Source organism: Polynucleobacter sp. AP-Latsch-80-C2, from assembly GCF_018882185.1.
Taxonomy (GTDB): domain Bacteria; phylum Pseudomonadota; class Gammaproteobacteria; order Burkholderiales; family Burkholderiaceae; genus Polynucleobacter.
The window spans coordinates 1-56,947 of sequence record NZ_JACVOY010000005.1 but is presented as its reverse complement, the minus strand read 5'-3'; the positions used below and the strand labels follow the sequence as shown (position 1 = coordinate 56,947).

Genomic DNA, 56,947 nt, shown 5'->3' with positions numbered 1-56,947 from the left:
GTAATTGAAACAGCCCTCCTGTGCGCGCAGGAACCACTGACAGTGAATGATTTGTCACGCTTATTTGTCGAGGATGTTGCTACCGCTGATATTGACGAGGCCTTGGTAGAAATTCAGCGTACGTGGGATGACAAGGGAATGGAGCTAGTACACATTGCTACTGGTTGGCGTTTCCAAAGTCGCTTATCTATGCGCGAGTACCTTGATCGCTTGACGCCAGAAAAGCCGCCTAAATATTCTCGCGCTGTAATGGAGACCTTGGCGATCATTGCCTATCGTCAGCCCGTAACTCGTGGTGAGATTGAGGAAATTCGCGGCGTTGCAGTGAGTAGCAATGTGATGAAGCAATTGGAAGATCGTGGCTGGGTTGAAGTGATTGGCCACAAAGAAACAATTGGTCGCCCAGGTCTCTATGCGACCACCAAACAATTTTTAGATGACTTGAGTCTGACTAATTTACAAAGCCTGCCCATCTTAGAAGATGCTGCGCCTATGGCTGCTGCAGAGCAATTAGGTCAGGCGGTAATGGAATTTGATCCTGATGCGACAGTAGAAACTGTGGTGATCAATGAAGGCGATCAAACCATCATTGAGGTTATTGAAGAGACAACTACAGTAGAAATTACTGAAGAAGTAAGCGTAGAAATAGAAGAAGTTATCCCAGAGTCTGATGAAAACTCAGACGAAGCAAAATAATTATTAATGACAAGCTCAAACGAAAACGATTCATCTCCGGTAGTAAATACATCGGCAGCCCCTACAAATTCTGAAGGTGCGTCCTCTCAAGAAGGCGGCGCAAAACCTGAAGGTCGGGAAGGTGGCGATCGCCGTCCCCGTCGCCAGGGCAGCGGTAAGCATCCGTTTAATAAGAAGCGCACTTTCAATAAAGACAGGCCACGTCGTGAGGGTGATTCCTCGGGCGCTCCTAGAGAGCCTGGTGGCAATCAATCAGCCAAGCTAGCGCCTAATCCAGCAGATATTGAGGCCTTGTTTGCTTCTGTAGTTTCTGGAGAATTTGATGCGGCATTAGATGCGCCAGAAGCACTCGAGACAAAAAATCCGGATGGTTTAGATGAAAGCGCGATCTCTCATCAAACTGGTGCAGAGCGACGCGCGCAACGTGCCCAGCGCTCAGGCGATGATGAAGATTCTGATGTTCCAACAGAAGAAGAAATGAGCAGTTTGCAATTTGCTAATGTTGATGATTTGCCTCTCAGCTTGCGTGATGAAGTGTGGTCAGATCTCGACGGTCTTGATGACGATGCTGATGATGAAGATACCGTCAAGCTCCACAAAGTATTAGCAGATGTTGGTATGGGCTCGCGCCGGGATATGGAAGATTTGATTATTCAAGGTCGCGTCTCCGTGAATGGTCTGCCTGCACATATTGGCCAACGTATTGGCCCTACTGATCAAGTACGTATAAACGGCAAGCCAGTACATCGCAAGATTCAAACCAAGCCACCACGCGTGATCATGTATCACAAGCCCTCAGGCGAAATCGTGAGTCAGTCCGATCCAGAAGGCCGTCCAACAGTGTTTGATCGTTTGCCAAAACCACGTCAAGGTCGTTGGATTGCAGTAGGACGTTTGGACTTTAATACCGAAGGCCTATTGCTATTTACAACCTCAGGCGAGTTGGCTAATCGCTTAATGCATCCTCGTTACGGCGTTGAGCGTGAATACGCTGTCCGTATTTTGGGTGACCTGAGTCAAGAAAACATGACTCAATTAAAGACCGGCATCACCTTAGATGACGGCCAAGCCAAATTCTTACGTCTTTCTATGGGTGGCGGGGAAGGTGCAAACCGTTGGTACCACGTTGCCCTGACTGAAGGTCGTAACCGTGAGGTGCGCCGCATGTTTGAAGCAGTCGGGCACACCGTCTCTCGTTTGATTCGTACGCGTTATAGCATTTTCTTATTGCCTCCACGTTTAAGACGGGGCAAATGGGAAGAGATTGAGGCGGGCGGCATTTATAACTTGATGAAGTTTGCAGGCTTGAAGATGCCTCAGCCTCAAGATAAAGGCCGTAATCTAAATTCACAGGGTCGTGATCGTCACGCCACTCCAAGTGGTGACTTTCAGCCAGACCCAATGCAAACCTCGGTTTCTTATTGGGGTTCACGTGATGCACTAACCCTCGCAAGTGGTCACAACGGCCTAACCCATCAAGGGCGGGGCGGTAAGCCGGGCGGTGGATCGGGTGATGGTCGCGGACCTTTTCGGGGGCGTACCCAGGGTGGTAGACCTGGTCAAGGCGGTCAAGGTGGTCAGGGCGGACAAGGCCAAAATCGCAATAAAGCCAAAAAAGTGCACCATGGCCAGTCTGCTTTTGTGACGGCAAACCCCCAAATCCCAGGAAATGGACCTAAAAGAACCGCCCCTAAAGGGCGAAAACCCTTCAATAAGGGTCCGAGAAAGCCTCGAAACCCCGGCGAAAGCTTCTGATTTCTAACAGTTTTCCCCTAAATCAGCTATAATTTTGGTCTTACTGCAGGATTCTGCAGTTTTTAGTTGTTACCGACTGATGTTGCGATCAACGTAAGTCGGCCTGTTCTGAATTTCGAGAATATGGGCTTCAAAGCCCATTTTTTTTTGCCAATTTGGCATGAAGGGGTGTCGTGAAGGATCAGCAGGTTATTTCTGCAGAGCTGGAAAACTTGGGTTACACGCTAGTGGAAATTGAGCGTGAAGCCGGAGGTTTGCTGCGCGTCACGATCGAAAACCCAGATTATGAGCGTTTAATCAACGTTCTCGATTGCGAAAAGGTAAGTCATCAACTGAGCTACTCGTTGCCGGTTGAAAACATTCCTTATGAGCGTCTTGAAATTTCTTCACCGGGCTTAGATCGTCCAGTGAAGTCAGCGGCGGATTTTGTGCGCTTTGCTGGCATGGAAGTAGACATGAAGTTGCGAGTCGCGGTTGGAACTCGTAAGAATTTTCGTGGTGTGTTGCAAGGCTTGCTGAGCGGTGAATTAGATTCGCCTGATGCGAAGTTTGGTTTGGTATTTGAGGGTGCTGATGGTCAGCCCTCTCAATTGGAGTTTTCTTTGGCCGAAGTCGATAAGACTCGGTTGGTCCCTGTTATTGATTTCAAAGGAAGAAAGTCATGAGCCGAGAAGTTCTCATGTTGGCAGACGCTTTAGCGCGTGAAAAGAACGTTGATCAAGCAATTGTGTTTGAGGCGCTCGAAATGGCGTTGGCATCAGCCACTAAAAAACGTTATCCAACGGAAGATGTTGATATTCGTGTGTCCATTGATCGAGAGTCTGGCGAGTACGAAACCTTCCGTCGCTGGTTGGTTGTGCCAAACGAAGCAGGTTTGCAAGAGCCAGATAAAGAGATTTTGCAATTTGAAGCTCAAGAACAACTTGCAGATATGGAAGTTGGCGACTACATCGAAGAGCAGATTGAATCTTTAGCTTTTGGCCGCATCGGTGCACAAGCAGCTAAGCAAGTGATCTTGCAGCGTATTCGTGATGCTGAGCGCGAGCAGATTCTGAACGACTACCTAGAGCGTGGCGAAAAAGTCATGACCGGCACCGTTAAGCGTGCTGATAAAAATGGTTTGATTATTGAATCTGGTCGTGTTGAAGCTTTATTGCGTCGCGATCAAATGATTCCAAAAGAGAATTTGCGTTCTGGTGACCGTGTACGCGCCTATATCCTTAAAGTGGATCGTGAAGCACGTGGCCCACAAATTGAACTCTCGCGTACATGCCCAGACTTTTTGATTAAGTTGTTTGAGAATGAAGTTCCTGAAATGGAACAGGGCTTGCTAGAGATTAAAGGTGCTGCTCGTGACCCTGGCATCCGCGCCAAGATTGCTGTAGTCACTTATGACAAGCGCATTGATCCAATCGGTACTTGCGTTGGTGTTCGCGGAACTCGCGTAACAGCAGTGCGTAATGAAGTTGCTGGTGAGGCTGTAGATATTGTGTTGTGGTCTGAAGATCCTGCACAGTTTGTGATTGGTGCACTAGCACCTGCACAAGTTTCCTCTATCGTGGTTGACGAAGAGCGTCATGCAATGGACGTAGTCGTTGATGAAGAAAACTTGGCGATTGCCATTGGCCGTAGCGGACAGAACGTACGCTTGGCTAGTGATTTGACTGGTTGGCAAATCAACATCATGACTCCAGAAGAGTCAGCCGAGAAGACAGAAAAAGAAGCTTCTTCAGTGCGTCAATTGTTCATGGATAAATTGGACGTTGACCAAGAAGTGGCCGATATCTTGATTGAAGAGGGTTTCAATACTTTGGAAGAGGTTGCGTATGTACCGCTTTCTGAGATGTTGGAGATTGATTCATTTGATGAAGACACAGTCAATGAGCTGCGTACCCGTGCTCGTGATTCTTTGTTAACGATGGAGTTAGCAAAAGAAGAGCGCATCGGTGAAGTTTCACAAGACCTGCTTTCCTTAGAGGGAATGACAAGTGAATTGATTGCAAAGCTTGCTGAAAATCAAGTTCATACCCGTGACGACCTTGCTGAACTAGCTGTTGATGAGCTGGTTGAGGCGACACAAATTGACGAAGAAACTGCGAAAACGCTCATCATGAAAGCGCGCGAACACTGGTTTACTTCATGAGAGGAAGTAGTGCATGGCAACAACAGTAAAAGTACTCGCTAATGAACTCAAGCGCACTTCAGTAGATCTTTTAGATCAACTGAAGGCTGCTGGGATCGACAAAAGTTCCGAGGACGATAGCATTACCGAAAAGGACAAAACAGTCCTGCTCGAGCATTTGCAAAAAGCACATGGCAACGCTGATTCTGGGGCTCGTAAAAAGATCACTTTGATCAAGCGCGAGAGCTCAGAGATACGTCAAGCGGATTCCGCTGGACGTACCCGCACCGTTCAAGTTGAGGTGCGCAAGAAACGTGTGCTGGTTAAAGCTGGGGATAAAACTCCTGTAGTTGAAGAGGCACCAGTAAAAGCAGCTGCACCTGCAGCGCCTGCTAAACCAATACTCTCTGAAGAAGAGTTAGAGAAGCGCGCAGCTGAAGCGACTCGTCAAGCTGAATTATTAGCTCGTCAAGAAGCAGAAATGAAAGCGGCTGAAGAAGCCCGTCAAAAAGAAGCGGCTAATCCAGTGGTTGAGAAGGAGATAGAAGTAGTTGATGCTGCTCCTGATGCATTAGCTCAAGCTGCTGAGAAAAAAGCGCAAGCCGAAAAAGCGGCAAAAGATTTAGCAGCAAGCAAAGAAAAAGAGTTGGCAGATATTCGCGTGCGTCGAGCTGCTGCTGAGGCAGAAGCCTTAGCAATTCGCGACATGATGAGTGCGCCAGCACGTGTTCTTAAAGCACCTAGCGAAATTGCAGCTGAAGAAGCGAAAAAAGGAACGCTCCATAAGCCGGCTAAAGTTGAAGGCGCGGATGATAAGAAAAAATCCCCCGCTAAAGTTGGTGGAAAAACGATTAAATCGTCAGAGACATCTTCTACTTGGCAAGAAGAGGGTGCTAAGAAACCTGGTGGCCTCAAAACTCGTGGTGATTCATCGGGTGGTGTCGGTGGTTGGCGTTCTGGTGGCGGGCGTAAAAAACAACGTCAAATTGCTGAAGCAAACGTTGATACCAATTTCCAAGTACCAACAGAGCCAGTGGTTCACGATGTTCAAGTTCCAGAAACCATTACTGTTGCTGAGTTAGCTCATGCGATGGCGGTGAAGAGTGCAGAAGTGATTAAGTTGTTGATGGGTATGGGCCAAATGGTCACGATCAATCAAGTGCTCGATCAAGATACTGCCATGATCATCGTTGAAGAAATGGGTCACAAAGCACATGCAGCTAAATTGGATGATCCCGATTTAGATCTTGGTACCGATGGACACGATGCAGAGTTATTGCCACGTCCCCCAGTAGTTACCGTCATGGGTCACGTTGACCACGGTAAAACATCTTTGCTCGATAAGATTCGTGCAGCAAAAGTGGCTACAGGCGAAGCTGGTGGTATTACTCAGCATATTGGCGCCTATCACGTAGAAACGCCACGGGGCATGATTACCTTCTTGGATACCCCAGGTCACGAAGCCTTTACGGCAATGCGTGCACGTGGTGCTAAAGCAACCGATATCGTGATCTTGGTAGTGGCTGCCGATGACGGCGTAATGCCGCAAACCAAAGAGGCGATTCACCATGCAGTTGCTGGTGGCGTTCCATTAGTAGTAGCGATCAATAAGATTGATAAACCTGAAGCTAACTCAGAGCGCGTTAAAACTGAGTTGGTAGCAGAGCAAGTCGTTCCAGAGGAATACGGTGGCGATGTGCCATTTATTCCTGTGTCCGCAAAAACAGGCGAAGGTATTGATGCATTGTTAGAGAATGTTCTCTTGCAGGCAGAAATTCTTGAGCTCAAAGCCGCTAAAGATGCTCCTGCGCAAGGTTTAGTCATTGAGGCACGTTTGGACAAAGGTAAGGGTCCAGTTGCGACGGTATTAGTTCAGTCTGGAACACTCAAGCGTGGCGACATGCTCTTAGCTGGCTCCACCTTTGGTCGTGTTCGCGCGATGATGGATGAGAACGGTAAGCCATGTAATGAGGCAGGCCCTTCTATTCCGGTTGAGATTCAAGGTTTGGCAGAAGTTCCTGCTGCAGGTGAGTCCGTTCAAGTGGTTCCTGATGAACGTAAGGCACGTGAAATTGCATTATTCCGTCAAGGTAAGTTCCGTGATGTGAAGTTAGCAAAACAACAGGCCTTTAAGCTCGAAACCATGATGGAGAATATGGAAGAGGGCGCAATTGAAGCGAAGTTGTTGCCACTCATCATCAAGGCAGACGTTCAAGGTTCGCAAGAGGCCTTAGCGCAATCCTTAATGAAGCTTTCTACACCAGAGGTTAAAGTTCAGATCGTTCACGCAGCTGTGGGTGGCATTACTGAAACTGACGTTAACTTGGCTGTTGCTTCTAAAGCGGTCATTATTGGCTTTAACTCTCGCGCTGATGCAGCTGCACGTAAGTTGGCTGAGAACAATGGTGTTGATATTCGTTATCACAACATTATTTATGACGCTGTAGATGAAGTGAAATTAGCATTGAGCGGCATGTTGACCCCAGATAAGAAAGAAGAAATCACCGGATTGGTTGAAATCCGTCAGGTCTTCTTGGTATCTAAGGTTGGTGCTATTGCGGGTTGCTTGGTAGTAGACGGTGTTGTTAAACGCACCTCTAGTGTTCGCCTCCTGCGTGACAACGTGGTTGTCTGGACTGGTGAGCTCGACTCTCTCAAGCGCTTTAAAGATGACGCAAAAGAAGTTCGCGCCGGTGTTGAGTGTGGCCTGTCATTAAAAGGCTACAACGACATCAAAGAGGGCGACCAACTTGAAGTCTTTGAAGTTACTGAAGTTGCGCGTTCACTGTAATCCTGAGCAATATGCATAAAACTAGCCCGCATCGTAACCAGCGTCTCGCCGATCAAATTCAGCGAGACCTGGCCGAACTGATTCCTCGTGAGTTGCGTAGTCCAAGCCTAGGCCTAATTACACTGCAAAGTATTGAGCTCACACCAGACTTGGCGCATGCCAAAGTCTTTTTTACTGTCTTAGGCGCAGAACCTGAGCATGCATTAAAGGCGCTTCAGGAAAAAGCAGGCTACTTACATTCATTGTTATTTAAGCGTTTGCATATTCACACTGTGCCAACTTTGCATTTTCACTATGACAGCTCAGTTGAGCATGGCATAGAAATGTCTCGATTGATCGATCAAGCGGTAGAGAGCGATCATAAAGACGAGAAGCAATAATTCTCATGTCTATTCGTATCGATGGAGTGGTTCTATTAGACAAACCTGCGGGCATGAGTTCGCAAGGTGCGGTCACCGCTGTTAAACGAGCGTTCAATGCGGATAAAGCTGGACATACCGGCACTTTAGATCCGATGGCAACTGGCCTACTGCCAATCTGTCTTGGCGAGGCAACAAAGTACTCTCAGGATTTATTGGAAGCCGATAAATCCTATGTGGCTAGAGTCAAGTTTGGCGCGCGCACTGATACCGGTGATGCAGAAGGCCAGATCATTGAAGAGTCGGCCTTGCCTCTATTTGCTGACGAGGCTGCTATCAGATCAACGCTCGATGCTTTACTCCCAAAATTTACAGGCCCGATTTCTCAAGTGCCTCCGATGTATTCCGCCTTGAAGCGTGATGGTAAACCTCTTTACGAATATGCCCGTGCGGGTGTTGAGCTTGAGCGCGCTCCACGTGACATTACGATTCATCAGATTCGCTGGACCGATATTCAGTGGCCTGAAGCTACATTGGAAGTGAGTTGCAGTAAGGGTACCTACATTCGTGTATTGGCAGAAAATCTTGGCAATGCTTTAGGATGTGGCGCCCATTTAACAGGCTTGCGTCGTACTGAAGTGGGGCATTTAACTTTAGAGCAATCTTTTACGATGGAGTCGATTCAACAAGGCTTAAAAGATAGTTCGACTTATATATTGCCAGTAGATGCACTTTTGCAAACCTTGCCGCACCTTACGGTAGATGAGCAACAGGCTAAACGCTTGGAGATGGGGCAACGCGTTCCACTCAATTTACCTTCCATTGAAGCATTGGTTCGCATCTATCGTGCTACCGCTGCTCCTCACAACTTTATTGGTACTGCTGATTGGCGTTCAGGTGTTTTACACCCCAAGCGTCTGATTTCGCAGGCTCATTAACTCTTTAACCTTATTTCAACCAGAATTTCTTATTCTTAACTTTAGAAGCTTCACATGACTAAACGCGCACTTCGTAACATTGCTATCATCGCCCACGTTGACCACGGTAAAACGACCTTGGTTGACCAACTCTTACGTCAATCTGGCACATTCCGTTCCAATGAAAAAATGACCGAACGCGTCATGGATTCAAACGATTTGGAAAAAGAGCGTGGCATTACTATTTTGTCCAAGAACTGTGCTGTTGAATATGACGGTACACACATCAATATCGTTGACACGCCAGGACACGCGGACTTTGGCGGCGAAGTAGAGCGTGTGCTCTCCATGGTTGACGGTGTTCTCTTGTTGGTGGATGCGGTTGAAGGCCCTATGCCGCAAACCCGCTTTGTAACTAAGAAAGCTTTGGCTTTGGGTTTAAAGCCAATCGTGGTGATTAACAAGGTAGACCGTCCAGGCGCCCGTTGTGATTACGTTATTAATGCGACCTTTGAGTTATTTGACAAACTTGGCGCTACTGAAGAGCAATTAGATTTCCCAATCATCTACGCATCAGGCTTAAATGGCTATGCAGGTACAACAGAAGATGTTCGTGAAGGCGATATGCGTCCATTGTTTGACGCCGTATTGAAATACGTTCCTGTGCGTGATGATGATCCAGATGGTCCTTTGCAGTTCCAAATTTCTTCCATCGACTACAACAGCTATGTTGGCAAGATTGGTGTTGGTCGCATTAGCCGTGGTCGTATTAAGTCCGGAATGGAAGTTGTTTGCATGAACGGTCCTGATGGCGTGCCATTTAAGGGTCGTATTAATCAAGTATTGAAATTCAAGGGTCTTGAGCGTGAGATTGTTGACGAGGCAGTTGCAGGCGATATTGCATTGATCAACGGTATTGAAGAATTGGCTATTGGTACAACGGTTTGTGCGGTTGATAAACCAGATCCATTGCCAATGCTCAAGATTGATGAGCCAACATTGACGATGAACTTTATGGTGAACACGAGCCCATTGGCTGGTCGTGAAGGTAAGTTTGTAACGAGCCGTCAGATTCGTGAACGTCTTGACCGCGAATTGAAGGCCAATATGGCTTTGCGTGTACGTGAAACTGACGACGACACTGTATTTGAAGTTTCAGGCCGTGGTGAGTTGCACCTCACCATCTTGGTTGAGACGATGCGTCGCGAAGGCTACGAAATGGCAGTTTCACGTCCTCGCGTAGTGTTCCATGAAGAGAATGGCGTGAAGATGGAGCCCTATGAAAACTTAACGGTTGACGTAGAAGATGCTACTCAAGGCGCCGTGATGGAAGATTTGGGTAAGCGTAAAGGCGAACTCCAAGACATGGTCAGTGACGGTAAAGGTCGTACCCGTCTTGAGTACCGTATTCCTGCTCGTGGTCTGATCGGATTCCAAGGTGACTTCATGACAATGACCCGTGGTAATGGTTTGATGAGTCACACATTTGATGCCTATGCACCAGCAAAAGACGGTATTTTGGGCGAGCGTCATAACGGTGTATTGATTAGCCAGGATGACGGCGAAGCAGTTGCCTATGCCATTTGGAAGCTACAAGATCGCGGTCGTATGTTTGTAAAGCATGGTGATCCTGTATATGAAGGTATGGTAATCGGTATCCATAGTCGTGACAATGACTTGGTTGTGAACCCAATTAAGGGTAAGCAATTAACGAACGTCCGCTCTTCAGGTACCGACGAAGCAGTTCGTTTGGTAACACCAATTGATTTGACCTTGGAGTATGCGGTTGAATTTATTAGTGATGATGAGTTGGTTGAGGTAACACCAAAAAGCGTACGTATTCGTAAGCGTCACCTCAAGGAGCATGATCGCAAGAAGGCATCACGCGAATAATCGCTGATAAGACCTTGCTATCCAACAAAAGTCACCTCCGGGTGGCTTTTGTTCTTCCTTGAAATCAAATCTTCAAAAATATCAGTAAGCAAAGTAAAAATATATCCTCATGCTGCCATCCATCGAACAACGTCTTGCCCAAGAACTTTCTGCTAAACCAGCTCAAGTAGCTGCTGCTATAGCCCTCATGGATGAGGGTGCCACAGTTCCATTTATCGCTCGTTATCGTAAAGAAGCTACTGGTGGCTTGGATGATGTTCAATTGCGATTGCTAGAGGAGCGCTTAAGCTATCTCCGTGAGTTAGAGGAGCGTCGTAAAACCATTGTTGCTTCAATTGAAGAGCAGGGCAAGATGACGCCAGAGTTGCTCAAGGCCATTATGTTGGCAGAAGATAAGACTCGTCTTGAAGATTTATACCTGCCTTATAAGCAAAAACGGCGTACTAAAGCGCAAATTGCATTGGAAGCTGGGCTAGAGTCATTGGCAAATGATTTGCATGCCAATCCATCGTTGGATCCTGAGATTGAGGCAGCAAAATATCTTAAAGAAGCCTTTAAAAGCGAGCAGGGTGATAACCCCGGCGTGCCAGATGTAAAAGCAGCGTTAGAGGGTGCGCGTCAAATATTGATGGAACGTTTTGCAGAGGATGCAACTCTCGTGCAATCCTTACGTTCTTATTTGCAAGATCATGGCGTAGTGGAATCCAAAGTGATTGCTGGTAAAGAGCAGGAGGGTGAGAAGTTTGCTGATTACTTTGATTACTCTGAGCCGATTAAGGCTATTCCATCTCACCGTGCATTAGCTCTATTTAGAGGTCGTCGCGAGCAGATGTTGATGGTAAATCTGCGTCTTGATACCGAAGAAGAAAAGCCCAAATGGGATTCACCGCATAATCCTTGCGAATCCCGCATTGCCAATCATTTCAAGATCAAGAATGATGGCCGACCTGCCGATGCTTGGTTGGCTTACACAGTCCGCTGGACTTGGCGCATTAAATGTTCTCTGCATCTAGAGTCTGAATTGATGACAGCGTTACGTGAGCGTTCAGAAACCGAAGCAATTAATGTATTTGCACGCAACTTAAAGGCTTTGCTTTTGGCTGCACCGGCAGGTCCAAGGGTCACCATTGGATTAGATCCCGGGATGCGTACCGGCGTTAAGGTAGCTGTAGTAGATGCCACAGGAAAAGTCTTAGATACCGATGTAATTTACCCCCATCAACCAAAAAATGATTGGGCTGGTTCATTACGCACCTTGGCTAAGTTGACTGAAAAGCACCATGCCAGCTTGATTTCGATTGGCAATGGAACCGCTTCGCGTGAGACTGATAAATTGGCTCAGGAGCTGATTAAAGCCAAGCCAGAACTCAAGCTCACCAAGATCGTGGTCTCTGAAGCGGGAGCATCGGTTTACTCTGCCTCTGAATATGCTTCAAAAGAATTGCCAAATATGGATGTCTCATTACGCGGTGCAGTATCGATTGCACGTCGATTGCAGGATCCCCTGGCTGAGTTAGTAAAGATCGATCCTAAATCAATTGGCGTGGGTCAGTACCAGCATGATGTGATGCAAACCCAGCTCGCTAAATCCTTGGTAGCGGTGGTAGAGGATTGTGTGAATGCTGTAGGAGTGGATGTGAATACTGCCTCAGCACCTTTATTGGCAAGGGTCTCAGGACTGTCATCCACAGTAGCCGAGGGAATTGTTTCTTATCGCGATAGTCATGGCGCATTTACATCCAGATCTGAACTCAAAAGTGTTCCACGCTTAGGTGAAAAAACATTTGAGCAGGCTGCCGGTTTCTTGCGCATCATGAATGGTCCAGATCCTTTAGATGCATCTGCAGTGCATCCTGAATCCTATCCCTTGGTTGAGAAGATTCTGAAAGATATTAAGAAGGGTGTCAAAGAGGTAATCGGCGATGCGGGTCTACTGAAATCACTTTCACCAGAAAAGTATGCCGACAGTCAGTTTGGTATTCCAACGGTGACTGACATCATTAAGGAATTGGAAAAACCAGGCCGTGATCCGCGTCCAGAATTTACCACCGCAACCTTTAAAGATGGCGTTGAAAAAGTGAGCGACCTTAAGGTGGATATGATCTTGGAAGGCGTGGTGACTAACGTTGCTGCTTTCGGTGCCTTTGTAGATATTGGCGTACATCAAGATGGCCTAGTCCATATCTCAGCACTCTCCAATACGTTTGTTAAGGATCCTCATACTGTTGTTAATGCTGGTCAGGTTGTGAGAGTTAAAGTGCTTGAGGTGGATGAGCAGCGTAAGCGGATCGCCCTAACAATGAGATTGACTGATGAGGCGCCAAGAGCAAAATCAACTTTAGCAGAGGGAAGACCAGCTGCTCGCGCGAGATCTACAGAGGCAAAAAAACCTCAAATGGATAAGCGCTCAGCACCCCCGGTAAATAGTGCTATGGCTGATGCATTTAGCAAGCTAAAGGGTGGTTGAAGCATAGTTATATTTGTAGTAACATTGCTACATTATCCGAAAACGGAGATGTGCATATGATTACCACCCTATCTAGTCGCGAATTCAATCAAGATACTGGCAAAGCTAAGAAAGCCGCTGAATCAGGGCCAGTATTCATCACTGATCGAGGCAGACCCGCTCATGTATTGATGTCATTTTCTGACTATCAACGCTCCATTGGTAAGCGTAAGAATATTTTGGAGATGCTCAGCCTGAAGGGTGCGGGGGATATTGTTTTTGAGCCCGAGAAAATGACTGGCCTTACAAATATTGTCGAGATTTCTCTTTAAATGTATCTACTAGATACAAATGTAATCTCGGAGTTTAGAAAAGCTGCCGATGGAAAAATCAATAAACGAGTAAAGCGTTGGGCTGACGAAATCGCACCTGAGTTAATGTTTATCTCTGCAATTACTGTTTTAGAGCTTGAAACGGGTGTGTTGAAAATAGAGAGGCGAGATAAAAAGCAAGGTCTGATATTAAGAAAGTGGCTAGATAAGATGGTTATCCCCACTTTTATGGAAAGGGTGTTGCCGGTGGATCTTGCGGTGGCTCAGCGTTGCGCAAGCCTCCATGTCCCTAATCCAAAGTCAGAAAGAGATGCGATGATTGCTGCTACTGCAATCGAATATCGAATGACTATCGTCACTAGAAACGTTGGTGATTTTAATCAGTCTGGGGTCAAGATCTTTGATCCTTGGGATTGATCCCTTTAATCAGAGAGCTTGCTTCTTTAGGCTCTAAAGGGCTTGATCAGAGCCTCTAGACCATAGGCATCATTTGCTGCCCTGAGTTCGTCAATCTTCTCGCGTAATTTTTTAACCTCTTTGCATTTCAGGGGCTGAATTTTCTTGCGGCTTAGGCCATAAGTATCAACCAAATAGCGCACTCGTGAGAGGCAGATTTGCAAACGAATAATCCAGTAGATGGCAAAAAGACCGGGTGCAAATAGCAGTAACAATAAACTCATATAGATCCCTATCTTAGTAGTGGATTGATCTGGTTATCTTGATTAGATAACTTGACAGTCCACTCCTAAACAATGCGCTTCTAGAGCAAATAAAACAAGTCTTAAGTAGATGCTTTCAGCGCTGAAAAGCTTTCTGCTTGCGCTCTATGCCAATAGAGTTCGTAGACTCTGGATAAATTCGGTATGTTGATGACGAAATTATCTTGTAATAGTAGGCCTGCAGGCATCTCCGGCATGAGAATAGATAACAGACTCACTTCGTTTTTGCTGATGCGGCGAACAATATGAGGGGCGTCAATTTCACCGGGGTGGTTTAAACCAGCTGCTTCTACTAATTCCTTGAGGGCTCGTAAGCTTTCATTGTGAAAGTTAAAGACTCGTTCCGCTTTATTGGGAACAACCAAAGCTTTCTGGCGTTGCGGATCTTGGGTGGTAACGCCAGTAGGACAAAAGCCAGTATTGCAAACCTGCGCCTGTATGCAACCCACAGCAAACATGAATCCTCGTGCGCTATTACACCAGTCTGCACCCAAGGCGAATGCCACAGCCATATCAAAAGAGCTAATGATTTTTCCAGAACAACCAATCTTGATATGATCGCGTAAATTAACGCCTACTAAGGTGTTTTGAACAAGGCGCAATCCCTCTTGCAGTGGCGTGCCCACATGGTTAGTAAATTCAACAGGAGATGCGCCAGTACCACCTTCTGAGCCATCAACCACAATAAAGTCGGGATGAATATTGGTTTCAAGCATTGCCTTGACAATGGCAAACCATTCCCAGGGATGACCAATGCACAATTTAAATCCGACTGGCTTGCCGCCAGACAGATCTCTTAAGCGCTTAACAAAATGGAGTAGCTCAATCGGGTTAGAAAATGCGGAATGTGAAGCGGGAGAAATGCAGGCTACACCTTCTGGAACGCCGCGAGCAGCAGCAATCTCTGCTGTTACTTTTGCCCCTGGCAAAATGCCGCCATGTCCAGGCTTTGCACCCTGACTTAGCTTAATCTCTACCATCTTCACTTGAGGATCGAGTGCATTAGCCTGGTACTTTTCGCCATTGAAGCTACCATCGGAATTGCGGCAACCAAAATAGCCAGAACCAATTTCCCAGATCAAGTCACCGCCATGAACGCGGTGATACTCCGAGATGGAACCTTCGCCAGTATCGTGAGCAAAACCACCTTTTTTTGCGCCAAGATTCATTGCCAAAATAGCATTTGCGCTAAGCGAGCCAAAGCTCATTGCGGAGATGTTGAAAATGCTGGCGTTATAGGGAAGCTTGCAATCTTTGCCGCCAATCATGACGCGAAAATCATGAGTAGGTAATTTTGTCGGCGCTAGGGATTGGTTAATCCATTGGTAGCCCGGAGCCATGACGTCTAGAGTGGTGCCAAAGGGAATAGAGTCCGGCACTGCTTTGGAGCGTGAGTAGACCAAGGTTCTTTGTTCGCGTGAAAAAGGGGTTTGGTCGTTATCCCCTTCAATAAAGTATTGCCGAATTTCAGGGCGGATATATTCCAATAGGAAACGTAAATGCCCTATGACGGGGTAGTTACGCAAAATAGACATTTTTGTTTGAAAAATGTCGTAGAGACCGATCACCGAGAGTAATCCAAACAGGATTAAGAATTGCCAAGCACGCTCATGTAGCTCTAGGGCAACGCCACTAGCAATAGCGCCTAATATGCAAATGGCAAATGGAATATATCGAATGTGAAAAAAATTGCTTGATTTGATATTCATTAAATCCTCGGTTCAGGCCTGCAGTATAAGCCTTCAACGGGGGTCTAATTGCGAGATAATAGGCCTATTAATAGTCAGCAGGTGGGTGGGATGAAAGTCAATTCCGAAGGGGTCTCTTCTTCGCGCGTATTTTTGCCAGCAGGGCAATCCTATGCCAATTTATTGGACTTTTTCGCTTCTCAATTTCCGCATATCGAAGTCAGTGAGTGGCAAGCGCGTTTTCAGGAAGGGCTAGTAATGACCCTGGACGGTAGGCCTGTAGCAGCTAGCGACCGATACCAAGCCAATATTCATTTGCAATACTTTAGGCGCCTAGCCCGAGAGCCAGAGATTCCCTTTAAGGAAAGCATTCTCTTTCAGGATGAGCATATTTTGGTGGCTGACAAGCCCCATTTTTTACCGGTGACTCCGAGCGGATTGTATTTGCACCAAACCTTACTTAATAGGTTAAAGAAAGCCACCGGAATCCAAACGCTCAGCCCAATTCATCGAATAGATCGGGATACTGCAGGCTTGGTGATATTTTCTCTAAATCCAAATGAGCGAGCCAACTATCAAAATCTCTTTAGAGATCGAGTCGTAAAAAAGGTTTATGAGGCAATTGCGCCATACTCGGAAGATCTCAGCAATAAACTTCCAATGACATATCAATGCCGCCTAGAAGAGTCACAACATTTTTTGCAAATGCAAGAAGTGAAGGGTGAGCCGAATGCCGATACTTATATAGAGTTAATCGAAATATCTAAGCCTTGGGCAAGGTATCGACTTACCCCTGGTAGCGGTAAGAGGCATCAATTACGTTGCCACCTAAATGCTCTCAACATTCCCATTAAAGACGATCAGATCTATCCCGTATTAACCCCGTACCAAGAATATGATTTGGACTTTGAAAAACCTCTCCAGTTATTGGCCAAGTCAATTTACTTCACCGATCCCATCACCCAAAAGCCCAGAGAATTCCACAGCCAAAGAGAGATTGGATAACTCCGCCAAAAGCTAGCGCAAGGTCTTCAAACCGAGATTCCTTTGACATAAATCAAGCTTTTTGGTGAATCTAGTTGCAAATAGGAGTATGGTGAAAGATTCACCATTATCAAAATAGGATAGCAATGTCATTAAATCACGCAGTTATTTGGATTGACCATCAAGAAGCGCACGTCATGTTTTTGAGCGAGGCAGCCAGCGAAGCAGAAGTGATCCGTTCCAAGTCATCACATGCACACTTGCATCACAAGGGTGGCGAAGTAGGTAGCGGCAGACTGAAGTTGGATGAAAAATATCTACACTCTGTGATTAATTCAGTAAATGAAACTAAAGAGATTTTGGTGATTGGTCCTGGATCGGCAAAGTTAGAGTTAATTAAGCACGCACATCATCATGATCCTAAGATCGCTGCCAACATTGTTGGAGTTGAAACAGTAGATCATCCAAGTGATAAAGAAATTCTTGCTTATGCACTTAAGTTTTTCTACAAAGCGGATCAAATGTTATGAGTATGGAGCCCTTAGATTCTGATGGCTTGCCTGGCCATGATTATTTCTTGGATGCGGTTAATCATATTGACCAAGCAGTAGCAGATAGCAAGATTCCTGCTAGTGCTGCCAAGGGAATTGTCTATAGTTTGGTTGAAACGCTTGGAACGATGGTGGGTGATCCGGATTTACCAGCACACCTTAAATCTGGTTACATGGGCGCATTAGATCTTGCTGTTGAATTAGAGGCAAAGATCGCTAAATTGCGCTAGAAATACTCGCTAATTATCTCCTGACGGGTCTAGCTATGGGGCAACTTTGGTTGCTCCTTTTTTATTTGTGTTCTCCCTTTAAAATAGCGCTCAAATAAAGATTAATAAGAAGTGCATGACTAATACCCAAAAGAAACGCCTTGCTGTTGCACCAATGATGGAATGGACAGATCGCCACTGTCGAACTTTTCATCGCACCTTGACCAAAGAGGCTATCCTGTATACCGAGATGGTGACAACGGGCGCACTCATTCACGGGGATGTACCACGTCATTTAGATTATTCCCAGGATCAACATCCAGTAGTGCTCCAACTAGGTGGCTCTGAGCCAAGTGATTTGGCTAAAGCTGCAGAACTTGCGCAGCAGTGGGGCTATGACGAGATTGATCTTAATTGTGGTTGCCCTTCGGAGAGGGTGCAGCGAGGCGCTTTCGGTGCGTGCCTGATGGCGGAACCCAATTTAGTTGCTGATTGCGTCAAGGCAATGAAGGGTGCTGTCGACATCCCGATTTCCGTAAAGCATCGACTTGGTCTAGATTCCATGGATGCAGAAAATTCAGAACAAGATTATCAATTTGCGCTCAACTTTATCCTAGCGGTGGCTGATGCTGGAGCTAGTCAGGTAACCATACATGCACGCAATGCAGTGCTCAAAGGTTTGTCTCCTAAAGAAAATCGTAGCAAGCCACCACTGCGTTATGGCGTCGCTGCAAAACTAAGATTGGATGCGCAAAAACAATTCCCCAATTTAAACGTACTTCTCAATGGCGGATTGGAATCGAATGATCAGATGGCCGGTCATTGGGATGACTTCGATGGCTTCATGATTGGTAGAGCTGCATATCATTTTCCTGCCATGCTTTTAGGTTGGGATGATTTAATTAATACCAACGGCGATGCCGCAGGCTATCTCTTTAGTGAAACTAAATGGCATCGCATACAGATTGCATTGGTTAAACAAGTTCATGCCTGGTTTGATGAATGTAAAGCTAAAGGCAAGCCCTTTTACATTGGCGCCTTCACAAGACATATTTTGGGTCTAGCGCATGGTAGGGCAGGGTCACGCTATTGGCGCCAAAGACTCTCAGATCACCATGCTTTGGCCAAGGTGCAGAGCAAGGCAGCAATTACCGACTTTTTCATTGATGCCAGCCTAACCCTGGGGGATTGGGCGGCTTTTGAGTTCGAGGGCGCTTAGTTGGGGCTCCGGAGGGGTATTTTTGACAGGTTTTTGAGCAAAAAGCTATAATCTAGGTCTTCAGTGGCGGACGTAGCTCAGTTGGTAGAGTCCCAGATTGTGATTCTGGTTGTCGCGGGTTCGAGCCCCGTCGTTCGCCCCACCGAATTTCAGATTAAAAGCCCCGATACGGGGCTTTTTTCATTTCAGAATGTCTTATTTTTTAGCAATACGTGCTGATCTGGCAGACTCAGCCGCAAGATTTGACATCTTTACTGCTTCTGCGGCGGCAATGGCTGCACGCTTAGTAGCTTCCGCTGCTTCAGCAGAGGCCAGGCCAGGCTGGACATGGAAGACCCCTTATGGCGTTCCTGCTAAAGACTTAGAGCCTGCGGTACAGCTTAATCAAAAAGAAGCTGAGTCCATCTGTCGTTACTACGGCAAACGTTTACCAACAAATGATGAATGGATTTCAGCTGCTTTCTTGGAGCAAAGAAATAATCCTCCTGCTGGGTATGTCAAAGGTCAGCGCTATCCTTATCCGGGTGGGAGCACTTCAACATCATCTCACTGCCTAAGTGGCTGCGGTGATTACAAAGGCCTGGCTCCTGCGGGAGCGCTTAATCGTGGCACTGGGCATGTCATCACCGGCACAACGAAGCCCGGAGTGAATGGCTTATTTGATATGGGCGGCAATGTATGGGAATGGACAGCTACTGAGCGTAATGGCGGCTACATTACCCGCGGTGCTTCATGGTGGTATGGCCCAGATCGACAGCAAGAATCTGATGTGGAGTCCAAGCCGGGTGATATAGCCGTGGTTTACATTGGATTTCGATGTGTGGCTGATGCCGTGAAACAATAGGGGATGTCAAACTCTGCAATTGAATCTTCCGAGATAGAAGTAACGCCTGATTACCAGGCTGTCATTGATGCCATTGACCGGCGTGATCCTTATATTTTCGTCAGTGGTAAAGCTGGCACAGGTAAAACAACCCTGATTGGCTATCTACGAGAGACCATTCCCGGCAATGTTGTGGTCGTTGCTCCAACAGGTGTTGCTGCTCTTCAGGTGAAGGGGGTGACAATCCATTCTTTCTTTAGATTGCCGCCACGCCTCATCTTCCCAGAGGAAGACATCAAGCCACTGCGCGATAAGCGCTTATATAAAGACATCCGCCTGCTCATTATTGATGAGATCTCGATGGTGCGTGCTGACGTAGTGGATGCAATGGATTTGTTTCTACGTGAGAACGGCCCTCAAAAGGGAAAGCCTTTTGGCGGCATACAAGTGATGTTTGTGGGTGACTTATTTCAGCTACCGCCAGTCGTATCGAGCGCTGATATGCAGGTGCTTTCTGAGCGCGGTTATGAAGGCCCCTACTTTTTCTGTGCCATGGCATTGCATCGCAAAGATGTCGCGATGGTAGAGCTCTCAAAAATATTTCGTCAAAAAGATGAGCACTTTGCTGGTCTCTTAAATCAGATACGCATTAATCAAGATATTGATGAGGCACTTGATACATTGAATGCTCAGTGTTATCGCCAGGATCAAATGATTGATGAAGATACGATTACGCTAACGACGACCAATGCCAGGGCCGATCAAATTAACGGCGCTGGACTGCGTGCTATTGAAAATGATATCAAGGTTTATGCAGGCAAAACGACCGGCAAGTTCAATGTAGATGAGCGCAATTTGCCGTCTGCAAATCATTTAGCGCTTAAAGTTGGCGCTAAGGTAATGTTTACCGCTACGGATAGTGGCTTTCCGAAGCGCTGGGTCAATGGCACGATTGGAGTAGTGCGTGAGCTACTACCCGATAAGGTTAAGGTGATGGTCAAAAATGGACCCTATTCCAATACTGTTGAAGTGGTAGGGCACCAGTGGGAGTCTTATCGTTACGATCATGACATGATGTCGGGGAAGATATCCCCGCAGATCATCGGAACTTATGTGCAGATTCCGTTAATGCTTGCCTGGGCGGTGACAATTCATAAGAGCCAAGGAAAGACGTTAGATAAGGTGAAGGTTGATCTATCTTCTGGCGCTTTTGCATCAGGGCAGGTCTACGTAGCACTCAGTCGTTGCAAAACGATTGAAGGTATTTCGCTACAAAGACCCATTGAACCTAAAGACGTTAGCTGTGATCAAGAGATCAAGCGCTTTTATCTCAATTGCCTGCCTTCCCCGTAGGGGTGTTTTAAGCTCTTGACTACGTTCTTATTTAGTAATAACATTGTTATTACTATGAACAAGAAACATAATTCTATAGATCCGCCAACAGGCTCGTTGTACATCTCAGTGAGAGCTATTGGTAACTCCAGAGGAGTGGTCATTCCAAAAGTGATCCTTGAGCAGCTTGGTATCGATGAGGGCATTGATTTGACGGTTGAGGGTGAGAAAATTATTCTGAGTAAACCAAAAAATCTAGCCCGAAAAAATTGGGCGAATGATGCAAAGGCCATTGTGCTGGCTGGTGAAGATCAATTGATAGCAGGTGACTTCAATAACGATAGTGATGGAGACTGGGTTTGGTAAGAAGTATTGTTGGTCGTGGAGAGATTTGGTTAATTAACCTTGATCCAACTAAGGGTAGTGAGATTAAAAAAACTCGACCATGTCTTATAGTCTCGCCACAAGAAATGAATGACTATTTGCATACTGTCATTATTGCGCCAATGACAACCAAGGCTAGATCTGCAGAATTTCGTGTTCCAATTACTCATGACAAGAAGCAGGGGCTTATCCTGCTAGACCAGATTCGAACCATAGACAAGACTCGCTTAGTGAAAAAGATCGGCTCATCTAGCCCAAAAACCTTGCAGGCTAGCCTGAGGATTTTGCAAGAAGCATTTGCAATTTAGCTTTTATTAAAACCCAGCAGCCAATCCATCTCTGCGGTGATCGCTTCCTGCAATAAAGGCAGAGTCTGATTCTTCACTGATCATTGCAATAGCTTGGGCACTACCAAAGTCCAGGCTATTAGCTGGCATGACTGCTACATCATGACCGAGGTTTCGTAATCCTTCTACGACGCTTGCCGGCATAGCAGCCTCTACCGTTAACTTGCCAACATCATCAATACGCCAGCGGGGCGCGTCAGAGCAGGCCTGAGGATTGAGATACTCATCTACAAAGCGCATCACAAACTGAATATGCCCCTGGGGTTGCATATTGCCACCCATGACACCAAAAGCCATGGCAGGTTTATTCCCCTTTGTTAAAAAGGCCGGAATAATCGTGTGGAAAGGGCGTTTACCTGGCGATACTTGGTTAGGGTGACCCTCTTGGAGGCTAAAGCTCATGCCGCGATTGTGAAAGGCAATACCGCTTGGCGCCACTACTCCAGAACCAAAGCCTTTGAAGTTCGACTGAATATACGAAATCATCATTCCTGACTGATCGGCAGCGCAAAGATACACGGTGCCACCCGAATGAGGATCACCAGGACCATAAGTGCCGGCCTTGCCATGATCAATTAATGCCGCTCTGCTTGCTAAATAATCTCTATCTAGTAGGGCGCTTGGAGCTACTTTCATGGTGCTGGCATCAGACACATAAGCATACGCATCGGCAAAAGCCATACGCATTGCTTCTACTTGTAAATGAATGCGCTGCGCAGAGTTCGCTGGGTATTGTTTGACGTTCGCTGCTTCTAGTATGCCCAGTGCAATTTGCGCGGCAATGCCAGAGCCATTCGGTGGAATTTCATGGAGGGTGTAGTCGCCATAATCGAAAGCTAAGGGTTCTACCCATTCAGTGGTGTAGTCAGCAAAGTCTTGCATGGTAAAGCACCCACCGGTAGATTGTGCAAAATCCACCATACCTTGTGCGAGAGGGCCTTTGTAGAACGATGCTGTTTCTGTAGCGGCGATTTCTTTTAAAGTTTTTGCTTGGGCTCGATGTCGCCAGATCTGTCCAGCGGCGGGTGCTTTTCCGTCTAGTAAAAAATTATCTGCAAAGCCAGGTTGATTTTTCAAAATCGGAATTGCTTCGCGCCATTGACGCGCAATGACAGGTGAAACTGGAAAGCCATTCTCGGCATAATTTATCGCGCGCTTAAAGAGTTGCGCAAAGGGAAGTTTGCCAAATTTACGAGACAGCTCTAACCAACCCACAACCACGCCAGGAACAGTTACCGTATTCCAGCCAATGAGATCCATTGCTGATTTGCCAGAAAAATAGTCAGGCGTCCAAGCGGCAGGGGCTTTACCAGACGCATTTAAGCCATGCAGTTTCTTGCCATCCCAGATCAATGCAAAACCATCACCTCCTAAGCCATTCATCGTTGGCTCAACTACCGTGAGGGTAATGGCGGTAGCGAGTGCTGCATCCACGGCGTTACCACCATTTTGAAGAGCCTCAATACCCGCTTGGGTGGCGAGGGGTTGAGAGCTAGCCACTGTATTTCGGGCAAGAACTGGAGCGCGAGCACCACCAAAGGGAGGGGAAATCAACATAGAAGGCGTCATTGGCAAAAGGGTTAAATAAAGTCAGCCGATGATTGGCTTAGTCCACTTTGACATTCGCTGACTTTACTACTTTCTCCCATTTGTCATGCTCTTTAGCAGTAATCTCAGCTAATTGCTCTGAGTTGGCAAATTGCGGATGAATGCCTTGAGATGCCATGCGCGCCTTAAAGTCTGGGTTGGTCAAAATCTTCCGAATTTCACGTTCTAATCTTGCAACTACTGCGGGAGGCGTATTTTTTGGAACGTAAATCCCGTACAAGTTTTCCACATCAAATTGCTTCATGCCATCTTGACCTAAGGTCGGTACATTGGGCATTAATGGTGAACGTTCTGACGCAGCAATCGCGATAGGACGAAGCTTGCCACTTTGAATATGTGGCAATGAAGCTGTCACACTATCAAACATCATCAAAGTATTTCCAGCGATGAGGTCAGGTAATGCGAAGCTACTGCCCTTATAGGGAATATGCGTGCCCGTGGCACCAATCCGCTGCATAAATAAAGTGGCTTCCAGATGAGAGAGGCTGCCATTGCCCTGCGATGCGTAGCTAAAGTCACCTTTCTTGGATTTAATAAAGGCGATCAGCTCCGGTACGTTTTTTGCCGGAACACTTGGGTTAACGACGATGAGATGAGGTACCGCTCCAATTAATGCAACCGGCATAAAGTCCTTGCGCAAATCTGCGGGGGGATTTTTAAAGAGCGCTTGAGAAATCGATTGATTGGTCAGGGCACTAATATGAATGGTGTATCCATCAGGAGCGGCTTTCGCTGCAGCTCCAAGTCCAATCATTCCTCCGGCTCCAGGCTTGTTTTCCACAATGATTGATTGGCCTAGCGCCTCACCAAGGGGCGCAGTTACAGCACGCGCAAAGACATCCGTTGAACCGCCCGCAGGGAAAGCTAAAACGGCAACAATCGGTTTTTTGGGCCAATCTGCCTCATTCGCGGCATGAACCGATACGGATAAGTTAAGGAGCGTAATAAGGCTCAGGGCCAATAATTTTAAGGTAGTCATTTCAATATCCGAATAAGTGATGCGTACTATAGTATTAGAAATTGCAGGTGCACCTTAGAGAAAGTTTTGAACAATCCATGTCAGAAGCAAATAACACTCCGAACGATCTAGACATGTCAGCTTATTGGCTGCCATTTACCCCAAACCGGTATTTTCATCATCACCCTAAGATCATGCGATCTGCCAAGGGAGCTTACTACTTTGATGATCATGGTCGTAAGTTATTTGATGGCCTTTCTGGGCTCTGGTGCTCTCCATTGGGGCATGCTGATCCACGTATTGGTGCAGCCATCAACGAGCAATTTAAAACAATGGATTATTGCCCGGCATTTCAGATGGCAAGTGAGGCAACCTTTAGTCTTGCTAATCGCATTGCCAAAATGGCGCCTCAGGGTTTGGACAAAGTCTTTTTTACCAATTCAGGATCAGAAGCGGTGGATACGGCATTGAAAATTGCCGTTGGCTATCACCGGGTTATGGGTAATGCTTCACGCTTTAGGCTCATTGGCCGTGATCGCGCTTATCACGGTGTTGGTATTGCTGGGATTTCCGTTGGGGGAATGGTTGCGAATCGCAAAATGTTCGCCAATATGATGATACCGGGTGTAGATCATTTACCGCATACGCTTAATCTTTCTCAAATGGCTTTTTCAAAAGGGCAACCAACCTGGGGTGCGCATTTAGCGGATGAGTTAGAGAAGATCGTTGCATTACATGATGCCAATACCATTGCCGCCGTGATACTGGAGCCAGTGCAGGGCTCTACTGGAGTGATTGTTCCGCCAGAGGGTTACTTACAAAAGATACGAGAGATCTGTACTAAGCATGGCATTTTATTAATCTTTGACGAGGTCATCACGGGCTTCGGTCGTTTAGGCGCGAACTTTGGAGCAGATCGTTTTGGGGTTACTCCAGACATGATTACTTTCGCAAAAGGGATTACCAATGGTGTTATTCCCATGGGTGGCGTGATTGTGAGGGGTGATATCTATGAATCCATCATTGCGCAGGGCGGTCAAGAGCAGGTTATTGAATTCTTCCACGGCTACACCTACTCGGGGCATCCCATTCCAACTGCAGCAGCACATGCCGTATTGGATATTTTTGAATCCGATGAATTGGTAAAGCGCGCCAGAGAACTGGAGCCAGTACTTGAGGAAGGCCTACATGCACTCAAAGGAAAATCAGGCATCTTGGATATTCGCAACTTTGGTTTATCCGGTGCGGTTGAGTTGGATCCGGTGCCGGGTAAGCCTGGACTTAGAAGTATGAAGGTGCTCGAAGCCTGTATCGAAAGAGGTGCTTTAGTCAGGGTAGCAGGGGATACCATCGCAGTTGGGCCTCCATTTATTTCTAAGCCTGAAGAGGTCCAATTCTTGTGCAGCGTATTGGGCGAAGCAATTGATGCAGTAATGAAAAATTAGGACACAGATGAATTCATTTAGAACGGATTTTAAAAAACGACTTGCACAACCAGGTTTGGTGGTGGCACCTGGCGTATATGAGATGGTTTCTTTGCGACTTGCTGATCGCATGAATTTTGAAGCCTTGTATATGACGGGCTATGGAACGGTGGCGTCTTTGTTGGGTTTGCCTGATGCTGGCTTAGCCACATACACCGATATGGTGGGTAGAGTCACTGCCATGGCAGGGATGGCAAAAACACCATTGATTGCTGATGGTGATACTGGTTATGGTGGCTTATTTAATGTAAGGCATACGATTCGAGGGTATGAAGCAGCAGGGGCTGTCGCCATTCAATTAGAGGATCAGGAATTTCCAAAAAAATGCGGGCACACTCCAGGAAGGCGTGTAATTCCATTGGAAGATATGGTGAAAAAAATTGAAGTGGCTGTGAGTTCACGCACTGATCCCAACTTTCAAATCATTGCCAGAACTGATGCACGTACCACTCTAGGTTTGGATGAGGCTTTGAGACGTGGTGAAGCCTATGCAAAAGCGGGCGCTGATATTTTGTTTATCGAATCTCCGGAGAGCGTTGATGAAATGCAAACCATTTGTCAGACCTTTCAGGGCACGCCTTTGATTGCAAACATGGTAGAAAAGGGTCGCACTCCCGTATTGTCAAAAGAAGAGCTCGAAAAACTGGGTTACAAAATTGCAATCTTTCCAGTAACCGCATTGCTTGCTTCAGTGCAAGCAATGACCCAGGTGTATGAACAATTTAAGAGTACAGGATCCTCGGTAAATCCAGCGGTAGATTTATATGACTTTGGTGAACTATCGAAGTTGATGGGGTTTGAAGATGTTTGGGAGTTTGAGAAGAAGTTTGTAGAAACTAAATAAAAGTGAAGGCCTGAAATGAGATTACGTCACTACTGCATTTCTTTAGCTGTTTTGTTCACTGGCCTGATTTCATTTTCAGCTACTGCGCAATCAAGCTATCCCAATCGTCCGATTCGCTTAATAATCCCCTTTACCCCAGGCGGTGTTACTGATACTTCTGGTCGCTTCATTGCTGAGCAGCTTTCACTCAAGCTTGGCCAGCAAGTCATTGCCGATAACCGTCCAGGTGCCTCTGGCAACATCGGCACCCAAATGGTGGCTACTGCAGAGCCGGATGGATATACCTTGCTGTTGGGATATGCCGGTACTTTATCGATTAACCCATCGCTTTTTGACAAAGTGCCTTTTGATAGCCTGAAGGACTTCGCGCCCATCGGAAAAATTGGTGACGCTGTATTGATTCTGGTGGCCAATAATGATTTCGCAGGCAAAAATTGGGCCGAGGTGATTGCCATTTCCAAGAAGGATCCTAATGGTCTTTCTTACGGCACTTCAGGTTCTGGAGGCACTCCTCACATTGCAGGTGAGCTCTTGAGGCAAAAAACGGGCGCCAATTTAGTTCACGTTCCTTATAAGGGTGGTGGTCAAGCACTCATCGATTTATTGGGCGGCAATATTCCATTGGTCTATACCGCGGTAGCCGGTGCTAATCAGTACGTGAAGTCAGGGCGCGTTAAAGCTATTGCCGTATCTAGTGCAAAAAGAAGTCCAAGCCTGCCTGATGTCCCGACCTTTATCGAGAGCGGCGTTAAGGATTTTGAGATTGATGATTGGGTAGGATTATTGGCGCCAGCTAAAACACCTAAACCCATTGTGATGAAATTAAATCAGGCTCTCAATGAGATTTTGAATTCGCCTGAAGGCAAAGCAAAACTCCTTGGAATGGGCATTACGCCAACGCCTGGAACCCCTGAAAAGTTTGGTGAGCAAATTAAGTCGGACTTGCTCAGATTCTCTCCAATCGTGAAGGGTATGCAAATTAAATCCGAGTAAGGCAAATTGCTTTTTCTAATGATTAAATAAGTGATAGATGATGGGGATGGCAATGGCGCTAATCACGCCATTCATTCCCATCGCCAGGCTGGCGTAAGTCCCAGCTTCAGGGTGAATGCTAAAGGCTCTAGAGGTGCCTATGCCATGGGCACCAATGCCAATCGCAAAACCTCTTTGCCACCAGGCTTTCATACCAAGCGCATTCAAAACGAAGGGCGCCAAAATGGCCCCCATGATCCCGGTGCTCACTGCAAAAATAGCGGTTAAGGTTGGCGAGACGCCAATGCGTTCAGCAATACCCATGGCAATTGGTGCAGTCACTGACTTGGGGTACATCGCTCCAGTGATGCTGGAATCTGCGCCTAGTAGTGTTGCAATGCCAACCGCACTCAGAATCGATACGAGACCGCCAGTCGCTAAGGAAAAAATGAGCGGTATGGATCGACCTTTGAGGCTATGCAAACCTCTGTAGATCGGGATGGCCAACGAGACTGTTGCCGATCCCAGTAAGAAGTGAATAAATTGCGCGCCTTCAAAATAGGTGGAGTAGGGCATCTCAATCAACTGAATAGTGGTGGCCACTATTAGAATTGCAATCGCTACTGGATTTGCAAGCGGATTTTGTTTGCTCGTCTTGTAGATGGAGAGGCCAATTTGATAGGCAGCTAAAGTGATAAACAGAGCAAATAGCGGACTACCGGAGAGATAGACCCAAATCTCCACAATCGAATGTTTTTCAGTCATGCGCGTCTTTCTTACTCAAAAAACGAGATACCAGAGCGCTAGAAGCAATGGTCAGCACTACGCTACCAATCAGTGCGCTAATAATGGCGATTGCATTGGCTTTTAACTGAGGCAGAAAAAGCACAACACCTACTGCAGCAGGAACAAAGAGTAGTCCCAGGTATTGACTAAATCCATCAGCCACCATTGCCAGCTCTGCATTAATCCCTTTTCGAATCACCAACCAAAGTACCAGTAGCACTAGGCCGATGACCGGTCCCGGCAGGGTAGGCAGCAGAAATTTGGAGACGAGTTCCCCGAGACTTTGAAATAACAGGATTTGAACGAGGCCGAATATCATGTTTCGATCTTACAGCCTCGTATTTATGTTGCAAAGCAATAAAGCAATTCTTGGTTAAGATAACATCAACAAAAGCAGGGGCTTTAGATTAAAGCTCCAGATATCAGAAAAACCCACAGGAGACCACTCATGGCTGAGTTAAATGTCAATGGCAAGAAGTACAAGATAGATGTAGATCCAGACACCCCATTGCTGTGGGTTATTCGCGAGCAGATTGGTTTGACAGGCACTAAGTATGGCTGCGGTATTGGTGCCTGCGGTGCTTGTACGGTCCTTTTTGAGGGCCAAGCAATGCGTAGTTGCTCCCTGCCGGTTTCAGCTGCAGAGGGCAAAAGGATTGAAACGATTGAAAGTCTTGAAAAAAATGGACAGCTTTCAAAAGTGCAAAAAGCTTGGGTCGACAATCAAGTACCACAGTGCGGCTATTGCCAATCCGGTATGGTGATGGCGACTACTGCGCTATTGCGTAACACTCCCAAGCCTACTGATGCGCAAATTGATGCTGCTGTTACTAATATTTGTCGTTGCGGAACATTCCAGCAAGTGCGCGAAGCAATTCACGCTGTAAGCAAGGCATAAGGGGATAAATATGACAACAACTACAAATACATCGCGTCGCCAATTTATCGTTGGTTCTAGCGCTATTGCTACTGGCCTTGCTATTGGCCTCGATTTTTCGATGATCTCTGCAGCAAATGCTGCGATGGGTACAGGCACCACTTCAATGGCACCTTTAGCAACCCCAGAGATTGGCATCTGGGTTGTAGTGAAGCCCAATGATGACGTAATAGTTCGTATCGTTCGCTCTGAGATGGGGCAAGGCACTATTACCGGTTTGGCACAATTGGTCGCCGAAGAATTAGAGTGTGATTGGAAAAAGGTGAGTTATGAATATCCAACGCCATCTGAAAACCTAAAACGCAAATTGGCATGGGGAAGCTACTCTACCGGTGGTAGCCGTGGTATCCGCACATCGGAGCAGTATGTTCGTAAAGGTGGTGCAGCAGCCCGCATGATGTTGATTCAGGCGGCAGCAACCCAATGGAATGTGCCAGCTTCTGAATGCGTAGCTAAAGATAGTGTCATTACGCACACGCCAACTGGACGCAAAACTACTTTCGGTAAGGTTTCTGTTGCAGCGTCCCAGATGGAAGTGCCAAAAGAAATTACTTTAAAAGATCCAAAAGAGTGGAAGCTCATTGGAAAGCCAGTCAATCGTATTGATGGCGTTGCAGACAAAGTGACTGGAAAGCAAATCTATGCAATTGATTTGAAATTCCCGGGCATGTTGGTAGCTACCATTAAAGAGTCACCTGTATTCGGCGGCAAAGTCAAAAGCTATGATGCGACTAAAGCCCAGTCTATGAAGGGCGTGAAGAAGGTTGTGCAAGTTGGCGATACCGCCGTAGCCGTAGTGGCGGATACCTTCTGGCAAGCAAAAACTGCGATGGAGCAAGTCAATATTGTTTGGGACAGCGGTCCTAATGCCAATGTTTCAAGCGCCTCAATTAAGAAGATGCTCGAAGATGGTCTTTCTCATCCCGAAGGATTTGTGCATAACACTTATGGCGACATCAAGGCTGCCTTAGCAGGATCCCATAAGACTATTGAGTCAACCTATTTTTATCCATTCTTGAACCATGCAACTTTGGAACCACAAACAGCTACCGCTAGATGGACCCCTGATTTATGCGAAGCTTGGGTACCAACACAGGATGGTGAAGCTTCTTTGGCTGCGGTTATGGCGGCGTCAGGCTTACCGGCTGATAAATGTCAGGCTTATAAAGTCAATCTAGGTGGCGGATTTGGTCGTCGTGGCGCATTCCAGGATTTCACTACCCAAGCAGTCAATATTGCTAAGCAAATGCCGGGTACCCACATTAAGTTGATCTGGACTCGTGAAGAGGATATGACCCAAGGCCGTTACCACCCAGTCATGATGTGTCGTTTGACTGCATCAATGGATAACAAGAAAAACGTTACCGGCATCAACATGCGTTTATCGGGTCAATCTATTTTGGCTGCTGTACGTCCAGCAGTAGTTGCTGCTAATAAAGGTAAAGATCCTTTGGCTTTCCAAGGTCTTGAAGATTCTGGGGAGCATGGCTTTAACTACAACTTCCCTAATATCACCATTGACCATGCAATGCGTAATACGCACGTACCTCCAGGCTTTTGGCGTGGCGTGAACGTAAACCAAAATGCAGTGTTTATCGAAACCTTTATGGACGAGATTGCTGAAGCAGCAGGTGAGGATGCGGTTGAATTGCGTATCAAACATATGGGCAATCACCCGCGCTCTATTGCTGTACTCAAAGCAGTTGCTGATGGCATTGGTTGGAATAAACCCGCTGCGCCTGGCATATTCCGTGGAGTAGCGCAAATGCGCTCTTTCGGTAGCTACGTTGCTGCAGCCTGTGAGCTTTCTGTGACTAATGGCAATGAAGTAAAGATTCATCGCTTTGTAGCTGCAACCGATCCAGGATACGTGGTTAATCCTGCTCAGGTTGCTCGTCAAGTATCTGGATCTTTTGTTTATGGATTGTCAGCCCTCTTTGAAGAAGAGATCACCATTGAAAAAGGCGCTGTAGTACAGAAAAACTTCGATACCTTTGGTTCGATTCGTTTGTACCAGATGCCGAAAGTAGAGACGATCCTGATTCAGGGCGGCGGTAAAGAGTGGGGCGGAGTTGGTGAGCCAACCATTGCGGTTGCTGCGCCTGCAGTGCTCAATGCGATTTATCGTGCAACAGGTAAACGTCTACGCACTGTGCCATTGAAGAACAGCGGCTTTAAGCTGGTTTAATCATTAGCACTGTGAAGCGACTGTGATGAGAAAGGGGTATGTGCTGGCATGGTTGTTGCTAGCCATCCTCTCCCTCAATACTGCGCTAGCACAAACGGTAGTCGGGGATTCCATTGCGGAATCCCTTTCCGCTTCTCCAGGTGATGTAAAGCGTGGCAGAGCAATCGTTGCTAGTCGTCAAACTGGCCTCTGCCTCTTGTGTCATAGCGGCCCTTTTCCGGAGGAGCGCTTTCAGGGCAATTTAGCGCCAGAGCTCAGCATGATTGCGAGTCGCCTCAGTGCTCCGCAATTGCGAGCGCGGATTGTGAATGCAGCTCACTTTAATCCTGGAACAATCATGCCAACATATTACAAAGCAGATAATTTGGTGCGAGTGGCCCCCAAGTTTGTTTGCCAACCTATTTTGAATGAACAAGAGATTGAGGATGTGGTGGCATTCTTAGTGAGCTTAAATAATGGTAAGTCACAATAAAAATGAATCTATCTAAAACAATCAATCGTCGCCAGTGGTTTATATCTATACAAAAGATGGGTCTATTTGCCCTTGGCGCCTGGTTTAGTCCCATGACGGTATTTGCCAAAAAAGAGGAGGCCGATAGCGTTATTCAGGCGATTACAGGTGGAGCTGTAATCAAGGACGGTCGCGTTACTCTGGTGATACCTCCGCTCGTTGAGAATGGAAATTTGGTAGTTCTCAAAGTGAGCGTCGAGAGTCCTATGACTGAAAATAATTACGTTAAGGTGATTCACGTGATTGCAGAGGGCAATCCACTGCCCAATATATTTACTGCCTTTCTCACCCCGCGTTCTGGTACCGCCGTTATTACTACGCGAGTGCGCTTGGCAGATAGTCAGCGGGTATGGGCCATTGCGCAAATGAATGATGGCAGTTTCTGGCAGGGCTATGCTGAAACTTTAGTAACTCTTTCTGCATGTACGGAGATGGTATGAGTAAAACTTCACGTACCTCTATTACGATGCCAGCACAGGCTAAGAAGGGCAGCATTATTGAGATCAGGGCAATCGCTCAACATGATATGGAGTCAGGATTTCGCTATACAGAGGGCGGAAAGATTATTCCGCGTGACATCATTCGGGTCTTTACCTGCAGCTATAACAGTGTCGAGATATTCAAAGCGGACTTTTATCCTGGTATCGGTGCAAATCCATTAATCATTTTCACTACCATCGCTACTGAAACTGGCATGTTGGAATTTAAGTGGGTGGGTGATGATGGTTATGAGGCAATCAATCAGGCGCGTATTACGGTTTCGTGAATAAGCAGATTGCCCTTTCTTTCGTTAGTATCCTGTGCGTTTTAATGGCAGCGCCCAGTTTTGCTTTTGATAACAGTACAAGTAATAAAAAACAATCCAGTTATGAATTAATGACTCAAGAGAACAAGGCTATGCAAGATGATGCCAGCCTTAATCCGGCAATGTTTTGGGTGGGTGACGGCGAGGGTTTATGGCAAGCACAGACAGGCCCCACCAATAAGAGCTGCGCAAGTTGCCATGGGGATGCTAAAAAATCGATGAAAGGGGTGGCGACGCAATTCCCTAAGATCGTCGATGGGAAATTACAAACCCTTGAGGGGCAAATTAATCAATGTCGAGCAGTGAGGCAGGGTGCTCCTAAGTTAGCCTATGAGAGCAAAGATCTCTTGGCATTCACGGCGCTCATTGCCATGCAATCAAAAGGGATGGCAATTTCCGTAAAGGAGACTGCCGCAAATAAGGCGGACTTGAAACAAGGTCAGCAGTATTTCATGCAACGAATGGGGCAACTCAATCTATCGTGTGCTCAATGCCATGATGAACGTGCTGGTTTAAAGTTGGGCGGTAGCGTCATACCGCAAGGACATCCCAATGCCTATCCCATTTATCGACTGGAATGGCAAACCCTTGGATCTTTGCAGCGTCGACTTCGCAATTGCATGAGTGGTGTACGTGCTCAGCAGTTTGAGTATGGCTCTTTAGAAATGGCTCAGCTTGAGCTCTATCTGATGTGGCGTGCAAGAGGCATGCCCCTAGAGTCTCCAGGGGTCAGGCCTTAATAAATCAACTTAGTCTGAAAAGACGACTGAGGTAGCACCGTTAATCAACACTCGATCATGCAGGTAGTAACGAAGTGCACGAGAGAGTACGGTACGCTCTAGATCGCGTCCCTTGCGTACCAAATCTTCCGGTGTATCGCCATGGGTCACACGTGTGACGTCTTGCTCAATGATGGGGCCTTCGTCCAAGTCGCTGGTGACAAAATGGGCAGTAGCACCAATCAATTTAATACCTCGGGCATGTGCTTGGTGATATGGCTTTGCGCCTTTGAAGCTTGGCAAGAAGGAGTGATGAACGTTGATGCATCGACCAGATAATTTAGTGGATAAATCATCAGACAAAATTTGCATGTAACGTGCCAAGATCACCATATCCACTTTATTCTCAGCAACGATTTCTAAAAGCTTCGCTTCTTGAGCTGGCTTTGTCTCTGCAGTAACAGGTAAGTGATAAAACGGAATATCGGCAAAATCGATGCTGGCATATACCTCTCGCGGATGGTTTGAAACAATTCTGCAAATGATCATCGGCAATTCACCAATACGCCAGCGATACAGTAAATCTACTAAGCAATGATCAAGCTTTGAAGCCATGATCAATACCCGCTTGAGGTCTTTAACGGCGCGTAATTCCCAGGTCAACTCAAATTGCTTGGCTATCTCTAAAAATCCTTTTTGAAGAGTAGCTGCATCGGTAGGGCAGCTAAAACTGACGCGCATAAAAAAGCGCTTTGAAGCTTTGTCATCAAATTGCTGTGCTTCCTCAATATCTCCACCTGCATTAAAAATATAGGTAGAAACGGCTGCAACAATGCCGGGCTTATTAGGGCAGGTGAGTGTGAGGTAATAATTTTCTGTGGGCATGGACTTCAATATTCAAATAGTTGCTGATAAATGCTGATTTTAGACTGTTCAGTCCAAATGAGGCGGATGCTTACTTGTAGCCTGCTGGTGATTGATCTGCCAACCCTGGATAGGGTTCGCTTTTATCGGTAATACCGGGCATTGCGATATCTATACAGATCGCTTTTCCGCCAACAAGATTAAATAAGCTGCAATCTTTTTTGGTGGCCGCTGAGGTGACATGCTCTAAAGGAGATTTTCCAGTGGTGACGGTTGAGGCTAGGCTGGCCGCTGTGGCAGGGTTAGCTACTGCAGCAGTAGCGGTGGCAGTGCCAGCGGTGCTAGCAGACGCTGTTCCTGCACTGCCTAGTGCTGCCAGAGGTGCGGCACAACCAGAAAAAAGAAGTGCAGTCATTAGAAGGCTACCGAGCGCAAGCGCTCGAATCCAAGCGCAGTAACTATTACTTACTGCGACAAGCAACGTTAAATACTCCCGCAGTCCACGAGCCATTTTCAATAGGTTCAAAAGTGCTCTCTGGTGTTTTTACAGCCTCAAAGACATAAGGCTTCTGAGCAACGGTAGGCGCAACTTTAATATCTTTTCCATCTCTACTTGGAAACATTTTGACTTCCAAAGGGCGGTACATTGCCGTACTGCAATCATATTCATTTAAGCCAACAATGGAGTTCACAAATTCACCAGTTTTTGGATCTTTGCCCGTTTTCTTAAAGCTGAGCATGGACATCATTTGGGCTTTATCGCCTTCCACTTTTAAAGTGGCGGTATCTACTAAAACAACGGTTTGTTCATTTTGGCCAATTTCTTGCCAAGCAGCGAATGCGCCATTTGCAAAAGATAAAACAATGGCTGCGATTGAAAGTTGAGCGAAGCGTATTTTCATGAAACTGATTTCCTGTGGTAACTAGTGATCTATCTCTTTAGCATTCTAAACGCCAAGCACTAATGAATGGCGCCTATCTTGGTTTAAGTTCGAGCTCACGGGTGATCTTGGCTGGCTTCATTTGAAGTGGTAAGTACTCATTTTTAGCCCAGAGAGGGGTCATGTTGCGATAAAGCTTGCTCTGCACCCATCCAGATTGGCCTGTTTGATAAATAAAGAGAGACTGCTCAAGATCGGCTAGGTCATAAATGGTCCGTAGGCTGGGGGCCTGGAAGGTCTCATATGGATTACTAGACCTGAGAAGCTGCAATCGACCCACATTGATAGAAAAGCTGTCGCCTGCAAATGGGGTTTCAATATTAAAGAGCGATCCCAATAGGGGCACCTTCGTTAGTGGGCGGTGTTCAGAAACAGCACTATGGGCTTTTCCCCAGACCCAAGTTTTTGGGTCATTGCCATACTCTTTGCTTAAGTAGACGAGTGCCTTGTCATAAGCATTATTAGAGGATTCAAGACAGGATTCAACGGCTTGGGTTTTAGGATCATCGCACCAAGGGCTATTCGGATTTTGTAGTTGCGTTATTAGGGGTAGGCGGAAGTGACGCGCTCCATAATTTTCGGTAAATAGATAACTCAGTCGAGAAAAGAGATTACGGGTGAGCTGATCAGCCCAGGCATTAAAGATTAACGCCGCAGCACTATCAGCCTTCATATCCCCATTAAAGCTTTGGCTAATCTCCATGGCTTTTGGACCAAGAGTATGGGTAGGTCTACTGGATTTAAATAAATCCAGTAGTGGAGTTGCTCCCAACGACAGGGTATCGGCCTGCATTGCTTTCATCGAATCTAGGTTATGAATATTTTTCGCTTTAATGAGATCAACAATCCGGTCATAGCGTGTCGGCAAATCCCAGTCTCCCGTTAGAGGATTAGGGTCATTCGCGGCAATGATTTTTTGATTAGCAGTTGCAAGCCATCCTTGCTCGGGATTATTGCTAGCTGGTAAATGGTCAAAGGGGATGTAGCCAGTCCAGTCATACTGCTTATCCCAGCCCAGTGCTGGTGCAACCCCGTAGAGTCCTTGGTGCAAAGTTCTTTTTGGTGCGACCCCGGCTGCCTGATAGGCGATATTGCCTTCCACATCTGCCATCACAACATTTTGCATGGGGGCGTAATTTTTACGCAAGGACTGCTGAAACGATTCCATATTGCTCGCTTGATTAAGCTCGAGCAAACCAGCTACGGATTGATTCTCAATATCTAAGGCTGTCCAGCGTAATGCCAGGGCATATTGCTCAGTATTGATCGTGCGCTTAGCCCGTGCATAGGCATCAGAGATGACTGGTCCATGCCGAGTTTCTTTGACTAAGAAGGTAAGGGGTGCCGCACCTTTGATTTCGATGATTTCTTGGCGGACTTTAAAAGGCTGCGAACCATCGGGGCCGCGATACATTCCAGGATTCTTAGTGTCAATTTGTTCTATGTATAAATCTTGCACATCAGGACCCGTATTGGTGAAGCTCCATGCAAATTTATCGGTTCGTCCTAAGACAATTCCCGGAATACCCGGAAGGCTTGCGCCAATCACATTTATGCCAGGAGCATCAAGGTGTGCAAAGTACCAAATAGCAGGCGCTGATAGGCCTAGATGGGGGTCGTTTGCTAATAAGGGCTTGCCACTTGAACTGAGTTTTCCACTCAGCGCCCAATTGTTTGAGCCAATACCATCTTTACCTCCCGGCAAGTCAAGAAAGGCTAGCTCTGTGGCAGGAAGATTTTTCGATTTCTCTTCTGCTGGCCCAGTGGCGGGATTGAATACTTTGATATCCCGGTACATTTTTGCAAAATCCAGATTACTGAGGATCTCATTTTGATTGTGTGGCGGCACCACTTCCCAAACTTGTTTGGTACTTAAAAACTGCGAGAGTTCTAGACGTTGTAATTCTTGTTGCCAATTACCACCCAGATCGTAGGCCATCATCAACATCCAGGCAACGCTATCGGTAGGTGACCAATGCCCAGGTTTTGATCCAGTTAAAAAATACTCAATGGGTAGAGCCCATCCTAAACTGGCATTGCCTGTATTGACGCCATCAGCATACGCTTGCAGCAGATGTTTTGTAGCGGCAGGGTAGCGATCATATTGACGCTCTGCGGCACGCTTGATTCCTAGTGTGCGGATAAATCGATCAATGGGAACGGTGTCTTTGCCCAGGATTTCAGAAAGGCGACCGCTGCCAATTCGACGGTTCATTTCAAGCTGCCATGAACGCTCAGTAGCATGCAAGTAACCCAGAGCAAAAAGAGCGTCTGAGGAGGAGTTGGCTTTGATGTGGGGAATGTCGCTCTCATCAAATGAAATGACAACCGAATCCCCCAAATTTCTCATTACACGCTTTCCGGAGACGGCGGTTTGGGCGGAGAAAAGGTAGGTAACGATGGCAGCTAAGACGATCAGCAGCAGGGCAACAAGTAGCCATAAGAATGGCTGTAAGCGCCTATGCAGTCTTGAGGTCGTGCCACGGGTTTTCATGAAGACAGTTTAGTGGTTTTAGGCGGGGCTGGGCTTAGCCCAAGGGGGTTCAGGCTTCCCGAGACATTCTGGGCTTGCATGCTAAAATTTCGCTTGTCTTGATTTATATAGCGCAGCAGTTACTGCTAGTGCGAGCCCGAGTGGTGAAATCGGTAGACACAGCAGATTTAAAATCTGCCGACTCAAAAAAGTCGTGCCGGTTCGATTCCGGCCTCGGGCACCAATCGAATAACAGCGGAACTAGTTAGCGAAGGGAAGAGGATCCTAAGGGTCTATCCACTTCAAAGATATCGCTACTGCGTAAGTAAAACGATTTGCCATGCATTCTGGCAACAAGACCCAGCTTTTCTACTAAGACATAGCCATTTTCAGCATCATAGAATTGATCATCAATATGGTAGTGAATCACATTGCCAATGACGATATTTCTATCGTGCCCAATATTCATAATCTCCACTATTCTGCATTCCATATTGATGGGAGACTCTGCAATCCTAGGTGGCTTGACTTGAATAGATGGCGCAGCCGTTAAACCAGAAAACTGTAGCTCATCTTCACCGGCCGGAAGTGGGCTTGCACAAAGACTCATTTTCTCAACAATCTCTTCAGAGACCATATTGACGACAAATTCTTTGGTGAGCTGCATGTTGCGCACGGTATCTTTTGGAACACCTGGACTTTTAGAGTCGATACCCAACACCACAATCGCTGGAGTGCTCGCCATAATATTAAAAAAACTAAAAGGCGCTGCATTCACTCTACCTTCGTCATCTTGCGTGGTTACTAAGGCAATCGGACGCGGAAGAATGCTGCTCATCAGCAGCTTATAGCGTTCTTTTTTATCTACAGCGTTGAGATCTATATGCATATTGGGTTGAATTCAATTTCTAATCTAAGGTAATACCGGCTTTATTGATAACGACTTTCCAATCAGCAATTTCAGATTGAATTTGCTTATTCATTTGCGCTGGTGTGGTGTGGACCGTGGTCCAACCTTGCTCTAGAAGCTTAGCCCTGACCTCGGGCATGGCAATGATTTTTCCTAGCTCTAGATTGATCTTGTTGATTACTGCAGGTGGTGTGCCACTGGGCGCCAGAATCCCATACCAGGAACTTACCTTGAAGCTAGGAACACCTTGATCTTTGATGGGTTTGATGCCAGGAAGTGTTTCCAAAGGCTTATCGCCTGTTACTGCAATCGCGCGTAGCTTGCCAGACTTGATATATTGAATTGCTGCGGGCACTGTTGAGAAACTCATTTCAATATCGCCAGCTAATAGCGCTGTGGTGACGGGCGCGCCACCTCGATAGGGGACGTGCACAATGTCTACCCCAGTTAACTGGTTAAATACTTCTAGGGAGAGGTGGCCTGTAGTAGCGATTCCTGAAGAGCCTGAATGTAACTTGCCAGGATTGGCCTTTGCATAGGCAATCAGCTCTTGGATATTTTTTACAGGCAGCTGGTTGTTTACAACTACAACATTTTCGACGTTCACCAATACATCCACGCCAGCAAAATCTTTTTCTGAGTCATAGCTGACTTTTTTCATGACGCTGGGTAAGACTTCCACGGGACCAACCGAACCTAGAAGCAGGGTATAGCCATCTTTATCTGCTCTCGCGACTTCCCCTGCGGCTATCACGCCACCACCGCCCGATTTGTTGTCCACTACTACTGTTTGCTTCCAGGCTTCACCTAGTTTTTGGGCTAGAAGACGGGCTAGGATATCCGTGGCTCCACCAGGTGCAAACGGACTAATAATCTTGATAGGCTTATTGGGATAAGTTGCCGCAGAATCTTGGGCTATACAAATGGAGCTGATGCCCAACAGAAACCCTAATGCAAGCAGGCGGAGTCTAAGCTTAAATAGCATCATTTGAATTGTCTCGAAATCTTTTAGTTTTAATGGGTACTACCAAGATAGTTTATAGGGAAAACGGCCTTTGTGAGGCAGGTCATTTTTCCAACCCCTTAATTCAATAGATTGAGATAATTTCAGCTTTAGTTCGACACTACATTTTTGATATGAAACTTCATCCTTTAAAGACCATTCTGTGCAGTCTACTTTTGATGCAATGGCTTCAATCGTCATTGGCATTTGCTCAGAGTGTTGCCTTTAGCTGCACTAGGGTAGAGCGTGATTTCACGGAAACTTATGAGTTGCAAGTCAAAGCTGCTAGCGGGAATTTACCCAACCAAAAAGGGAAGGTGTTCTTGGATGGGCGAGACTTAGATCGAGTAGGTGCAGATGGCAATCAGACGATTAAGAATGTGCTGATTACGAAAGAGCGCATTTCATATCTCAGTGATACCCGCTTTGAGGCAGAGGTATTTGATGGTGTCTCGTATCCGTCAGGCTCGGTCACTTCGATGGTCATCATTGACCGTGCATCCGGCAAGCTTCGCAAAATGGACACAGTATCAGGTGGAATTCTGGCCTCTAGCTTAGGTGAGGGCACCAAATCCTACGAGGAACAGTGTGTTCCCCTGAAAGACGGCAAGCCGTCTATTGATTAATTAGGCTCAGTAACAAAGCCTAGCTTGGTTAAGCCAGCGCGGCGCGATGCAGCTAGTACCTGTGCCACATATTCATATTTCACAGACTTATCTGCTCGAAGATTGATTTCAGGTTGCGGATCTTTCTGGGCGGCCTTTTCGGCATAGCCATCAAACGTTTTGAGATCAATGGCCGTGCTATTCCAAAAAATCTGACCCGCAGCGTCGATGGAGAGTTGTACAGACTCTGGCTTCACTTCATTACGTACGCTATTAGCTTTAGGTAGCTCCACTTTTACTGCCTGCTGAATCACGGGCAAAGTAATGATGAAAATAATCAGGAGTACCAACATGACATCCACCATCGGTGTCATATTGATTTCAGCCATGATGCTGTCTTCGTTCTGATCGTTCTGTAGATTAAACGACATGTTTATTCTCCGGAATGCACGCGTGCACCAGTGACAAAGTACGCTAACAAGTCATTACCAAAGCGATTGAGGTCAGCTACCAGCAACTTATTGGCGCGATTAATGGCATTAAAGCCAAGCACCGCAGGGATTGCCACTGCTAGACCCAGTGCGGTCATGATGAGGGCTTCACCAATTGGGCCTGCAACTTGGTCAATTTGAGCGCTACCTGAAGTACTAATCGAGATGAGTGCATGGTAGATGCCCCATACAGTTCCGAAGAGTCCAATAAAGGGGGCGGTAGCACCAGTCGAACCTAGAAAGGTGAGCCCCTTTTGCAATTTGGCTGCCACACCATCAATACTATTTTTAATGCTTCTAGCCATCCACTCGGAATAATTGAGTGTTTGCAATAACTCGCGATGGTTGGTCGCTTGGTTTTGATGATGATGTGATGCTTCAGTAGAAGCTTTGGCAATTTGATAGTAAGGATTATTAGCGTGATTGCTAAATACTTGAATGCCTTGCTCGAAAGAAGTGGCATGCCAAAACTTTTCCAGTTCAGGCGTCAGCTTGCGTAAATTACGCAAGTCCCAAAAGCGCGTGAGCAAAATGACCCAAGTCACAATCGAGCAAGTGAGTAGGGCAAGCGCAACAAAGCGAGTGATGGCATCGCCTTCGAGCCAAAGATTTGCTAAGCCAAATGGTGTATTCATGATGATTAATTCTTTAAATTAAATTTAATTAAAAGGTTAGTAGAAATTCTGGCGGGAGACCCATTGACCAAAAACGGTTTAAAGCGATAACGTTTGCCAATCTCTGTTGCAGCGCGATCCAATCTTGGAAAGGTGCTCGACTTGAGCATCGCTACCTCTTCAACTGCCCCCGTTTCATCAATAATGAGCTTCACAACAACATCACCTTGTTCTCCCGAGCGTTTTGAAAACGAGGGGTAGTAGGCATCAGCATCTGGCTGATAAACAACAACCAGTTTACCAATGTCGGTCTGAATAGGTGTGCCGCTTGCGCCACCTGTGGTGGCAGGAGCAACACTCGCATTGGGGAGGGTTGATTCACTCTTGTTGGGTGGGCTCGTTTGTGCCGATTGGGTCTGTTGCTGTGGCTGGGTTGGGGCAGGTTTCTCGGTCGATTTTTCATCTACCGTTTTCTTCTTCTGTTCTGGTTTTGGTTTTGGTGGGGGTGGTGCGGGCGGCTGCTGACTCTTATTGGCAGTATCAGGGCTCACTAGATTGGCCATGACCCGTGCATCATCATCAGTCTTAGTTGGTTTTGATGTCCAGTGTAAAAATTCGAGCGCAGGCAATGCATGTAAGAGTAGAACAATACCAATAATGATCCGCTCCGTTTTATTAAACGGCAGATGGGTATCTAGCTTGTGTAAGAAAGCATTCATCGAATGCTACTCAAAGATTTGGCTTGAATATGGTGCGAAGTCATATCGCTCGCCATTAATTCTTTGGCCATATTTAAGAGGCTTTGCTCGTCCTTGCTGCTAATAAAGGTAAGAGTACAAGACTGTGCAGCCCGCGAAGTTTTATCCTGCAACTCTAGTTGTCTTTTGAGTTGTCGTACGACTGCTTCACTAGTGTCAATGAGATTAATAGACTCACCGAGGAGTTTACGAATCGCTCTACGCAAAAATGGGTAGTGGGTGCAGCCTAAAACTAGGGTATCGGCCCCAGCATCTTGAATGGCTTCCAAGTGTTTGGCTAGCAACTCTAATGTTGCTTCGCTGTCGGCTTGACCGGCTTCAATGAGTGGCACTAAACCTGCGCCAGATTGTTTGATGAACTGACAGTTACTCGGTAGTGTTGCTAATAGCGCATTAAACTTATCGCTCTTTAAGGTGGCTTCAGTGGCCAAGACGCCCACTATGCCATTTTGTGTTTGCATGGATGCGGGCTTAATGCCGGGCTCGACACCAATCACCGGAATAGCCAAGGATTCACGAATCTCTTGAATACCTTCGGCAGTAGCGGTATTGCAGGCCACGACGATAGCATCGCATCCCTCATTTAATAACTGGGTACATAAGGCAAGGCTACGTGTGGCGATCCAATCGCTAGATCTCTCGCCATAGGGCGCATTCGCTGAATCAGCCAGATAGATGTAATCGTGTTGTGGAAGCTGACGCAGAGCCTCATCCAAAATGGATAAGCCTCCAACGCCAGAATCAAATACGCCAATAAGTGCCAATGGGAACTTTGTTAATTGACTGCTTATGCAATCTTGACTGGGATACCAGCAATTTTTGCCTGCCACTCGCGTGGACCCTCTTGGTGCATCGAGATACCTTCAGAGTTCACGGCAACAGTTACTGGCATATCTTTGACGTCAAATTCATAAATCGCTTCCATGCCAAGGTCTGCAAAGCCAACTATTTTAGAGGTTTGAATCGCCTTAGATACGAGGTAAGCGGCACCACCAACCGCCATCAAGTAAGCCGACTTATGTTTCTTAATCGCTTCGATTGCTTCTGGTCCACGTTCAGCTTTACCGATCATGGAAATTAAACCAGTCTTGGCAAGCATCATTTCAGTGAACTTATCCATACGAGTTGATGTGGTCGGACCAGCAGGACCAACGACTTCATCGCGCACTGGATCAACTGGACCAACGTAATAGATAACGCGATTTTTAAAGCTCACCGGTAATTCTTCGCCCTTGGCCAGCATGTCGGCAATACGCTTATGAGCAGCATCACGGCCAGTCAGAATTTTTCCATTCAGGAGCAGGGTCTCACCTGGTTTCCAGCTGGCTACTTCTGCTGGAGTTAAGGTATCTAAATTCACACGTTTGGATTTATTGACATCTGCCGTCCATGTGACATCGGGCCAATCTGATAAGGAGGGTGCCTCTAATTTAGCTGGACCATCGCCATGTAAATGGAAGTGAATGTGACGGGTGGCAGCACAGTTTGGAATCATTGCAACTGGGAGGGAGGCGGCGTGTGTTGGATATTCCATGATCTTGACATCTAATACTGTCGCAAGACCACCTAAGCCTTGTGCACCAATGCCCAGCTTATTGACTTTGTCATAGATCTCTAAGCGCAGCTCTTCGGCGCGCGTCTTTGCTCCACGGGTGATCAGTTCCTGAATGTCCACGGGGCCCATTAAGGACTCCTTAGCCATTAGCATGGCTTTTTCAGGAGTGCCACCAATACCAATTCCCAAAATGCCGGGAGGACACCAACCCGCACCCATGGTTGGAACAGTTTTGAGAACCCAGTCCACGATAGAGTCGGATGGGTTGAGCATGACCATCTTGGCTTTATTTTCTGAGCCACCACCTTTGGCAGCGCAAATCACTTCAACATCATCACCCGGGACGATTTCATAATGAATGACCGCAGGGGTGTTGTCACCCGTATTTTTACGTTTTCCGGCTGGATCAGAAAGAACGGAGGCGCGCAACATATTGTCTGGATTGAGGTAGGCACGGCGTACGCCTTCGTTCACCATATCAGTGACGCTCATCGTGGCATCTGGCCACTGAACATTCATACCAATCTTGAGGAATACCACTGCAATGCCGGTGTCTTGGCAGAGTGGGCGATGGCCTTCTGCGCACATGCGGCTATTGGTCAGGATTTGGGCAATCGCATCTTTGGCGCCATGACCTTCCTCTAGTTCATAAGCCCTACCCATGGCAGTAATGAAGTCCTTAGGGTGGTAGTAGGAAATGAACTGAAAGGCATCAGCAACGCTTTGGATGAGATCGTTTTGTTTGATATTTGTCATAGTTTTCGGTTAATTAGTAAGGTTTGCCCTATTTTAAGGGTTTGCCATAGAGCAAATCCCGAGTGTTTTCACTTATCTTCTAAGGTCTTGGAGGGTGAAAACCTCCATTTTGCGACATTTTGGCAAAAAATAGATGATTGATTATTAGATAGAGGGCTGTGAAGCATGGAACCATTAAAGCAAGAAACCCGCGTATTTAACCCACCAGCAGACTTCGTAAAAACTGCTGCTATTCCGGGTATGGAAGCCTATAACAAGCTTTGTGATGAAGCCAATAAAGATTATGACGCTTTTTGGGGTCGCCTTGCTAAAGAGAATATCTATTGGAAAAAGCCATTTACTAAAGTATTGGATGAGTCCAAAGCTCCTTTCTACAAGTGGTTCGAAGATGGCACTACCAATGCCTCATATAACTGTTTAGATCGCCAAGTTGAAGCTGGCTTAGGTGATAAGACTGCCATCATTTTTGAAGCAGATGACGGCACAGTCACTAAAGTCACTTACAAAGAGATGCTAGAGCGCGTTTGCAAAATGGCAAATGCCTTACGCAAGATGGGTGTTAAGTCTGGCGATAGCGTCATCATTTATATGGCAATGACCATCGAAGGCATTGTGGCGATGCAAGCTTGTGCTCGTATCGGTGCAATTCACTCTGTTGTGTTTGGCGGCTTCTCCGCCCAAGCTTTGCGTGATCGCATTATGGATGTTGGTGCGGTTGCGGTGATTACTGCTGATGGGCAGTTCCGCGGTGGTAAGGCATTGCCATTAAAAGCGATTTGTGATGAAGCACTATCAACAGGCGAGTGTCCTAAGGTTAAACATGTGATCGTCAGCAAGCGTACTGGTCTTGATATTCCAATGACGGCTGGTCGTGATGTTTGGATGCAAGAAATTGTGGCCAATGAATCTACAACCTGCGAGCCAGAGTGGGTCAGCGCTGAGCATCCATTATTTATTCTGTACACATCCGGTTCTACCGGCAAGCCAAAAGGCGTACAACATTCAACGGGTGGTTACCTCTTATGGGCAATCCTCACAATGAAGTGGACCTTTGATATCAAACCAAACGACGTTTTCTGGTGTACTGCTGATATTGGTTGGGTAACAGGTCACTCCTATATTACTTATGGCCCACTTGCAGTAGGCGCAACTGAGATTGTGTTTGAAGGTGTACCAACCTATCCAAATGCTGGCCGTTTCTGGGACATGATCCAAAAACACAAAGCCAGTATTTTCTACACAGCACCAACAGCGATTCGTTCCTTGATCAAAGCATCAAGTAATGATGAGGCAGTGCATCCAAAGAGTTATGACTTAACTTCATTACGTCTCTTGGGTTCTGTAGGCGAGCCAATTAATCCTGAAGCTTGGATGTGGTACTACGAGAATGTCGGTGGCTCACGTTGTCCGATCGCCGATACATTCTGGCAAACCGAAACTGGTGGTCATATGATTTCTCCATTGCCAGGTGCGACACCAATGATTCCAGGTTCATGCACCTTACCATTGCCTGGTATCCAAGCGGCTATTGTTGATGAAGCGGGCGTGGATGTGCCAAACGGTCAGGGCGGTATTTTGGTTGTTAAGCGTCCATGGCCTTCCATGATTCGTACTATTTGGAATGATGCCGATCGTTTTGTGAAGTCTTATTTCCCAGAAGAGTTGGGCGGCACTTTATACCTCGCGGGTGATGGTGCAATTCGTAACAAAGATACGGGTTACTTCACTATTACTGGCCGTATCGATGACGTATTAAACGTTTCTGGTCACCGTATGGGCACAATGGAAATCGAATCTTGCTTGGTAGCTAACCCATTGGTTGCTGAAGCAGCTGTGGTTGGTCGTCCAGATGATTTGACTGGTGAGGCAATTTGCGTATTCGTAGTTCTGAAGGGTGGTCGCCCAACAGGTGACGATGCCAAAAAGCTTGCAACTGAGTTGCGTAACTGGGTTGGTAAAGAAATTGGCCCCATTGCTAAACCGAAAGATGTGCGCTTTGGGGATAACTTGCCTAAGACCCGTTCCGGCAAGATCATGCGTCGCTTACTGCGTGTGATTGCTAAGGGCGAGGAAGTAACTCAAGACACCTCTACTTTGGAAAACCCACACATCTTGGATCAGCTCAAAGAGTCGCTATAAGCCAGATTTATTAGGGTTTGGGGCAAAACCCTTTCCGCAATCGTATAATCATTGTTTCGGAAGGGTGGATGAGCGGTTTAAGTCACACGCCTGGAAAGCGTGCGTAGGTTAATAGCCTACCGCGGGTTCGAATCCCGCCTCTTCCGCCAGCAGTAATCAAAACCACCTTCGGGTGGTTTTTTGTTTTTCAAATCCCGTAATATTCGACTAGGATATAACCAACAATGGAGACAAAATGATATTTGCAATATTACTAATGGATCGCCCAGGTGCTGGCGAGTTACGAATTCAAATCAGACCAGAGCATCGCGCTTATCTTGCGCAGCTAGCCGATCGCATGGCCTTTGCAGGGCCTTTAATGTCTGATGATGGCAAGACTCCTATTGGAAGTTTATTGGCCATTGATTTTGCAAGTAGGGCAGATGTAGAGGCTTGGTTAAAGGATGAGCCCTATACCAAAGCTGGCGTGTACGAAAAGCCAGTAATCCATGCCTTTAATAATATGTGGGCGCAAAAGATGGGCTTCCCACCAGCATAAAGACTGAGATTTCTTTTAATCCCAAGCAAGAAAAAAGCCACTATTAAAGTGGCTTTTTATTTTGTGCAGAATGAGTAGATTAAATCGGCTTAATCTCCAGCTTTCTAAATTTGATCGTACCGCCAGCGGATTGCAAGGCAATAGGACCATCTGCAAATTTACTGTCTTTTCCTTCGGAAGTGACTACGCCATTGAGTGATACCTTGAACTGCGAACCATTGGCAACGATTTCCATCGTGTTCCAGCGTCCACCTGCTTTATGGATTGGATTGACTTTAGCGACATCCACAATGGCACCAGTCGAATACTCTTGTCCTGGGCGTGTATCCCAAATATTGACTTCATAGGAGCTTGCGGCGCTGACTTTTGCGGGATCTTGGCAGCGAATAAAGATGCCGCTATTGGTGTTTGATTCTGCCCAAAACTCTGCGCGAATAATAAAGTTCTTGTAGCTTTTGCTGCTTACCAAAAATCCTGCGGGCTTATTACTTTCAATCATCCCTTTGCCAATAGCCCAGTCTGCATTACCTGTGATGTTCCAGCCATCCAGGCTGACACCATCAATCAGCTGGGTATAACCATCCTGGGATTGGGCGCACACATTTGTGGCTGATAGTAGGGCGGCGCTAATAGAAAAGACAACTGCGGCAAACCGACGGTGGATTGATCTCATGGGGGGGCTCTCCTGACTAAGTAATTTTTTATTCTGTATTTGCTACTGGGTCCTATTGTTGCTGAGTTTGTGTAGGTATGACAAGTAAACGCTTTCCCTTAACTTTGCGCCCAGAATCCAGTAGACTTGAGGCATGAAATCTACAAAAATGCGCATTCTTTTTGCATCTACGCTATCTCTTGTCCTGCTCTCGGCTTGCAGCTCGATTGAATCTTCAGCCCAAGAGGATTGCACTTCCATTGGCTGGCAGATTGGGACGCCGGGATATAACGATTGCTACCGCGCACGTCTGTACGAACGCAGGCTGGATTATTCCCTCCCGCCAGGCGATCGACCTAGACCCTCTCTGATTTAACCTAGGGTTTACCCTTAGTCTAATCCCTTGAGCGCCGTCAAGGACTTAGGGGATGAAATCACTCAAAATCAGGTGTTGTTTGATCAAGAAGGGCTTTAGAAACATCCTTTTGGATGATGTTTTTTCTTGATTAAATAAGAACAATGAATAAATAGCTTGGTGCGTAATGCGGCAGGCAAATAATTAGAGACTACATGTTATGAATCACCCCAAGCCTTCTGGAGAAGTCAACGCTGTTGCGGTAGCGACTGCTGACGATCTGAGGGAGACTATTCGTCGTAAAAGCAAACTGAAAGGACGTCAGGCGGATGATGCCTCCTTAGCGGAAGTGCGACGTCTCATTGGCAGTGCACCGCACCGTCGTGATTTGCTGATTGAAAACTTACATAAACTAAATGATGCATATCGCGCCTTGCACGACCATCATTTAGTAGCCCTTGCCAAGGAAATGAATTTGCCAATGGCTGAGGTTTATGAAGTGGCGACTTTCTACCACCACTTTGAAGTAGTGCGTGGCAATGATACTGTTGCTGATATTACTGTTCGTGTGTGTGATGGAGTTTCGTGCGAATTAGCAGGAGCAAAAAATCTCTTAGCCAAATTGCCAGCAATTTTGGGCAACGATAAAATTAAAGTAGTTGCTGCTCCTTGTGTTGGACGTTGTGAGCAAGCTCCAGTAGCCGTCGTTCATCAATACCCAGTTCTATTTGCTACTGCTGAGAAAGTTGCAGCCGCAGTACAAAACAATCTAACAACGCAACCATTGGCTGTTGATGATGCGGATTTTGAGCCAGGAACATTAGCTGAGAAGGGCGTTTCTCCGCAGGGAGATGATCAAGTGGTTTCGCCTGCTTATGTTGGCTATGAATCGTATTGCGCACAAGGTGGTTATGCCTTAGCTAAAGAAATTTCTAGTGGCAAGAAAGATGCCGAGAGCATTATCAAGGCCATGGAAAATTCTGGCTTGCGCGGTCTTGGCGGCGCAGGTTTCCCTGCTGGTCGTAAGTGGCGCATTGTGAAAGATCAAGTAGCTCCGAAGTTGATGGCAGTAAACATTGACGAGGGTGAGCCGGGTACTTTTAAAGACCGTACTTATTTAGAGCGTGATCCCCATCGTTTCTTAGAGGGCTTACTCATTGCTGCCAAAGTCGTAGGCATTGATGCTTGCTATATCTACTTACGCGATGAATACCATGGCTGCCGTGAATTGCTTGAGACAGAATTGGCGAAGCTAAAGGCGAATCCACCATTCCCATTGCCAACGATTGAATTGCGTCGTGGAGCAGGTGCTTACATCTGTGGTGAAGAATCTGCCATGATCGAAAGTATCGAAGGCAAGCGTGGTGAGCCCCGTATGCGTCCTCCGTACATTGCGCAAGTCGGTTTGTTTGGTAGACCAACGCTTGAGCACAATTTCGAAACCCTGTATTGGGTGCGCGATATCGTGCAACGTGGACCAGAATGGTTTAGCTCTTTTGGTCGCCATGATCGCAAAGGCTTGCGAAGCTTTAGTGTCAGTGGGCGCGTGAATAAGCCCGGCGTAAAGCTGGCTCCAGCAGGAATCACGATTCAAGAGTTGATCGATGAATATTGTGGCGGCATGCAAGCGGGCCATCAGTTTTATGGTTACTTACCAGGTGGTGCATCTGGCGGTATCTTGCCTGCAACGATGAATGACATTCCGCTCGACTTTGATACTTTGCAGCCTTATGGATGCTTTATTGGTTCTGCAGCGGTGGTGGTCTTTAGTAATCAAGATAAGGCACGTGATGTTGCCCTCAATGTGATGCACTTCTTTGAGCATGAGAGTTGTGGCCAATGCACCCCATGCCGCGTGGGTACTGGAAAAGCTGCCAAGCTCATGCAAGCTAAGTCTTGGGATCAATCTACTTTAGAAGATTTAGCCACTGTGATGGTCGATGCTTCTATTTGTGGCTTAGGACAAGCTGCACCGAATCCGATTCGCTGTATTCATAAATATTTCCCGCAAGAAGTTGCCTAAAACTAGGGAAAGACAAAAAGAACATGAACGCACCAACCAATTCCAAAGAGCTTGAACTACAAACAGTCGAGTTCAAATTAGATGGCCAAACCATCGTTTCCTACGAAGGCGAGACTATTCTCAAGGCAGCTAAACGCCATGGGATCGATATTCCCCATCTCTGTTTTAAAGATGGCTATCGCCCTGATGGTAATTGCCGTGCTTGCGTAGTCGAAATCAATGGCGAGCGCACTTTAGCCCCGAGTTGCTGCCGAAGCGCAACTCCCGGCATGGAAGTCAAAGCCAATAGCGAGCGTGCTCTAAAGAGCCAAAAACTCGTTTTAGAGATGTTGCTCTCGGATATGCCAGATGAAGGCTTTAAGTGGGTTGGCGATAGCAAAGAGCAAGAACAAAAAAATCAACATGGCGAATTAAGTACTTGGGCGGCACGCCTGGATGTGACTGTGCGTCCAGAGTTGAAGGCCTTACGTCGTGACAAAGTCAGTGCAGATATTTCTCATCCGGCAATGGCTGTCAATTTAGATGCTTGCATTCAATGCAATCGTTGCGTTAGAGCCTGTCGTGAAGAGCAGGTCAACGATGTGATCGGTTACGCCATGCGTGGTGGTCATAGCGAAATCGTTTTTGATCTCAATGATCCCATGGGTGATAGCACCTGCGTTGCTTGTGGCGAGTGTGTGCAAGCCTGCCCAACCGGCGCTTTAATGCCTAAGGGGTTAATTGGTTCGCAAACAGTGGATCGTAAAGTCGATTCTGTATGCCCATTCTGCGGAGTAGGTTGCCAGATTACCTATAACGTTAAAGATGACAAGATTGTGAGCGTTGATGGTCGTGATGGTCCTGCCAATCACAATCGTTTATGCGTCAAAGGTCGCTTTGGTATGGACTATATTCATAGCCCACAGCGCCTAACTAAACCGCTCATTCGTAAACCGGGTGTTCCGAAGGATGAGACGGCAACCCAGAATCCTCAAGATTGGTCCAATATATTCCGTGAGGCAACTTGGGAAGAGGCACTAGAGCTTGCTGGTGGAAAACTCAAAGCGCTTAAAGATAAACATGGTTTAAAAGTATTGGCTGGCTTTGGTTCGGCTAAAGGCAGCAATGAAGAAGCTTATCTATTTCAAAAATTAGTACGCACGGGCTTTGGCAATAACAACGTCGACCATTGCACGCGTCTTTGTCATGCATCCTCTGTAGCCGCATTGCTAGAGGGCGTAGGTTCTGGAGCGGTAAGTAATCAAGTAAATGATGTAGAGCACTCGAGCATGATTATGTTGATTGGATCTAATCCAACAGCGAACCATCCTGTTGCTGCAACTTGGTTTAAAAATGCTGCCAAACGTGGTGCCAAGATCGTCCTTTGTGATCCACGCATGACTGATATTAGTAAGCATGCTTGGCGCACAATGCAATTTAAGCCTGATACTGACGTGGCGATGCTCAATGCCATGATCTATACGATCATTGAAGAAGGTTTGGCGGATCAAAACTTCATTAAAGAGCGTGCCAATAACTTTGAGGCTCTCAAAGAAAATATCAAGGGCTACAGCCCTGAAGCGATGGCACCGATCTGCGGCATTCCGGCAGAAACCTTGCGCGAAGTTGCTCGAGAGTTTGCTACTACCAAGTCAGCGATGATTCTGTGGGGTATGGGCGTCAGTCAGCACGTGCATGGCACGGATAACGCGCGTTGCTTAATTGCCTTAGTCAGTATTACCGGTCAAATTGGTAAGCCTGGATCTGGACTGCATCCATTGCGCGGACAAAATAACGTTCAGGGCGCCAGTGATGCTGGTTTGATTCCGATGATGTTCCCAAATTACCAACGTGTAGACCATGATGCGGCACATGCCTGGTTTGAGGATTTTTGGCATACCAAGCTTGATAAAAAGCCGGGCTATACCGTGGTGGAGATCATGCACAAGATCACTGCTCCTGATAGCGATCCCGATAAGATTCGCGGTATGTATGTAGAAGGTGAGAACCCGGCGATGAGCGATCCCGATTTAAATCACGCTCGTCATGCGCTCGCTTCATTGGAGCACTTGGTTGTTCAAGATATCTTCATGACTGAAACGGCGCTCTTAGCTGACGTGGTTTTGCCAGCAAGTGCTTGGCCTGAAAAGGTGGGCACTGCGAGCAATACCGACCGCATGGTGCAGATGGGTAAGAAGGCGATTAACCCTCCTGGGGATGCCAAGCCTGATCTGTGGATTATTCAGCAGATTGCAAAACGCATGGGTCTGGATTGGAATTACCAAGGCCCTGATGATGGTGTAGCAGAAGTCTATGACGAAATGCGTCTGGCGATGCATGCTGCGATCAAGGGCATCACATGGGAACGTCTTGAAAAAGAATCTAGCGTTACCTATCCTTGTTTGTCTGAAGAAGACCCAGGTCGTCCAATCGTGTTTGATGATCACTTCGCTACTATTGATGGCAAAGTCAAACTAGTACCTGCCGATATCATTCCGGCTAATGAACGACCCGATGCTGATTATCCATTTGTCTTAATTACGGGACGCCAGTTAGAGCATTGGCATACCGGCAGTATGACCAGAAGGGCAACGATCTTGGATGCGATTGAGCCTATGGCTACCGTTTCCATGCATGGTGAAGATATGACACAGCTCGGAATTGTTGCTGGTGATGTCATTACAGTCCAATCTCGTCGCGGCGAAGTCGGCATTCATGTACGTAGAGATGACGGCACACCAAGAGGTGTGGTCTTCATTCCATTTGCTTACTATGAGGCAGCAGCCAACCTCATTACCAATGCGGCCCTAGATCCATTTGGCAAGATTCCCGAGTTTAAGTACTGTGCGGTGAAACTCACCAAGGGAGGGCAAGCAGCACCAGTGATGGGGTATGGAACAAATGACCCTAAGCGACAGACTGTTGTCTCTCAATAGAAATCTACATTGATTGGAAAACAAAAGAGCTGCTTGATGCGGCTCTTTTGTTTTAATAACCACATTTCATTTATTACTACTTTTGTAGTAAAATAAAGCATTCGGGAGACCACCATGGGCATGCCAGTCAGAATCGATGATGATTTGTATGAGTTAGCTAAATTAGAAGCTAAGGCCGAACATCGCACTATTGCTGGCCAAATAGAGTTCTGGGCTACGGTAGGGCGTGCCGCAATAGATAATCCTGATCTCCCTGTCTCCTTCATCATAGATTCTTTGGCTTCCATGGCTGAACCAAGGGATCAAGGTACACCCTTTATTCCCCGCTCTAGGAAGGCCTAATGGCGCATGCAATTATTCAAATGCGGCGCTTTGCAAGACAATACAAGAAATTAAATGACAATACTGCTAGAGATGTTGATGAAGCTGTAGTCCAAGTCTCCAAAAAACCCTCCCTTGGGGAAAGGAAGAGGGGCGACCTATCTGATTTGAGGGTTTATAAATTTAAAAGCAAAACTCAGCTTTATTTGCTTGGTTATACGGTTAGCGAAGGGTTAAGGTTGATTTATCTAGAGGCCATAGGACCCCATGAAAACTTTTATCGAGATCTTAAGGTCTAGCTAACCGACGTTTTTATGATTTGCCCTTTAGAATGATCTCTCTATGGCTAGTTCAAAACCCTCACCCAGCTCACCAGACGCAAAAGCAGATCTGCCGGTCCTCATTATTGGCGCTGGTCTAGCAGGTTTAACTGTTGCGTTGCATATGGCAGAGACTCAACCCGTCATTGTGATGGCCAAACGGGGTTTGGGCGAAGCGGCAACTGCCTGGGCGCAGGGCGGCATTGTTGGAGTGGTGGATAAGGAGCATGACAGCATTGATTCTCATGTGGCTGATACCTTAGATGCTGGAGCTGGACTAGTCGTTGAGTCAACCGCCCGTTACATTGCTGAAGAAAGTGCAGAAGCCATTCGATGGTTGGTAGATCAGGGCGTTCCTTTTACCACTGATGAATCTGGTCCAATGGGCTTGCATCTCACTCGAGAGGGTGGTCATAGTCATCGTCGTATTGCTCACGCTGCTGATGCTACTGGCAAAGCGATTCATGAAGTGCTTTTAGATAAAGCACGTGCCCACAAGAATATTCAATTACTAGAGCATTGGATTGCGCTAGATCTCATTACCAATCGGCATTTGGATGTTAAGACCCAAAGAACAAAACCAAATCGTTGTTATGGGGTTTATGCACTGGATATTAAAAATAACCGTGTAGAAACGATTGCCGCTAAGTCGGTTGTATTGGCAACGGGTGGAGTGGGTAAGGTTTATCGCTACACCAGCAACCCCGATACCGCAACAGGCGATGGTATTGCGATGGCTTGGCGTGCAGGTTGTCGTGTGGGCAATATGGAATTTATTCAATTTCATCCAACCTGCCTGTATCACCCGAGTGACCGTACCTTCCTGATTACCGAAGCCATGCGCGGTGAAGGTGGTTTATTAAAGCTACCAGATGGCACGCGCTTTATGTCTGAGCATGATGATCGTAACGAGCTTGCTCCACGCGATATCGTAGCTAGAGCCATCGACTTTGAGATGAAGAAGCACGGTTTGGATTATGTGCATCTAGATGCAACCCATTTAGGCGAAGCTTTTATCAAAGAGCACTTCCCCATGATTTATGCCCGCTGCTTAACTCTAGGTCTGGACATTACCAAAGAACCAATTCCAGTAGTGCCTGCTGCGCACTACACCTGTGGTGGTGTAGTGACTGACCTTAAAGGTCGCACTGACTTGCCGGGACTGTATGCAGTAGGCGAAGCAACCTATACAGGATTGCATGGTGCTAATCGTTTGGCAAGCAACTCCTTGTTAGAGTGCGTGGTGATTGGTAAGGCGGCGGCACAAGATATCTCCGAACTTAAAACACCAGTTCTGCCAAATCTTCCCTTATGGGATGAGAGTCAAGTGGAGGATGCAGATGAGCAAGTGGTTATTGCCCATAACTGGGATGAATTACGTTCGCTGATGTGGAATTACGTTGGTATTGTGAGAACGAATCGACGTCTAGAGCGGGCTCTGCATCGTATTAAGCTATTGCGATACGAAGTCCAAGAGTATTACGCGAACTTTAAAGTCACGCGCGATTTGATTGAGTTGCGTAACTTATTAGAGTGCGCAGAACTCATCGTTCGCTCGGCCTTAATGCGCCGCGAGAGTAGGGGGCTGCATTACAGTCGTGACTACCCTGGAACCTGGGCCGTTTCTTATCCAACCATTCTGACACCGCAGGCTGAAGGTAATTCAGAAGGTTCAGAGACATAAACTATTTATAGATCGCCTTAAATGCTGCGGAGAATCTCATGAGCGGTTTTAAAGAGGATGTTACTGAGCACTTATCAGCGCTCTATCAAACAGTGGCTGACGAAGTTGGTGGTTGGTTTAGTCTCCTCAGAGAAATCTGGCCATTGGTGGCGTTGCTACTTGTAGGTTTACTTGTCCTGATCTGGTTTGCTAAGCCAGCGCCCCCAACAAAAGTGTTAATGGCCACTGGCACTGGTGGATCCTATCGCGTGCTAGGCGAAAAATATCAAGCCTACTTTAAGACTAAGGGCATTCATCTTGAGTTGGTAGAGACCCATGGATCTCAGGAGAATCTACAGCACCTCATTGACCGTAAAGATCCGATTCAAGCGGCATTTGTGCAGGGTGGAACAATGTCTAATGAAGATGTGACTGGGGTTCAATCTCTCGGTAGCGTGGACTATGAGCCAGTGTGGATTTTCTATCGCAGTAACGCTTTTGATGAAAGCAAAAAAATACTGGATCGTGACATCATTAAATTGAGAATGGGTATAGGCCCAATCGGTAGCGGCACACATCTACAAGCAATCAATATCTTGAAACTCAATGGGCTATCTTCTAATGGACCCAATCTGATTTCCATGAATAATATTGATGGAGTGCATGCTCTAGAAAAGGGTGATTTAGATGCATTGATTTTGGTCGATGGTTTTGACTCTCCTAGTGTCCAGAGCCTCATTCTCAACCCTGATATTCGTTTAGCAAATTTCAAAAGGGCGGATGCTTATTCCCGTCTCATGACCTATTTTGAAGAATTAACCGTCCCGATGGGTGGTTTTAATTTAGCAAACAATATTCCTGCGCAACCAATCGATCTGATTTCGACGACAACCAACCTATTGATCGATGATCGTTTGCATCCCGCGATTCAGCTATTGTTTCTGGAGGCTGCAAAAGAGATTAATGGGGTGAAGAGTTATTTTTCTAAGGCTGGAGAATTTCCGTCCTATCGAAATAATGAGGTGCCACTGAGCGATGAGGCACGTTATTTCTATCAAAAGGGTACCCCGGCCCTGATGAAGTATTTGCCATTTTGGTTGGCTGAGTTTATTGAGCGGATGTTTATTTTGTTAGTACCCTTTGCAGCCTTTGCTTATCCCATTATTAAATCGATTCCAAACTATCGAGTGAACCTGGCTCGCAAACAAATTAACTCGATCTACAAAGAGCTAGAAAAATTTGAGCAAGCAACGATTGAAAATTTTGACCCCAATAAGCGTTATGAGTACATTGAAGTTCTGAACGAGATGGACGCAGGGTGGTGGAATCAAAAGCAGCTAAGCTTGTAACGGCAGACTGCTATACCCTCAGAAACAATATTGAATTTATTCGTAATGCGCTAAGTAAGCAGACTATATATAAAGGCAAGGAAGTCTAGCTCGGAATTTGACTTTGAACGAATAGTCCGAGGGAATGGATCCGAAGAGTCTATATAACGTCGAGCTTTTAGTTTAGGCAATTTGAAATAAAAGCGCCTAAGCTTATAACGTAGATTCAAACACGAAGTGCAACACGGTTTAAGGACTGCATAAATACTTCATTGGGGGTTTTAAATCCTAATCGTTTTCTAGGTCGGTTGTTTAAACGGTCTTGGATCATTCTAAGCTCCTTA

General features: G+C 46.5%; 56 protein-coding genes, 3 tRNA genes and 1 pseudogene (1 of these 60 cut by a window edge). 41 read left to right on the top strand and 19 right to left on the bottom strand.

Features of this window, described 5'->3' with window-relative positions:
- From scpB to ICN47_RS06875, 11 genes are all read left to right on the top strand, one after another.
- Positions 1 to 696: the 3' portion of an SMC-Scp complex subunit ScpB gene (gene scpB, locus ICN47_RS06925; RefSeq protein ID WP_216219200.1), read on the top strand. Its footprint begins 21 nt before the window's first position; only the last 696 of its 717 coding nucleotides appear in the window; the start codon falls outside the window, past its left edge; its stop codon occupies positions 694 to 696.
- A gap of 6 nt (positions 697 to 702) precedes the next feature.
- Positions 703 to 2,451: a pseudouridine synthase gene (locus ICN47_RS06920; protein WP_216219196.1), complete on the top strand. Its 1,749-nt coding sequence runs from the start codon at positions 703 to 705 to the stop codon at positions 2,449 to 2,451.
- Between the two features lie 173 nt (positions 2,452 to 2,624).
- The gene (gene rimP, locus ICN47_RS06915; protein WP_216219195.1) at positions 2,625 to 3,116 is read left to right on the top strand and encodes a ribosome maturation factor RimP; all 492 of its coding nucleotides are present in this window, start codon (positions 2,625 to 2,627) and stop codon (positions 3,114 to 3,116) included.
- Positions 3,113 to 4,594 (top strand): transcription termination factor NusA, encoded by a 1,482-nt coding sequence (nusA, locus tag ICN47_RS06910; protein WP_216219194.1) that lies wholly within the window; start codon positions 3,113 to 3,115, stop codon positions 4,592 to 4,594. The genes rimP and nusA overlap by 4 nt, the downstream gene beginning before the upstream one ends.
- Positions 4,595 to 4,607: 13 nt before the next feature.
- A complete protein-coding gene (gene infB / locus ICN47_RS06905; protein WP_216219193.1) occupies positions 4,608 to 7,364 on the top strand; it encodes a translation initiation factor IF-2 in 2,757 nt (918 codons plus the stop codon).
- Between the two features lie 11 nt (positions 7,365 to 7,375).
- Entirely contained in the window at positions 7,376 to 7,744 is a 369-nt protein-coding gene (gene rbfA, locus ICN47_RS06900; RefSeq protein WP_216219192.1) for a 30S ribosome-binding factor RbfA, read from the top strand.
- 5 nt (positions 7,745 to 7,749) lie between these two features.
- On the top strand, positions 7,750 to 8,661 hold the full coding sequence (gene truB, locus ICN47_RS06895; RefSeq protein ID WP_216219191.1) for a tRNA pseudouridine(55) synthase TruB: 912 nt from the start codon (positions 7,750 to 7,752) through the stop codon (positions 8,659 to 8,661).
- 54 nt (positions 8,662 to 8,715) lie between these two features.
- On the top strand, positions 8,716 to 10,533 hold the full coding sequence (typA, locus tag ICN47_RS06890) for a translational GTPase TypA (protein WP_216219189.1): 1,818 nt from the start codon (positions 8,716 to 8,718) through the stop codon (positions 10,531 to 10,533).
- A 109-nt stretch (positions 10,534 to 10,642) separates the two neighbouring features.
- Complete coding sequence (locus tag ICN47_RS06885) at positions 10,643 to 13,000, top strand: Tex family protein (protein WP_216219188.1); 2,358 nt, start codon at positions 10,643 to 10,645, stop codon at positions 12,998 to 13,000.
- Between the two features lie 56 nt (positions 13,001 to 13,056).
- A complete protein-coding gene (locus ICN47_RS06880; RefSeq protein WP_216219187.1) occupies positions 13,057 to 13,311 on the top strand; it encodes a type II toxin-antitoxin system Phd/YefM family antitoxin in 255 nt (84 codons plus the stop codon).
- Positions 13,312 to 13,728, top strand: coding sequence for a type II toxin-antitoxin system VapC family toxin (locus tag ICN47_RS06875; protein ID WP_216219186.1), 417 nt, complete (start codon positions 13,312 to 13,314; stop codon positions 13,726 to 13,728).
- A 26-nt stretch (positions 13,729 to 13,754) separates the two neighbouring features.
- Here the strand turns inward: ICN47_RS06875 and ICN47_RS06870 are convergent, their stop codons facing one another.
- Both ICN47_RS06870 and ICN47_RS06865 read right to left on the bottom strand, forming a co-directional pair.
- Complete coding sequence (locus tag ICN47_RS06870) at positions 13,755 to 13,991, bottom strand: hypothetical protein (RefSeq protein WP_216219185.1); 237 nt, start codon at positions 13,989 to 13,991, stop codon at positions 13,755 to 13,757.
- Positions 13,992 to 14,092: 101 nt separating this feature from the next.
- Positions 14,093 to 15,739 carry an FMN-binding glutamate synthase family protein gene (locus ICN47_RS06865; protein ID WP_216219184.1) on the bottom strand — a complete coding sequence of 549 codons (1,647 nt, stop codon included), beginning with the start codon at positions 15,737 to 15,739 and terminating at the stop codon, positions 14,093 to 14,095.
- Positions 15,740 to 15,829: 90 nt separating this feature from the next.
- Here ICN47_RS06865 and ICN47_RS06860 point away from each other — a divergent pair, with 90 nt between their 5' ends.
- The 9 genes from ICN47_RS06860 to ICN47_RS06820 all read left to right on the top strand — a co-directional run bounded on the left by ICN47_RS06860 (position 15,830) and on the right by ICN47_RS06820 (position 21,528).
- Complete coding sequence (locus ICN47_RS06860; RefSeq protein ID WP_216219182.1) at positions 15,830 to 16,723, top strand: pseudouridine synthase; 894 nt, start codon at positions 15,830 to 15,832, stop codon at positions 16,721 to 16,723.
- A 125-nt stretch (positions 16,724 to 16,848) separates the two neighbouring features.
- On the top strand, positions 16,849 to 17,232 hold the full coding sequence (locus tag ICN47_RS06855) for a translational machinery protein (protein ID WP_216219181.1): 384 nt from the start codon (positions 16,849 to 16,851) through the stop codon (positions 17,230 to 17,232).
- The gene (locus ICN47_RS06850; protein WP_216219179.1) at positions 17,229 to 17,483 is read left to right on the top strand and encodes a hypothetical protein; all 255 of its coding nucleotides are present in this window, start codon (positions 17,229 to 17,231) and stop codon (positions 17,481 to 17,483) included. The genes ICN47_RS06855 and ICN47_RS06850 overlap by 4 nt, the downstream gene beginning before the upstream one ends.
- A 115-nt stretch (positions 17,484 to 17,598) precedes the next feature.
- Complete coding sequence (gene dusA / locus ICN47_RS06845) at positions 17,599 to 18,681, top strand: tRNA dihydrouridine(20/20a) synthase DusA (protein WP_216219177.1); 1,083 nt, start codon at positions 17,599 to 17,601, stop codon at positions 18,679 to 18,681.
- Positions 18,682 to 18,747: 66 nt separating this feature from the next.
- Positions 18,748 to 18,823: transfer RNA gene (locus ICN47_RS06840), tRNA-His, on the top strand.
- A gap of 48 nt (positions 18,824 to 18,871) precedes the next feature.
- Positions 18,872 to 19,525, top strand: a complete 654-nt coding sequence (locus ICN47_RS06835) for an SUMF1/EgtB/PvdO family nonheme iron enzyme (RefSeq protein WP_216219176.1) — start codon at positions 18,872 to 18,874, stop codon at positions 19,523 to 19,525.
- Between the two features lie 3 nt (positions 19,526 to 19,528).
- Positions 19,529 to 20,857, top strand: a complete 1,329-nt coding sequence (locus tag ICN47_RS13050; protein WP_216219173.1) for an ATP-dependent RecD-like DNA helicase — start codon at positions 19,529 to 19,531, stop codon at positions 20,855 to 20,857.
- Between the two features lie 54 nt (positions 20,858 to 20,911).
- Entirely contained in the window at positions 20,912 to 21,202 is a 291-nt protein-coding gene (locus tag ICN47_RS06825; protein WP_216219172.1) for an AbrB/MazE/SpoVT family DNA-binding domain-containing protein, read from the top strand.
- Between the two features lie 5 nt (positions 21,203 to 21,207).
- Entirely contained in the window at positions 21,208 to 21,528 is a 321-nt protein-coding gene (locus ICN47_RS06820; RefSeq protein WP_216219356.1) for a type II toxin-antitoxin system PemK/MazF family toxin, read from the top strand.
- Positions 21,529 to 21,534: 6 nt separating this feature from the next.
- On the opposite strand, the gene ICN47_RS06815 is transcribed toward ICN47_RS06820, so the two are convergent.
- Entirely contained in the window at positions 21,535 to 23,124 is a 1,590-nt protein-coding gene (locus ICN47_RS06815; RefSeq protein WP_216219171.1) for a gamma-glutamyltransferase family protein, read from the bottom strand.
- Between the two features lie 49 nt (positions 23,125 to 23,173).
- The gene (locus tag ICN47_RS06810) at positions 23,174 to 24,154 is read right to left on the bottom strand and encodes a tripartite tricarboxylate transporter substrate binding protein (protein WP_216219169.1); all 981 of its coding nucleotides are present in this window, start codon (positions 24,152 to 24,154) and stop codon (positions 23,174 to 23,176) included.
- 77 nt (positions 24,155 to 24,231) lie between these two features.
- Here ICN47_RS06810 and ICN47_RS06805 point away from each other — a divergent pair, with 77 nt between their 5' ends.
- Genes ICN47_RS06805 through ICN47_RS06795 form a run of 3 tightly spaced genes read left to right on the top strand, consistent with a single transcriptional unit; the run spans position 24,232 to position 27,454 of the window.
- Positions 24,232 to 25,578 (top strand): aspartate aminotransferase family protein, encoded by a 1,347-nt coding sequence (locus ICN47_RS06805; protein WP_216219168.1) that lies wholly within the window; start codon positions 24,232 to 24,234, stop codon positions 25,576 to 25,578.
- 7 nt (positions 25,579 to 25,585) lie between these two features.
- A complete protein-coding gene (locus tag ICN47_RS06800) occupies positions 25,586 to 26,461 on the top strand; it encodes an oxaloacetate decarboxylase (RefSeq protein ID WP_216219167.1) in 876 nt (291 codons plus the stop codon).
- A gap of 15 nt (positions 26,462 to 26,476) precedes the next feature.
- Positions 26,477 to 27,454, top strand: coding sequence for a tripartite tricarboxylate transporter substrate binding protein (locus ICN47_RS06795; RefSeq protein WP_216219166.1), 978 nt, complete (start codon positions 26,477 to 26,479; stop codon positions 27,452 to 27,454).
- A gap of 15 nt (positions 27,455 to 27,469) precedes the next feature.
- On the opposite strand, the gene ICN47_RS06790 is transcribed toward ICN47_RS06795, so the two are convergent.
- Positions 27,470 to 28,198, bottom strand: a complete 729-nt coding sequence (locus tag ICN47_RS06790; protein ID WP_216219164.1) for an LrgB family protein — start codon at positions 28,196 to 28,198, stop codon at positions 27,470 to 27,472.
- Complete coding sequence (locus tag ICN47_RS06785; RefSeq protein ID WP_216219162.1) at positions 28,191 to 28,538, bottom strand: CidA/LrgA family protein; 348 nt, start codon at positions 28,536 to 28,538, stop codon at positions 28,191 to 28,193. The genes ICN47_RS06790 and ICN47_RS06785 overlap by 8 nt, the downstream gene beginning before the upstream one ends.
- Positions 28,539 to 28,667: 129 nt before the next feature.
- On the opposite strand from ICN47_RS06785, the gene ICN47_RS06780 reads away from it, so the two are divergent.
- The 6 genes from ICN47_RS06780 to soxA are packed head-to-tail and all read left to right on the top strand — an operon-like array spanning position 28,668 to position 33,400.
- Positions 28,668 to 29,117 carry a (2Fe-2S)-binding protein gene (locus ICN47_RS06780; protein WP_216219161.1) on the top strand — a complete coding sequence of 150 codons (450 nt, stop codon included), beginning with the start codon at positions 28,668 to 28,670 and terminating at the stop codon, positions 29,115 to 29,117.
- Between the two features lie 10 nt (positions 29,118 to 29,127).
- On the top strand, positions 29,128 to 31,344 hold the full coding sequence (locus ICN47_RS06775; protein WP_216219160.1) for a molybdopterin cofactor-binding domain-containing protein: 2,217 nt from the start codon (positions 29,128 to 29,130) through the stop codon (positions 31,342 to 31,344).
- A 25-nt stretch (positions 31,345 to 31,369) separates the two neighbouring features.
- Positions 31,370 to 31,816: a sulfur oxidation c-type cytochrome SoxX gene (gene soxX / locus ICN47_RS06770; RefSeq protein ID WP_216219154.1), complete on the top strand. Its 447-nt coding sequence runs from the start codon at positions 31,370 to 31,372 to the stop codon at positions 31,814 to 31,816.
- A 2-nt stretch (positions 31,817 to 31,818) separates the two neighbouring features.
- Complete coding sequence (locus ICN47_RS06765; protein WP_216219152.1) at positions 31,819 to 32,295, top strand: SoxY-related AACIE arm protein; 477 nt, start codon at positions 31,819 to 31,821, stop codon at positions 32,293 to 32,295.
- Entirely contained in the window at positions 32,292 to 32,621 is a 330-nt protein-coding gene (locus ICN47_RS06760) for a thiosulfate oxidation carrier complex protein SoxZ (RefSeq protein WP_216219151.1), read from the top strand. Before ICN47_RS06765 ends, ICN47_RS06760 begins: the two co-directional genes overlap by 4 nt.
- Positions 32,618 to 33,400: a sulfur oxidation c-type cytochrome SoxA gene (gene soxA, locus ICN47_RS06755; protein WP_370626281.1), complete on the top strand. Its 783-nt coding sequence runs from the start codon at positions 32,618 to 32,620 to the stop codon at positions 33,398 to 33,400. Before ICN47_RS06760 ends, soxA begins: the two co-directional genes overlap by 4 nt.
- A gap of 9 nt (positions 33,401 to 33,409) precedes the next feature.
- On the opposite strand, the gene purU is transcribed toward soxA, so the two are convergent.
- From purU to ICN47_RS06735, 4 genes are all read right to left on the bottom strand, one after another.
- A complete protein-coding gene (gene purU, locus ICN47_RS06750; RefSeq protein ID WP_216219149.1) occupies positions 33,410 to 34,264 on the bottom strand; it encodes a formyltetrahydrofolate deformylase in 855 nt (284 codons plus the stop codon).
- Positions 34,265 to 34,334: 70 nt separating this feature from the next.
- Positions 34,335 to 34,658 (bottom strand): hypothetical protein, encoded by a 324-nt coding sequence (locus ICN47_RS06745; RefSeq protein WP_216219148.1) that lies wholly within the window; start codon positions 34,656 to 34,658, stop codon positions 34,335 to 34,337.
- A 46-nt stretch (positions 34,659 to 34,704) separates the two neighbouring features.
- The gene (locus tag ICN47_RS06740) at positions 34,705 to 35,145 is read right to left on the bottom strand and encodes a surface-adhesin E family protein (RefSeq protein WP_216219147.1); all 441 of its coding nucleotides are present in this window, start codon (positions 35,143 to 35,145) and stop codon (positions 34,705 to 34,707) included.
- Between the two features lie 73 nt (positions 35,146 to 35,218).
- Positions 35,219 to 37,678: a penicillin acylase family protein gene (locus ICN47_RS06735; RefSeq protein ID WP_216219146.1), complete on the bottom strand. Its 2,460-nt coding sequence runs from the start codon at positions 37,676 to 37,678 to the stop codon at positions 35,219 to 35,221.
- Between the two features lie 134 nt (positions 37,679 to 37,812).
- On the opposite strand from ICN47_RS06735, the gene ICN47_RS06730 reads away from it, so the two are divergent.
- Positions 37,813 to 37,901 (top strand) — tRNA-Leu (locus tag ICN47_RS06730).
- Between the two features lie 21 nt (positions 37,902 to 37,922).
- Here ICN47_RS06730 and ICN47_RS06725 read toward each other — a convergent pair.
- The gene (locus tag ICN47_RS06725) at positions 37,923 to 38,546 is read right to left on the bottom strand and encodes a flavin reductase family protein (protein ID WP_216219144.1); all 624 of its coding nucleotides are present in this window, start codon (positions 38,544 to 38,546) and stop codon (positions 37,923 to 37,925) included.
- A 19-nt stretch (positions 38,547 to 38,565) separates the two neighbouring features.
- Positions 38,566 to 39,555 (bottom strand): tripartite tricarboxylate transporter substrate binding protein, encoded by a 990-nt coding sequence (locus tag ICN47_RS06720; protein ID WP_216219143.1) that lies wholly within the window; start codon positions 39,553 to 39,555, stop codon positions 38,566 to 38,568.
- A 149-nt stretch (positions 39,556 to 39,704) separates the two neighbouring features.
- Between ICN47_RS06720 and ICN47_RS06715 the strand changes: the two genes are divergently transcribed.
- Positions 39,705 to 40,196 (top strand): hypothetical protein, encoded by a 492-nt coding sequence (locus tag ICN47_RS06715; protein ID WP_216219139.1) that lies wholly within the window; start codon positions 39,705 to 39,707, stop codon positions 40,194 to 40,196.
- On the opposite strand, the gene ICN47_RS06710 is transcribed toward ICN47_RS06715, so the two are convergent.
- From ICN47_RS06710 to ICN47_RS06690, 5 genes are read right to left on the bottom strand one after another with little or no spacing between them, the layout of a single operon-like run.
- Entirely contained in the window at positions 40,193 to 40,606 is a 414-nt protein-coding gene (locus ICN47_RS06710; protein WP_216219138.1) for a biopolymer transporter ExbD, read from the bottom strand. The two genes, ICN47_RS06715 and ICN47_RS06710, sit on opposite strands and share 4 nt — an antisense overlap.
- A 2-nt stretch (positions 40,607 to 40,608) precedes the next feature.
- Positions 40,609 to 41,301: a MotA/TolQ/ExbB proton channel family protein gene (locus ICN47_RS06705; protein WP_216219133.1), complete on the bottom strand. Its 693-nt coding sequence runs from the start codon at positions 41,299 to 41,301 to the stop codon at positions 40,609 to 40,611.
- 5 nt (positions 41,302 to 41,306) lie between these two features.
- Positions 41,307 to 41,999, bottom strand: a complete 693-nt coding sequence (locus tag ICN47_RS06700; protein WP_216219131.1) for an energy transducer TonB — start codon at positions 41,997 to 41,999, stop codon at positions 41,307 to 41,309.
- The gene (gene murI, locus ICN47_RS06695) at positions 41,996 to 42,802 is read right to left on the bottom strand and encodes a glutamate racemase (protein ID WP_216219130.1); all 807 of its coding nucleotides are present in this window, start codon (positions 42,800 to 42,802) and stop codon (positions 41,996 to 41,998) included. The genes ICN47_RS06700 and murI overlap by 4 nt, the downstream gene beginning before the upstream one ends.
- A 23-nt stretch (positions 42,803 to 42,825) precedes the next feature.
- Positions 42,826 to 44,349, bottom strand: a complete 1,524-nt coding sequence (locus ICN47_RS06690; protein WP_216219129.1) for a fumarate hydratase — start codon at positions 44,347 to 44,349, stop codon at positions 42,826 to 42,828.
- A gap of 165 nt (positions 44,350 to 44,514) precedes the next feature.
- Between ICN47_RS06690 and acs the strand changes: the two genes are divergently transcribed.
- From acs to ICN47_RS06675, 3 genes are all read left to right on the top strand, one after another.
- Positions 44,515 to 46,488: an acetate--CoA ligase gene (gene acs / locus ICN47_RS06685; protein ID WP_216219128.1), complete on the top strand. Its 1,974-nt coding sequence runs from the start codon at positions 44,515 to 44,517 to the stop codon at positions 46,486 to 46,488.
- A gap of 58 nt (positions 46,489 to 46,546) precedes the next feature.
- Positions 46,547 to 46,637, top strand: a tRNA-Ser gene (locus ICN47_RS06680).
- A gap of 86 nt (positions 46,638 to 46,723) precedes the next feature.
- Complete coding sequence (locus tag ICN47_RS06675) at positions 46,724 to 47,026, top strand: YciI family protein (protein ID WP_216219127.1); 303 nt, start codon at positions 46,724 to 46,726, stop codon at positions 47,024 to 47,026.
- Positions 47,027 to 47,105: 79 nt separating this feature from the next.
- Here the strand turns inward: ICN47_RS06675 and ICN47_RS06670 are convergent, their stop codons facing one another.
- Positions 47,106 to 47,699, bottom strand: a complete 594-nt coding sequence (locus ICN47_RS06670) for a DUF1080 domain-containing protein (protein ID WP_216219125.1) — start codon at positions 47,697 to 47,699, stop codon at positions 47,106 to 47,108.
- Between the two features lie 133 nt (positions 47,700 to 47,832).
- Between ICN47_RS06670 and ICN47_RS06665 the strand changes: the two genes are divergently transcribed.
- The 7 genes from ICN47_RS06665 (at position 47,833) to ICN47_RS06635 (ending at position 56,624) form a co-directional block, all read left to right on the top strand.
- Positions 47,833 to 48,054, top strand: coding sequence for a hypothetical protein (locus ICN47_RS06665; RefSeq protein ID WP_216219124.1), 222 nt, complete (start codon positions 47,833 to 47,835; stop codon positions 48,052 to 48,054).
- A gap of 199 nt (positions 48,055 to 48,253) precedes the next feature.
- Positions 48,254 to 50,056, top strand: coding sequence for an NADH-ubiquinone oxidoreductase-F iron-sulfur binding region domain-containing protein (locus ICN47_RS06660; protein ID WP_216219123.1), 1,803 nt, complete (start codon positions 48,254 to 48,256; stop codon positions 50,054 to 50,056).
- Positions 50,057 to 50,079: 23 nt separating this feature from the next.
- Complete coding sequence (gene fdhF / locus ICN47_RS06655) at positions 50,080 to 52,971, top strand: formate dehydrogenase subunit alpha (RefSeq protein WP_216219122.1); 2,892 nt, start codon at positions 50,080 to 50,082, stop codon at positions 52,969 to 52,971.
- Between the two features lie 120 nt (positions 52,972 to 53,091).
- On the top strand, positions 53,092 to 53,313 hold the full coding sequence (locus tag ICN47_RS06650; protein ID WP_255538955.1) for a ParD-like family protein: 222 nt from the start codon (positions 53,092 to 53,094) through the stop codon (positions 53,311 to 53,313).
- Entirely contained in the window at positions 53,313 to 53,591 is a 279-nt protein-coding gene (locus ICN47_RS06645; protein WP_216219120.1) for a type II toxin-antitoxin system RelE/ParE family toxin, read from the top strand. The genes ICN47_RS06650 and ICN47_RS06645 overlap by 1 nt, the downstream gene beginning before the upstream one ends.
- 43 nt (positions 53,592 to 53,634) lie before the next feature.
- Complete coding sequence (gene nadB, locus ICN47_RS06640; RefSeq protein ID WP_216219119.1) at positions 53,635 to 55,296, top strand: L-aspartate oxidase; 1,662 nt, start codon at positions 53,635 to 53,637, stop codon at positions 55,294 to 55,296.
- A gap of 38 nt (positions 55,297 to 55,334) precedes the next feature.
- The gene (locus ICN47_RS06635) at positions 55,335 to 56,624 is read left to right on the top strand and encodes a TAXI family TRAP transporter solute-binding subunit (RefSeq protein ID WP_216219118.1); all 1,290 of its coding nucleotides are present in this window, start codon (positions 55,335 to 55,337) and stop codon (positions 56,622 to 56,624) included.
- A 205-nt stretch (positions 56,625 to 56,829) separates the two neighbouring features.
- On the opposite strand, the pseudogene ICN47_RS12955 reads toward ICN47_RS06635, so the two are convergent.
- Positions 56,830 to 56,947 (bottom strand): annotated as a pseudogene (locus tag ICN47_RS12955) (IS30 family transposase); the annotation flags it as partial.

Coding starts and splice junctions, on each gene's coding strand:
- ICN47_RS06635 (WP_216219118.1), top strand. CDS start 55,335: ATGAGCGGTTTTAAAGAGGATGTTACTGAGCACTTATCAGCGCTCTAT.
- ICN47_RS06870 (WP_216219185.1), bottom strand. CDS start 13,991: ATGAGTTTATTGTTACTGCTATTTGCACCCGGTCTTTTTGCCATCTAC.
- ICN47_RS06700 (WP_216219131.1), bottom strand. CDS start 41,999: ATGAATGCTTTCTTACACAAGCTAGATACCCATCTGCCGTTTAATAAA.
- ICN47_RS06850 (WP_216219179.1), top strand. CDS start 17,229: ATGAGTATGGAGCCCTTAGATTCTGATGGCTTGCCTGGCCATGATTAT.
- ICN47_RS06740 (WP_216219147.1), bottom strand. CDS start 35,145: ATGAAAATACGCTTCGCTCAACTTTCAATCGCAGCCATTGTTTTATCT.
- dusA (WP_216219177.1), top strand. CDS start 17,599: ATGACTAATACCCAAAAGAAACGCCTTGCTGTTGCACCAATGATGGAA.
- ICN47_RS06825 (WP_216219172.1), top strand. CDS start 20,912: ATGAACAAGAAACATAATTCTATAGATCCGCCAACAGGCTCGTTGTAC.
- ICN47_RS06785 (WP_216219162.1), bottom strand. CDS start 28,538: ATGATATTCGGCCTCGTTCAAATCCTGTTATTTCAAAGTCTCGGGGAA.
- ICN47_RS06710 (WP_216219138.1), bottom strand. CDS start 40,606: ATGTCGTTTAATCTACAGAACGATCAGAACGAAGACAGCATCATGGCT.
- ICN47_RS06805 (WP_216219168.1), top strand. CDS start 24,232: ATGTCAGAAGCAAATAACACTCCGAACGATCTAGACATGTCAGCTTAT.
- soxX (WP_216219154.1), top strand. CDS start 31,370: ATGAGAAAGGGGTATGTGCTGGCATGGTTGTTGCTAGCCATCCTCTCC.
- ICN47_RS06800 (WP_216219167.1), top strand. CDS start 25,586: ATGAATTCATTTAGAACGGATTTTAAAAAACGACTTGCACAACCAGGT.
- ICN47_RS06880 (WP_216219187.1), top strand. CDS start 13,057: ATGATTACCACCCTATCTAGTCGCGAATTCAATCAAGATACTGGCAAA.
- ICN47_RS06715 (WP_216219139.1), top strand. CDS start 39,705: ATGAAACTTCATCCTTTAAAGACCATTCTGTGCAGTCTACTTTTGATG.
- ICN47_RS06760 (WP_216219151.1), top strand. CDS start 32,292: ATGAGTAAAACTTCACGTACCTCTATTACGATGCCAGCACAGGCTAAG.
- nusA (WP_216219194.1), top strand. CDS start 3,113: ATGAGCCGAGAAGTTCTCATGTTGGCAGACGCTTTAGCGCGTGAAAAG.
- ICN47_RS06795 (WP_216219166.1), top strand. CDS start 26,477: ATGAGATTACGTCACTACTGCATTTCTTTAGCTGTTTTGTTCACTGGC.
- ICN47_RS06735 (WP_216219146.1), bottom strand. CDS start 37,678: ATGAAAACCCGTGGCACGACCTCAAGACTGCATAGGCGCTTACAGCCA.
- ICN47_RS06645 (WP_216219120.1), top strand. CDS start 53,313: ATGGCGCATGCAATTATTCAAATGCGGCGCTTTGCAAGACAATACAAG.
- ICN47_RS06810 (WP_216219169.1), bottom strand. CDS start 24,154: ATGACTACCTTAAAATTATTGGCCCTGAGCCTTATTACGCTCCTTAAC.
- truB (WP_216219191.1), top strand. CDS start 7,750: ATGTCTATTCGTATCGATGGAGTGGTTCTATTAGACAAACCTGCGGGC.
- ICN47_RS06860 (WP_216219182.1), top strand. CDS start 15,830: ATGAAAGTCAATTCCGAAGGGGTCTCTTCTTCGCGCGTATTTTTGCCA.
- purU (WP_216219149.1), bottom strand. CDS start 34,264: ATGCCCACAGAAAATTATTACCTCACACTCACCTGCCCTAATAAGCCC.
- ICN47_RS06745 (WP_216219148.1), bottom strand. CDS start 34,658: ATGACTGCACTTCTTTTTTCTGGTTGTGCCGCACCTCTGGCAGCACTA.
- ICN47_RS06815 (WP_216219171.1), bottom strand. CDS start 23,124: ATGTTGATTTCCCCTCCCTTTGGTGGTGCTCGCGCTCCAGTTCTTGCC.
- ICN47_RS06650 (WP_255538955.1), top strand. CDS start 53,092: ATGCCAGTCAGAATCGATGATGATTTGTATGAGTTAGCTAAATTAGAA.
- nadB (WP_216219119.1), top strand. CDS start 53,635: ATGGCTAGTTCAAAACCCTCACCCAGCTCACCAGACGCAAAAGCAGAT.
- ICN47_RS06790 (WP_216219164.1), bottom strand. CDS start 28,198: ATGACTGAAAAACATTCGATTGTGGAGATTTGGGTCTATCTCTCCGGT.
- ICN47_RS06885 (WP_216219188.1), top strand. CDS start 10,643: ATGCTGCCATCCATCGAACAACGTCTTGCCCAAGAACTTTCTGCTAAA.
- acs (WP_216219128.1), top strand. CDS start 44,515: ATGGAACCATTAAAGCAAGAAACCCGCGTATTTAACCCACCAGCAGAC.
- ICN47_RS06705 (WP_216219133.1), bottom strand. CDS start 41,301: ATGAATACACCATTTGGCTTAGCAAATCTTTGGCTCGAAGGCGATGCC.
- ICN47_RS06765 (WP_216219152.1), top strand. CDS start 31,819: ATGAATCTATCTAAAACAATCAATCGTCGCCAGTGGTTTATATCTATA.
- ICN47_RS06780 (WP_216219161.1), top strand. CDS start 28,668: ATGGCTGAGTTAAATGTCAATGGCAAGAAGTACAAGATAGATGTAGAT.
- fdhF (WP_216219122.1), top strand. CDS start 50,080: ATGAACGCACCAACCAATTCCAAAGAGCTTGAACTACAAACAGTCGAG.
- rbfA (WP_216219192.1), top strand. CDS start 7,376: ATGCATAAAACTAGCCCGCATCGTAACCAGCGTCTCGCCGATCAAATT.
- ICN47_RS06875 (WP_216219186.1), top strand. CDS start 13,312: ATGTATCTACTAGATACAAATGTAATCTCGGAGTTTAGAAAAGCTGCC.
- ICN47_RS06835 (WP_216219176.1), top strand. CDS start 18,872: ATGTCTTATTTTTTAGCAATACGTGCTGATCTGGCAGACTCAGCCGCA.
- ICN47_RS06865 (WP_216219184.1), bottom strand. CDS start 15,739: ATGAATATCAAATCAAGCAATTTTTTTCACATTCGATATATTCCATTT.
- ICN47_RS06720 (WP_216219143.1), bottom strand. CDS start 39,555: ATGATGCTATTTAAGCTTAGACTCCGCCTGCTTGCATTAGGGTTTCTG.
- infB (WP_216219193.1), top strand. CDS start 4,608: ATGGCAACAACAGTAAAAGTACTCGCTAATGAACTCAAGCGCACTTCA.
- ICN47_RS06775 (WP_216219160.1), top strand. CDS start 29,128: ATGACAACAACTACAAATACATCGCGTCGCCAATTTATCGTTGGTTCT.
- ICN47_RS06660 (WP_216219123.1), top strand. CDS start 48,254: ATGAATCACCCCAAGCCTTCTGGAGAAGTCAACGCTGTTGCGGTAGCG.
- ICN47_RS06855 (WP_216219181.1), top strand. CDS start 16,849: ATGTCATTAAATCACGCAGTTATTTGGATTGACCATCAAGAAGCGCAC.
- ICN47_RS06670 (WP_216219125.1), bottom strand. CDS start 47,699: ATGAGATCAATCCACCGTCGGTTTGCCGCAGTTGTCTTTTCTATTAGC.
- ICN47_RS06675 (WP_216219127.1), top strand. CDS start 46,724: ATGATATTTGCAATATTACTAATGGATCGCCCAGGTGCTGGCGAGTTA.
- typA (WP_216219189.1), top strand. CDS start 8,716: ATGACTAAACGCGCACTTCGTAACATTGCTATCATCGCCCACGTTGAC.
- ICN47_RS13050 (WP_216219173.1), top strand. CDS start 19,529: ATGTCAAACTCTGCAATTGAATCTTCCGAGATAGAAGTAACGCCTGAT.
- ICN47_RS06690 (WP_216219129.1), bottom strand. CDS start 44,349: ATGACAAATATCAAACAAAACGATCTCATCCAAAGCGTTGCTGATGCC.
- ICN47_RS06665 (WP_216219124.1), top strand. CDS start 47,833: ATGAAATCTACAAAAATGCGCATTCTTTTTGCATCTACGCTATCTCTT.
- ICN47_RS06725 (WP_216219144.1), bottom strand. CDS start 38,546: ATGCATATAGATCTCAACGCTGTAGATAAAAAAGAACGCTATAAGCTG.
- ICN47_RS06920 (WP_216219196.1), top strand. CDS start 703: ATGACAAGCTCAAACGAAAACGATTCATCTCCGGTAGTAAATACATCG.